This is a genomic window from Vibrio sp. 11-4(1) (genome assembly GCF_013048625.1).
Classification (GTDB): domain Bacteria; phylum Pseudomonadota; class Gammaproteobacteria; order Enterobacterales; family Vibrionaceae; genus Vibrio; species Vibrio diabolicus.
In genome coordinates this window covers 288357-346027 of sequence record NZ_VHSY01000001.1, presented here as the reverse complement: position 1 = coordinate 346027, position 57671 = coordinate 288357, and the positions used below count along the sequence as shown (strand labels likewise).

At 43.9% G+C, this 57671-nt stretch carries 51 protein-coding genes and 1 pseudogene (2 of these 52 cut by a window edge); 39 read left to right on the top strand and 13 right to left on the bottom strand.

Translation table 11 applies throughout. The annotated features are described in order from the left end of the window. From FKN16_RS01445 to tssG, 8 genes are all read left to right on the top strand, one after another. A protein-coding gene (locus tag FKN16_RS01445; protein WP_170901836.1) for a hypothetical protein crosses the window boundary here: on the top strand, window positions 1-495 show its 3' portion. It extends 450 nt beyond the left edge of the window; 495 of the gene's 945 nt are visible here — the last part of the coding sequence; its start codon lies beyond the left edge, outside the window; its stop codon occupies window positions 493-495. A 237-nt stretch (window positions 496-732) separates the two neighbouring features. After that, window positions 733-2733 (top strand): protein kinase, encoded by a 2001-nt coding sequence (locus tag FKN16_RS01440; RefSeq protein ID WP_170901835.1) that lies wholly within the window; start codon window positions 733-735, stop codon window positions 2731-2733. After that, window positions 2720-4288, top strand: a complete 1569-nt coding sequence (gene tssA, locus FKN16_RS01435; RefSeq protein ID WP_170901834.1) for a type VI secretion system protein TssA — start codon at window positions 2720-2722, stop codon at window positions 4286-4288. The genes FKN16_RS01440 and tssA overlap by 14 nt, the downstream gene beginning before the upstream one ends. A 26-nt stretch (window positions 4289-4314) precedes the next feature. After that, on the top strand, window positions 4315-4821 hold the full coding sequence (gene tssB, locus FKN16_RS01430; RefSeq protein ID WP_170901833.1) for a type VI secretion system contractile sheath small subunit: 507 nt from the start codon (window positions 4315-4317) through the stop codon (window positions 4819-4821). Window positions 4822-4829: 8 nt separating this feature from the next. Further along, window positions 4830-6305 carry a type VI secretion system contractile sheath large subunit gene (gene tssC, locus FKN16_RS01425; RefSeq protein ID WP_005392635.1) on the top strand — a complete coding sequence of 492 codons (1476 nt, stop codon included), beginning with the start codon at window positions 4830-4832 and terminating at the stop codon, window positions 6303-6305. 61 nt (window positions 6306-6366) lie between these two features. Continuing rightward, window positions 6367-6777 carry a type VI secretion system baseplate subunit TssE gene (gene tssE, locus FKN16_RS01420; protein ID WP_005392634.1) on the top strand — a complete coding sequence of 137 codons (411 nt, stop codon included), beginning with the start codon at window positions 6367-6369 and terminating at the stop codon, window positions 6775-6777. 10 nt (window positions 6778-6787) lie between these two features. Further along, complete coding sequence (gene tssF, locus FKN16_RS01415) at window positions 6788-8536, top strand: type VI secretion system baseplate subunit TssF (protein WP_006741090.1); 1749 nt, start codon at window positions 6788-6790, stop codon at window positions 8534-8536. Then, a complete protein-coding gene (gene tssG / locus FKN16_RS01410) occupies window positions 8533-9531 on the top strand; it encodes a type VI secretion system baseplate subunit TssG (RefSeq protein WP_048624897.1) in 999 nt (332 codons plus the stop codon). Before tssF ends, tssG begins: the two co-directional genes overlap by 4 nt. A 54-nt stretch (window positions 9532-9585) precedes the next feature. Here the strand turns inward: tssG and FKN16_RS01405 are convergent, their stop codons facing one another. From FKN16_RS01405 to FKN16_RS01395, 3 genes are read right to left on the bottom strand one after another with little or no spacing between them, the layout of a single operon-like run. Beyond that, window positions 9586-10038, bottom strand: coding sequence for an Lrp/AsnC family transcriptional regulator (locus FKN16_RS01405; protein WP_005373369.1), 453 nt, complete (start codon window positions 10036-10038; stop codon window positions 9586-9588). A gap of 28 nt (window positions 10039-10066) precedes the next feature. Continuing rightward, window positions 10067-13459, bottom strand: a complete 3393-nt coding sequence (gene tssM / locus FKN16_RS01400; RefSeq protein ID WP_170901832.1) for a type VI secretion system membrane subunit TssM — start codon at window positions 13457-13459, stop codon at window positions 10067-10069. 27 nt (window positions 13460-13486) lie between these two features. Beyond that, window positions 13487-14800, bottom strand: a complete 1314-nt coding sequence (locus tag FKN16_RS01395) for a type VI secretion system ImpA family N-terminal domain-containing protein (RefSeq protein WP_109169817.1) — start codon at window positions 14798-14800, stop codon at window positions 13487-13489. A 538-nt stretch (window positions 14801-15338) separates the two neighbouring features. Here FKN16_RS01395 and FKN16_RS01390 point away from each other — a divergent pair. The 10 genes from FKN16_RS01390 (at window position 15339) to FKN16_RS01345 (ending at window position 26308) form a co-directional block, all read left to right on the top strand. Continuing rightward, entirely contained in the window at window positions 15339-15938 is a 600-nt protein-coding gene (locus tag FKN16_RS01390) for a hypothetical protein (protein WP_005392629.1), read from the top strand. Between the two features lie 9 nt (window positions 15939-15947). Further along, a complete protein-coding gene (locus FKN16_RS01385; RefSeq protein WP_170901831.1) occupies window positions 15948-17447 on the top strand; it encodes an FHA domain-containing protein in 1500 nt (499 codons plus the stop codon). Continuing rightward, window positions 17440-17940 carry a type VI secretion system lipoprotein TssJ gene (tssJ, locus tag FKN16_RS01380; protein ID WP_005392625.1) on the top strand — a complete coding sequence of 167 codons (501 nt, stop codon included), beginning with the start codon at window positions 17440-17442 and terminating at the stop codon, window positions 17938-17940. Before FKN16_RS01385 ends, tssJ begins: the two co-directional genes overlap by 8 nt. Before the next feature lie 11 nt (window positions 17941-17951). Continuing rightward, window positions 17952-19277, top strand: a complete 1326-nt coding sequence (tssK, locus tag FKN16_RS01375) for a type VI secretion system baseplate subunit TssK (RefSeq protein WP_006741084.1) — start codon at window positions 17952-17954, stop codon at window positions 19275-19277. Then, a complete protein-coding gene (icmH, locus tag FKN16_RS01370) occupies window positions 19274-20065 on the top strand; it encodes a type IVB secretion system protein IcmH/DotU (protein ID WP_006741083.1) in 792 nt (263 codons plus the stop codon). Before tssK ends, icmH begins: the two co-directional genes overlap by 4 nt. A gap of 148 nt (window positions 20066-20213) precedes the next feature. Beyond that, complete coding sequence (locus FKN16_RS01365; protein WP_170901830.1) at window positions 20214-21671, top strand: DUF4150 domain-containing protein; 1458 nt, start codon at window positions 20214-20216, stop codon at window positions 21669-21671. 12 nt (window positions 21672-21683) lie between these two features. After that, window positions 21684-23669 carry a hypothetical protein gene (locus FKN16_RS01360; RefSeq protein ID WP_170901829.1) on the top strand — a complete coding sequence of 662 codons (1986 nt, stop codon included), beginning with the start codon at window positions 21684-21686 and terminating at the stop codon, window positions 23667-23669. Next, complete coding sequence (locus FKN16_RS01355; RefSeq protein ID WP_170901828.1) at window positions 23666-24067, top strand: hypothetical protein; 402 nt, start codon at window positions 23666-23668, stop codon at window positions 24065-24067. The genes FKN16_RS01360 and FKN16_RS01355 overlap by 4 nt, the downstream gene beginning before the upstream one ends. Before the next feature lie 503 nt (window positions 24068-24570). Next, on the top strand, window positions 24571-24981 hold the full coding sequence (locus FKN16_RS01350; protein WP_053807869.1) for a hypothetical protein: 411 nt from the start codon (window positions 24571-24573) through the stop codon (window positions 24979-24981). A gap of 223 nt (window positions 24982-25204) precedes the next feature. Next, on the top strand, window positions 25205-26308 hold the full coding sequence (locus tag FKN16_RS01345) for an alpha/beta hydrolase (RefSeq protein WP_048624901.1): 1104 nt from the start codon (window positions 25205-25207) through the stop codon (window positions 26306-26308). Between the two features lie 116 nt (window positions 26309-26424). Here FKN16_RS01345 and FKN16_RS01340 read toward each other — a convergent pair whose 3' ends face one another. Further along, a complete protein-coding gene (locus FKN16_RS01340) occupies window positions 26425-27561 on the bottom strand; it encodes a multidrug effflux MFS transporter (protein WP_170901827.1) in 1137 nt (378 codons plus the stop codon). Between the two features lie 99 nt (window positions 27562-27660). On the opposite strand from FKN16_RS01340, the gene FKN16_RS01335 reads away from it, so the two are divergent. Continuing rightward, on the top strand, window positions 27661-28434 hold the full coding sequence (locus tag FKN16_RS01335) for a helix-turn-helix transcriptional regulator (protein ID WP_170901826.1): 774 nt from the start codon (window positions 27661-27663) through the stop codon (window positions 28432-28434). A gap of 93 nt (window positions 28435-28527) precedes the next feature. Here FKN16_RS01335 and FKN16_RS01330 read toward each other — a convergent pair whose 3' ends face one another. Then, the gene (locus tag FKN16_RS01330) at window positions 28528-29436 is read right to left on the bottom strand and encodes a LysR family transcriptional regulator (protein ID WP_170901825.1); all 909 of its coding nucleotides are present in this window, start codon (window positions 29434-29436) and stop codon (window positions 28528-28530) included. Window positions 29437-29571: 135 nt separating this feature from the next. Between FKN16_RS01330 and FKN16_RS01325 the strand changes: the two genes are divergently transcribed. From FKN16_RS01325 to mnhG, 9 genes are all read left to right on the top strand, one after another. Beyond that, window positions 29572-30291, top strand: coding sequence for an SDR family oxidoreductase (locus tag FKN16_RS01325; RefSeq protein ID WP_170901824.1), 720 nt, complete (start codon window positions 29572-29574; stop codon window positions 30289-30291). Between the two features lie 386 nt (window positions 30292-30677). Then, on the top strand, window positions 30678-31613 hold the full coding sequence (locus FKN16_RS01320) for a universal stress protein (protein WP_046875927.1): 936 nt from the start codon (window positions 30678-30680) through the stop codon (window positions 31611-31613). A 110-nt stretch (window positions 31614-31723) separates the two neighbouring features. Continuing rightward, window positions 31724-31915, top strand: coding sequence for a hypothetical protein (locus FKN16_RS01315; protein WP_005392611.1), 192 nt, complete (start codon window positions 31724-31726; stop codon window positions 31913-31915). Between the two features lie 166 nt (window positions 31916-32081). Further along, complete coding sequence (gene mbhE, locus FKN16_RS01310; RefSeq protein ID WP_170901823.1) at window positions 32082-34751, top strand: hydrogen gas-evolving membrane-bound hydrogenase subunit E; 2670 nt, start codon at window positions 32082-32084, stop codon at window positions 34749-34751. Continuing rightward, entirely contained in the window at window positions 34751-35104 is a 354-nt protein-coding gene (locus FKN16_RS01305) for a Na+/H+ antiporter subunit C (RefSeq protein WP_170901822.1), read from the top strand. Before mbhE ends, FKN16_RS01305 begins: the two co-directional genes overlap by 1 nt. Then, a complete protein-coding gene (locus FKN16_RS01300) occupies window positions 35101-36597 on the top strand; it encodes a Na+/H+ antiporter subunit D (protein WP_170901821.1) in 1497 nt (498 codons plus the stop codon). The genes FKN16_RS01305 and FKN16_RS01300 overlap by 4 nt, the downstream gene beginning before the upstream one ends. After that, entirely contained in the window at window positions 36594-37070 is a 477-nt protein-coding gene (locus FKN16_RS01295) for a Na+/H+ antiporter subunit E (protein ID WP_170901820.1), read from the top strand. Before FKN16_RS01300 ends, FKN16_RS01295 begins: the two co-directional genes overlap by 4 nt. Then, window positions 37063-37341, top strand: a complete 279-nt coding sequence (locus tag FKN16_RS01290) for a cation:proton antiporter (protein ID WP_005392606.1) — start codon at window positions 37063-37065, stop codon at window positions 37339-37341. Before FKN16_RS01295 ends, FKN16_RS01290 begins: the two co-directional genes overlap by 8 nt. Continuing rightward, window positions 37341-37634: a monovalent cation/H(+) antiporter subunit G gene (gene mnhG / locus FKN16_RS01285; protein ID WP_005392605.1), complete on the top strand. Its 294-nt coding sequence runs from the start codon at window positions 37341-37343 to the stop codon at window positions 37632-37634. The genes FKN16_RS01290 and mnhG overlap by 1 nt, the downstream gene beginning before the upstream one ends. 26 nt (window positions 37635-37660) lie before the next feature. Here mnhG and FKN16_RS01280 read toward each other — a convergent pair whose 3' ends face one another. The 3 genes from FKN16_RS01280 to FKN16_RS01270 form a co-directional block, all read right to left on the bottom strand. Then, window positions 37661-39667, bottom strand: coding sequence for an acetoacetate--CoA ligase (locus tag FKN16_RS01280; RefSeq protein WP_170901819.1), 2007 nt, complete (start codon window positions 39665-39667; stop codon window positions 37661-37663). Between the two features lie 87 nt (window positions 39668-39754). Next, on the bottom strand, window positions 39755-40681 hold the full coding sequence (locus FKN16_RS01275) for an FAD-binding protein (protein ID WP_170901818.1): 927 nt from the start codon (window positions 40679-40681) through the stop codon (window positions 39755-39757). Continuing rightward, on the bottom strand, window positions 40678-41430 hold the full coding sequence (locus FKN16_RS01270; protein ID WP_005386149.1) for an electron transfer flavoprotein subunit beta/FixA family protein: 753 nt from the start codon (window positions 41428-41430) through the stop codon (window positions 40678-40680). Before FKN16_RS01270 ends, FKN16_RS01275 begins: the two co-directional genes overlap by 4 nt. A 156-nt stretch (window positions 41431-41586) precedes the next feature. Here FKN16_RS01270 and FKN16_RS01265 point away from each other — a divergent pair, with 156 nt between their 5' ends. The 9 genes from FKN16_RS01265 to FKN16_RS01225 all read left to right on the top strand — a co-directional run bounded on the left by FKN16_RS01265 (window position 41587) and on the right by FKN16_RS01225 (window position 52316). Further along, the gene (locus FKN16_RS01265; protein ID WP_170901817.1) at window positions 41587-43224 is read left to right on the top strand and encodes an electron transfer flavoprotein-ubiquinone oxidoreductase; all 1638 of its coding nucleotides are present in this window, start codon (window positions 41587-41589) and stop codon (window positions 43222-43224) included. A gap of 241 nt (window positions 43225-43465) precedes the next feature. Next, entirely contained in the window at window positions 43466-44266 is an 801-nt protein-coding gene (locus tag FKN16_RS01260) for an ABC transporter ATP-binding protein (RefSeq protein WP_170901816.1), read from the top strand. Then, window positions 44266-46218, top strand: a complete 1953-nt coding sequence (locus tag FKN16_RS01255; RefSeq protein ID WP_170901815.1) for a long-chain fatty acid--CoA ligase — start codon at window positions 44266-44268, stop codon at window positions 46216-46218. The genes FKN16_RS01260 and FKN16_RS01255 overlap by 1 nt, the downstream gene beginning before the upstream one ends. Beyond that, the gene (locus tag FKN16_RS01250) at window positions 46218-47111 is read left to right on the top strand and encodes a branched-chain amino acid ABC transporter permease (protein WP_005392598.1); all 894 of its coding nucleotides are present in this window, start codon (window positions 46218-46220) and stop codon (window positions 47109-47111) included. The genes FKN16_RS01255 and FKN16_RS01250 overlap by 1 nt, the downstream gene beginning before the upstream one ends. Window positions 47112-47122: 11 nt before the next feature. Further along, entirely contained in the window at window positions 47123-48190 is a 1068-nt protein-coding gene (locus FKN16_RS01245) for a branched-chain amino acid ABC transporter permease (RefSeq protein ID WP_006741060.1), read from the top strand. A 45-nt stretch (window positions 48191-48235) separates the two neighbouring features. Further along, window positions 48236-49480 (top strand): ABC transporter substrate-binding protein, encoded by a 1245-nt coding sequence (locus FKN16_RS01240; RefSeq protein ID WP_006741059.1) that lies wholly within the window; start codon window positions 48236-48238, stop codon window positions 49478-49480. 80 nt (window positions 49481-49560) lie between these two features. Next, the gene (locus tag FKN16_RS01235; protein WP_005392594.1) at window positions 49561-50382 is read left to right on the top strand and encodes an ABC transporter ATP-binding protein; all 822 of its coding nucleotides are present in this window, start codon (window positions 49561-49563) and stop codon (window positions 50380-50382) included. A 9-nt stretch (window positions 50383-50391) separates the two neighbouring features. Continuing rightward, window positions 50392-51594, top strand: coding sequence for an AMP-binding protein (locus tag FKN16_RS01230; protein ID WP_170901814.1), 1203 nt, complete (start codon window positions 50392-50394; stop codon window positions 51592-51594). Between the two features lie 125 nt (window positions 51595-51719). After that, window positions 51720-52316, top strand: a complete 597-nt coding sequence (locus FKN16_RS01225) for a methyltransferase domain-containing protein (RefSeq protein WP_170901813.1) — start codon at window positions 51720-51722, stop codon at window positions 52314-52316. Here FKN16_RS01225 and FKN16_RS01220 read toward each other — a convergent pair. The 3 genes and pseudogenes from FKN16_RS01220 to FKN16_RS01210 all read right to left on the bottom strand — a co-directional run. Beyond that, complete coding sequence (locus FKN16_RS01220) at window positions 52313-52795, bottom strand: hypothetical protein (protein WP_170901812.1); 483 nt, start codon at window positions 52793-52795, stop codon at window positions 52313-52315. The genes FKN16_RS01225 and FKN16_RS01220 overlap by 4 nt on opposite strands. 117 nt (window positions 52796-52912) lie before the next feature. Continuing rightward, window positions 52913-53587, bottom strand: coding sequence for a c-type cytochrome (locus FKN16_RS01215; protein WP_170901811.1), 675 nt, complete (start codon window positions 53585-53587; stop codon window positions 52913-52915). A gap of 43 nt (window positions 53588-53630) precedes the next feature. Then, a pseudogene (locus FKN16_RS01210) lies at window positions 53631-53873 on the bottom strand (molybdopterin containing oxidoreductase); the annotation flags it as partial. Between FKN16_RS01210 and FKN16_RS01205 the strand changes: the two are divergent. Together FKN16_RS01205 and FKN16_RS01200 are read left to right on the top strand one after the other, a co-directional pair. After that, entirely contained in the window at window positions 53840-54130 is a 291-nt protein-coding gene (locus FKN16_RS01205) for a hypothetical protein (RefSeq protein WP_170901810.1), read from the top strand. The pseudogene FKN16_RS01210 and the gene FKN16_RS01205 sit on opposite strands and share 34 nt — an antisense overlap. 145 nt (window positions 54131-54275) lie before the next feature. Further along, window positions 54276-56189, top strand: a complete 1914-nt coding sequence (locus FKN16_RS01200; RefSeq protein ID WP_048624916.1) for a BCCT family transporter — start codon at window positions 54276-54278, stop codon at window positions 56187-56189. A 91-nt stretch (window positions 56190-56280) separates the two neighbouring features. Here the strand turns inward: FKN16_RS01200 and FKN16_RS01195 are convergent, their stop codons facing one another. Continuing rightward, on the bottom strand, window positions 56281-57039 hold the full coding sequence (locus FKN16_RS01195) for an SDR family oxidoreductase (RefSeq protein WP_170901809.1): 759 nt from the start codon (window positions 57037-57039) through the stop codon (window positions 56281-56283). Next, window positions 57036-57671, bottom strand: partial view of an acetolactate synthase AlsS gene (alsS, locus tag FKN16_RS01190; RefSeq protein ID WP_134645556.1) — the 3' portion only. Its footprint extends 1068 nt past the window's final position; the window shows 636 of its 1704 coding nt (coding positions 1069-1704); the start codon falls outside the window, past its right edge; it ends in the stop codon at window positions 57036-57038. Before alsS ends, FKN16_RS01195 begins: the two co-directional genes overlap by 4 nt.

Here is a 57671-nt window from a genome sequence, read left to right as displayed (position 1 = left end):
GTGAATTCGATGCAAACACTCATCGACGATGCAATGGTAATGAGTACGAATAATCCATGGGGCGTTATTCCGAGCGAGGGTGGGGCAGGTTTAATTCTTTGTCGTAGAAATACCATAGAGACATTGAAACTTAAGCCTCAAGCGCAACTTGGCTATATTGATACGGAATTAAATACTTCAGACCGAAGAGGTATGTTTCGACTTGTTCAACGTGCGAGCAAAAAGCTCGATTCATTTGGTGAAGTATATTCCGATATGACGAACCTTCGCATGCACACGGAAGATTACGGCTTTGCTCTGGGGGCTAAAGCGGAACGGTTTACGAATCCAGAACAGCCACAGCTTATTAACGAATTGTGGGGCACGTTGGGCAGTTGCTCTTCTCTAGCCTTAATCGCCTTTGCGGTCAGAGATCACCATTTTAGGCAACCAACCACGTTGTTAATGTTTGACTTTCATGGTGACAAGGGGATTCTCCAGTTGCTGCAATGTTAGTAGGCACTCATCGATCAAATGGCAATGAAAATACACTCATATTATTAGGTTTACGTTTGTAACATGAAAAAGCGTATAACTCATGCAGTGAAAGCGTAAGTAAAAAACTCTAATAAGTTAGTAATAATAACTAAAATAATAGGCTTACTGTTTGTTTTAAATACTAGCCTTGATACAAGTATGTTCAAGAAAATATTATTCAACTCTAATAATATTTATTCTATGAAAGAGTACTAAGTGTCTAATAATCAGAGTACAGCCAAAGGATATATCGATCAGTTGGTTGTGAAAGCTATTGAGAAAAAGAAACTGAATGAGCAAAGGCTAGCAGAAAAAAATAAGCCAAAGCTTGAGTACGTGCTTTTTTCACAATTTGATGTATTAGACAAGCTTCCCTCTAAAAATGGTAAAACAACCGTTTATCATCTCGCAAAAAAAGGGCAGCCAGAAAAGCAGATCTGTTGCAAAGTTATCAATGATGACTCGCCAGAATTTGCGAGCAAAATGTTGGTTAACGAAGCGAGTCGATTAGAGCTTTCCCAACATCCGAGCGTGGCTAACTTCATAAAAATCGGCAACGAATTCGAACGCCCATATTTGATGTACGAGTGGATCCAAGGTGAATCACTGGCAGAAAAGATGGAGCGCCACTCTTCTAAAGGTTTCCGCCACGACCATATCGCTTGGTTGGTATATCAACTCGCTGGTGCCTTAGAGTTTATGCACACAAGAGGCATCTGCCATCTTGATATTAAGCCATCCAACGTACTAGTGAGTGAAGGCGATTACGTTAAACTCATCGATTTCGGTGCTGCTCGTTATATTGGAGAAACGGAACCTTACGCAGAAGCAAGCTTGAACTACGCTTCACCTCTTTATATCGAAACTGGCATCGCGGAACCGCAAGATGATGTTTACTCCCTTGCTTTGCTCGCTGGACATTTATTTTTGGGTTCAATATTCGGTGATACTTGGAATAAACAATTAAAAGACCGAAAGCGTCCTGCATTGATCCCGGCTCATATTTGGAAGTTGCTGAAACAAGTCATCAATAAACCAAGAGGGCATGGCTATACCGCTATTTCTTTCGCCCAGCAGTTAGCGCGAATCGATACTCAATCGATTAACTCAAATTCTAACGCACCAATTTTCAGTAGCTTGCGTAATGCGGATCTTCTGCTTACACACTGTAAGTCGAATGATAAAACAGCGTACGGACGCTTCAAACTATTGGAGGCGAGTTTAGTGTTGAGTGTGGTGGCAATGACAGGAAGTTATTTGTATCAGCAAAATTCGGATGCATTGGATGCTGTTTTTGCCAAAGAAACGACACCTTTAAGTCACACAATCACGCCCACAGATACTGCTTCTTTTTTGGCTGAGCCGCCATGGAATATCAAAGAAGTATTAGCAAAAACTGAGCAGAGCGTTGATACAACTAAAGCCTACCGAGAAGCGTATAGAGTTCAGCAATTAAGCCTTTCGGGTTTATATAATGAAAAACAGACTCTGTTGAAGTCTTATCAAGCTTTAGCTGATGGACTACCACAGACATTAGTGGATTTACGCAAGGAGCTTGTCACGTTGCGAGAGGAACTCGTTCGTGATGGTGCATTGTTTCCCTATGCGGACGAAACACTGACTAAAGTGATGTCGGGCTTGAATGTTGCCTCTGTTGATTCCATGAAAGTATCTGCCATTGCTGGCAGTCGTGATAAGCAGATTGCTCACTTAATTTTAGTTGGTGAAGCTAAGCTCGCAGAAGAAGAAATGAAAGAGGCGTGGTTATTAAACCAGTCACAGGCATATTTCTATAGCCAAATCTTACCAAAGAGAGTGATGGAAAATATTAATGACTCCATTGATAAACATGCAGAAGCGCACTTTTATACCAAAGCGATTGAAGAAGCTGAATTAGCCAAAGACTACTTTGGTAATACGCCAGAACTAGAAAAAAAAATAACAGACTTAATCATCGCAAGAAGCGAATTTATTTTGTTTAGTACGGTGATGGAGCAATCCATTTTCGACAAACAGAAATTGCATGAGTCCCTTGCTGATTTAGAACGAAATGCGCCAAGAAAATTTACAGAGATCACAAAAATTCTAGATAGCATGGCGTCGGATGCGATTAATCAGAGTCATCAGTTTTCTAAGCCTGCAAATGGTGCCATCGCCGTAGCTCGTGCATTGAGAGACTACTTGACTGAAGGAGATGCGAATTTTGTCCAACATTGATACTGATCACCTTCTTAAACCGATTTCTGATGAATCTCCTGCGGGTAACGATGCTCGTTACGAGTTTTGCTATGAAATGATGGAAGCCGAGGTAAAAAAGTTCGGCTCACTATTTGGCGAAACGGTCGACTGGAATGTAGTAAAAACCAATGCGATGGAAGTGCTCGAGCATCATAGTAAAGATTTAAAAGCACTTTGCTATTTAGTACGAGCGCTTGCAGAGGAATCCGGGCTCAAAGGTTTTGAGCAAGGTCTGAAACTGCTTAATGAGGCGTTAGCTTGCTTCGGTAGTGATCTTTACCCGACACGGAAACGCGGTAGAGACGGAGCGGTGGAGTGGTTGAATCATCAATTTAAATTGATGAGCACTAAGCTTGCGGACAGTGCGCAATCTTGGGAATTAGTTTCAGGCTGTATTTCGGCGATTGAAGAAGTGCAGCGTCAGTACGACGATGTTTACCAAGACTCCGAAGCTGACTTCTTTGAGATTCGCACGCAGCTCAATGTTTTATCTCAACAAGCAGCTGCCGATGACCAGAGCGATGACGCAATAGCTACCATCGAACAAGCGGCACCAGCTACGCAGCCTGCCGCGGTAGAAACGCCAGCACAGAACGACGTTCAAACCGCTTCAGCGAAGACGGTTCCGCCGGCCCCTAAACCTGCGCCAGTTAAGAAAGCCGTAGCAAAAGAAGTCGATGTCGATACAGATTTCTCATCGCCTACGGCTTCAAAACGCACGTTAAAAAAAGTCGCGGAAGTCATGCTTCATGCGAACCCAAGTGATCCGCTGGCTTACCGAATTTATCGTCATCTGACTTGGGATGACATTGATGGTCTACCTGACCACCAAAACGATCAAACGCCATTGAGCTTGGCGGTATCGTCCGATCAACAAGCGGAATACCGCGACAAAGCCAATCAGGAAAGTGACATCGACACGATTAAACGTTTGGAGCGCACGCTAACTGACGCGCCATTTTGGCTCACAGGCCACCATTTCGTGTATTTGATGCTTACTAACTTAGGTTTTGATGACGCAGCACTTGCCGTGAAACAAGAAGTAAAGCGGTTTGTTGAGTCACTGGAGGGCATCGAACGCCTCTCTTTTAAGAATTCTATACCATTTGCAGATGAAGCAACATTGAGTTGGTTGTCTACTCAAGATGCTACTTCATCGGCAGTACAAACTGTTGTACAGACGGTTGTGATCGCTGAAGAAGATTCATTGCTGGTGGAGGATATCACTCTAGAAAATCTAGGGGAATATGCCGCAGAACTCGCCCGCAAGCTTGAGCTGGATGGCTCAGGGCGTGGACAGTTCATGCTGTATTTACAATTGATAGCAGCTTACCAGTCTGTTGGATTATACCCGTTGTGTTTGCCGTATCTTGAGAAGGGGTGGGAAGTACAAAATGCGTTTAATCTCGCGAGCTGGGAACCCCACTTATCGTCGCAGTTAGAAGACCTGATTCGAAAAACACTCCATCAGTTATTCAGAAGTAAGGATCTTTTACCTGAGAAGTATGAAGAGTGGAAAGCAATTTATGACTAATTAAAGAGTTAGATAAGGAACGAATTATGTCACGTGACGGCTCGGTGGCTCCTAAAGAGCGAATTAATATCCGTTATGTTCCAGCAACTGGCGATACGCAAGAAGACGTAGAGCTGCCGCTAAGCATGATGGTGGTTGGCGACTTTACTGCACGTGCAGATGAGACGCCAATTGAAGAACGCACTCCAATCAATATCGATAAAGACAACTTTAACGAAGTGCTAGAAGGCATGTCTCCAAACGTTAAAGTGAACGTTGAAAGCCGTCTTTCTGATGAAGAAGGCGGCCAAATCGGTGTTGATCTAACGTTCCAAAACATGAAGGACTTCTCTCCAGAAGCGATCGCGAAAAGTGTACCTGAATTAAACAGCCTACTTGAGCTTCGCGAAGCCTTGGTTGCACTGAAAGGTCCTCTAGGAAACGTTCCTGCGTTCCGTAAGAAGATCGCATCGGTTCTTCAAGATGAAGAAGCGAGAAAGAAACTGTTGGATGAACTAAGCATTGGCAACGACCAAGACGCGAAAGAAGAGTAAGGGATATCATGTCTGCAGAAGCACAAGCGCCAGAACAAGAAGCAGCCTTAGTTGAATCAGGCTCACTTCTGGATAGCATTCTTAACGAAACTCGTTTAAAGCCAAGTGATGAAGGTTTTGACGTTGCAAAACGTGGCGTAGAAGCATTCATCAGTGAGTTACTAAGCAGTTCGAACACAGAGAAAGTCGACCAATCTCTGGTTGATCTGATGATCTCTGAAATCGACCAAAAATTGTCCAAGCAAGTTGATGCTATTCTTCACAACGAAGAAGTTCAAGCGATTGAATCAACGTGGCGCGGCCTAAAGTACCTAGTTGATCACACTGACTTCCGCGAGAACATTCAAATCGAACTGATCTCTGCGAAGAAAGACGAAGTTCTTGATGACTTCGAAGACGCGCCAGAAGTGGTGAAGTCTGGTTTGTACAAACAAATTTATACGCGTGAATATGGCCAGTTCGGTGGTAAACCTGTTGGCGCAGTCATTTGTGACTACGATATGTCGGCTTCGTCTCCAGATATCAAACTGATGGAGTACATGGCAAACGTGGGTGCAATGTCTCATGCTCCATTTATTACATCTGCGTCTGCGAAGTTCTTTGGTCTAGATAGCTATGAAGAGCTACCGAATCTAAAAGATCTTAAGTCAGTATTTGAAGGCCCACAATACACTAAATGGCGTAGTCTACGTGAACACGAAGATGCGCGTTACTTAGGTTTGTGTACTTCGCGTTTCATGTTACGTACACCTTACTCCGTAGAAGATAACCCAATTAAGGCGTTTGACTACGATGAGCAAGTAACAGACAGCCATGACAACTACCTATGGGGTAACTCTGCGTACGCGATGGCATCAAAAATTAGTGAGTCTTTCGCTAAGTACCGTTGGTGTCCAAACATCATTGGTCCTCAAAGCGGTGGTACTGTGCATGACTTACCGGTTTACAACTTTGAAGCCATGGGTCAAATCGAAACTAAGATCCCAACTGAGATTCTTGTTTCTGACCGTCGCGAGTACGAGCTAGCAGAAGAAGGCTTCATTGCGCTAACCATGCGTAAAGGTTCTGACAACGCGGCGTTCTTCTCTGCAAACTCCGTTCAAAAGCCGAAAGTGTTTGCGAACACGCCAGAAGGCAAACAAGCAGAGATGAACTACAAGCTAGGTACTCAGCTTCCTTACATGTTCATCATCAACCGTCTAGCACACTACATCAAAGTGCTACAGCGCGAGCAAATTGGTTCGTGGAAAGAGCGTTCAGACCTAGAAATTGAACTGAACAAGTGGATTCGTCAATACGTTTCTGACCAGGAAAACCCGCCAGCAGAAGTCCGTGGTCGTCGTCCACTACGTGCTGCTAAGGTTGAAGTATCAGACGTAGAAGGCGACCCAGGTTGGTACAAAGTATCAATGTCTGTACGTCCTCACTTCAAGTACATGGGTGCAAGCTTCGACTTGTCTCTAGTTGGTAAGTTAGACCAATAACCCATTGCTGAAACCATAAAGCAGCCAGTAAAGACTGGCTGCTTTTTTCGTAGGAGTGAAGATGGAAAAAGGTTATCGCCTTTTAGAGCGGATTGAGCTTGGTGAACCCAAAAACTGTTACGAGAAAGTCGTTTCTCACAAGCATTTGATTGAATCTATTCATTCTCATCTCGCAGACTTGCTGAATACCCATTCTGGGAATGCAATGATCGACAATGAGTATGGTTTACCAGATTTTAATGACGTACTTTCTAACAACACGAACCTAGTTCGCCACATTCAAAAAAATATCACGTCAACCATAGAACGCTTTGAACCGCGACTGTTGAATGTCGAGGTTAATTACCGTGAAGATCACCATAACCCGCTACAACTCGGCTTTGGTATTCGCGGCGAAGTTTCCCATAACGGCGGTAAAGTCCCAATGTCGATAGACGTCTACATGGGAACCGACGGCCAATTTAACGTTTAGTAGGTGCCACTTGAGTAACAGTAAATACTTTCAAGATGAACTCACGTATTTGCGTGAGTCGGGTAGTGAGTTTGCCAAATATCATCCGAAGTTAACTCACTTTCTCTCTGAGGGAACCTTTGACCCAGATGTCGAACGACTGCTCGAAGGTTTTGCCTTTCTGACAGGTCGAATCCGCGAGAAGATTGATGATGAACTGCCTGAGCTGACGCAATCTTTGATGACTTTGCTGTGGCCACATTACATGCGTTCGATTCCGTCTTTGTGCATTAGCGAACTAAAACCGCATACCGGAAGTGTTACTGAGAAAACCGTGGTGAAACGTGGCGCAGAAATGGCGAGTGAACAGGTAGAGGGCACGCAATGTTTGTTCCGTACTTGTTACGACGTCAATCTATACCCAATTACGATCACTAACATCGAACAGACCAACAGCCGCACTAGTTCGATGATTGATGTGACTTTATCGACGGAGCATGGTCTTGAACTGTCTCGGATCGGTTTAGACACGCTGCGATTACACCTGCATGGCGAGATTCATATTACTCGAACTGTCTTCTTATGGCTGTTCCGTTACCTAGATTATGTCGAATTAGATGTTGGTGGTGGTTACAAACATCGCTTAGGGCCAGAATACGTTAAGCCAGTTGGGCATGAAGAGGACGAAGCGCTCCTGCCTTACAGCAAAAATTCATTTGCAGGCTACCGTTTGCTGCAAGAATTCTTCTCTTTGCCAGATAAGTTCATGTTCTTCGACATTAAAGGCTTAGAGTGGTTAAAAGGCATTCCACAACGTAGCACGGTCAAAATCAAATTCCACTTTAAGCGTGCATTACCGTCAGAAGTGGTGCTTAAAGATAAACACTTGAAATTGCACTGTACGCCTGCAGTTAATTTATTTGAAAAAGATGGCGATCCAATTCGTTTAGAGCACCGACGTAACGAGTACAAGGTACGTCCGCAAAGCAACACTCAGGAGCATTACGAAGTCTATTCCATTGAGCAAGTGGAAAGCTGGAGTAAAGACGAGCGTCGTCGAAAGTCTCTGATTGAATTTGAATCATTTGAGCATCAAATTAACCAACGAGATAAGCGCGAGTTCTACAAATCTAAAGTCGCTGAGCGTGTAAGCGGTAGAGGTCTTGAACGCTACATATCATTTCATACTCATAATGGGGACATTGCGGAACTGGGAACAGAAACGGTACTCATGAAACTGCAATGTAGTAACGCAGATTTGGCGGAACGTTTGTCAGTGGGGGACATCACTTACGCGACTCATAAATCACCGACCTATGCGACGTTTAGGAATATTACCAAGCCCACTCAATCGGTCAGTCCGCAAGTGAATGGTGAGCTTCAGTGGCAGTTAATTGCGAATATGTCACTCAACTACTTATCGCTGGCAAATATTGATGTACTTAAAGTACTTCTCTCTACCTATGATTTCCACTCTCGTGTTGACAGACAAGCGCACCGCGCATCCATTCATCGACTTGATGGGGTTATCTCTTCGGAAATGAAACCAATCGACCGTGTATTTCGTGGCGTTTCGGTACGAGGCAATCAGTTTAAGTTGGTCACCAATTCCAAATTTTTTGTCAATGAAGGCGACATGTTCTTGATGGCGACGGTGCTTAACGAATTCATCCGTTTGTATTCGAGTGTGAACTCCTTTACCGAACTGGAAGTGTTTGATGAAGCGACTGGCGAGGTTTATAACTGGGCAAGTCTTATCGGACAGCAGACGATACTATGATTAATACACTTTCTGATAAGTCGAATGAGTTTAGTTTCTATCAAGCAGTCTTGCTGCTAGAGAAGCATTATCAACTAGAGCCGAACTCTAACTTTGTCGCCGTCGGTGAGAACAAGTACTTCCACCAAGAACGTATTGAGTTCAGCGTTTCGCCAAACTTATCTTTTCCAAAGAGCGATATGGACTTTATTGCTCATATGGAGAGAAATGGCCAGCAGTATTCTAGAGTCGAAACTAACTTTCTTGGCTTGCATGGTTCAAGCTCACCACTTCCTGCTTCTTATACTGAGAAACTGGCAGGGCGAGATCCTGAAGACAATCCGGTAAAAGATTTCTTTGATTTTTTCCATAATCGGTACACCAGTTTGTTGTACCGGGTTTGGAAGAAATACCGATATCACGTGCAGTACCAAAGCGGGGCAAGTGATGCCTTCTCTGGACGTATGCTGCACTTGGCGGGCCTATCTAGCGTAATGCAAGATAGTAAGGTCGCAGAGTTAGATCGAGCGAAAATACTGTCTTATGTAAACCAACTTTCTACGCGTACACGCTCTCCAAAGCTGATATCCGGTATTGTTTCGCACTACTTTTCACTGCCGAATGTGCGTATTGAAGAGTGGGTTTATAGACGCGTGGAAATCGCAGAAAGCCAACGGAATAAACTCAACCGTGCTAATTGCATATTAGGGCAAAATTTGCACTTAGGACAAAGCATTGCGGACTTAAACGGCAAATTTAATCTCTGCATCGACAGCATCGATTTTGAAACATTTAAGCAGTTTTCCTACGATGGTGAGTTACACAAAACACTGGTTGGCCTGATGCGTTTCATTTTGCGTGACCCGATGTCGTGGGACTTAAAGTTGACAGTTAACTTAGATAGTATTCCAGAGAATAAGCTAGGTAATGGGGAAGGGAACCACTTAGGACAAACATTCTGGTTAGGTAACCCAAGTGATAAAGATGCCAAAATCCGAGTTATCGGAAGCATATAAGAAAGCCGCTCTACGAGCGGCTTTTTATGTTGTCATCAAAAAGGTCAGAAAAGCTTAGCGGCTGATCGGTTGGTGAAGTACGACGGTAGTATCAAGCCTTTGAATCCCGTTAAATGACTCAATTTCGTTACAAAGATGATGAATAGACTGCAGATCGGGCGCTTCAATTAGGGCAATAATATCAAAGTTGCCACCAACAACGCTTGTTAAGCGAACCTCAGGGATTTCTTTAAGCGCATTTGTTACATCATTTTTCTTACCCTTTTCACAAGATATCAATAGATAGCTTGCGGCTTTGCGCCCTTCGTTTTCTACACGAATTTGTGCGGTATAGCCTTTGATAATACCGGTCTTTTCTAAACGATTAATCCTTTCTGCTACTGCTGTACGAGACAAACCAATGTTTCGAGATAGATTCGCAATAGACTCACGCCCGTTTGACAATAGACTTGAAAGTATTTTTCGATCTAATTTATCTAAACCTTGTAAAGTCATGTTTGAAATCATGTGTTCTGCCTATTTTGTTTTTATATTGTTATTTAATCGACTCTGGGAGCGTAAAGTTATATAGCTCAGCAAGAGTGAATGGGTTTTTCTGCGTCAATGGAGTGATGCGTAAGCTTAAGTCCCTCCCTGACACTTTTATGTCACTGACAAAGCTGCCGTTATGAGTGTTTGTCAAGGTCGAGTCACCTAGCAATCTGTATATCGCCCATTGACCACTCTTATTTAAAACGTGCTGTCTACCTTCGTCTGTTACATCCTGGAGCGTGATACTAATATTGAAGTCACCATTTTGCGGTGGCCAGGCCATTTCACGAATTCGGCTTGGACCGTGGTAGTAACTCATATTGGTATCTGCAATTTTTAAACTGGCTCTAATTGCACTAGAGTCAAGGTCGAGTACTCTTGCACTAAACGGAATATGAACTCGGTTGGTGCTTTTATTAATTAATGTATCTCGAATGACATTATAGTTGCGTAGTTGCACTAGCAGAGCTGGAGAGATTGGCATCGTCTCACCATCTACCTGCTTTGGCGTCCACAAGTTCGTATCGTAGAACGGTGCAAAGTTTTTCTGAATAAATGTGTCTAACAAGCCACCTGAAGCAAATAGCAATTCGAAATCTTCAATTGAGATTTCCTCGGTCGCTGTTAGGTCAAATGGATATTTCCCCAATCCAATCTCTTTAAATTTGGTATAAATTTCACTGTACCACTGAGTTTGAATGCCTTTTGCAGACTCTGTAATCATTACTGACCAGCTTTGTTGAACTACATCTAGTAACCAGCTGCGAACGGGTTCTGGTGATTTTTGTGCAATCTGTTTAAGTTTGATTAATGGGTCCGCCTCAGTACTGTTCATTCGATGCTGTGCTGCTGCTAGCGCCGCCATTTGTGGATCTGGCGCGTCGGCGATGTCTTTCATGTAGGTGCGAACACGGCTCAAAGCTGCAACGGTCTCATCCCAAGGAGTAGGGGAGTTTGGTGTCTCACTCACTTGAAGCTGGTTTAATAGGTGAAAGGCTTGCTCAACACGTTGCATTAGCAAGTAATCAGGCTTTACCACTTCTTCTACGGCATCTGATGCAGAATCTGCTGCTGCCGCGAGTTTCGGGTCCAGTTTTGAAATTAGAGCGCTTTTTTCGCCAACGGGTGAAAATTGTGTGTTGGCATAGACCTGCTTCAATACCGTTGTCATTGGTGAAGAAGGCCCAGAGATTAAGTCTATCGCGTTGGTCAGGTCACCAACGTTGTCATAGTTTTGGACTTTGAGCTCACTCAGCGCATTACGCCAGTTATTGATGTAGTCATCAGTATATTTTTTTCGCACTTCTTCTTTAAAGGCTTCTTGCTCTTCGTTGGTAGGGATGACATGTTGCGATAGACCTAGAACCCAGTTGTCGCTGATTACTCGTTGTGACATTAAGTCCACGCGTGGTCGATAAAAGGTGCTGAAACCAGTGGAGGTATAGATCTTATCGACGATTAAGCGTTCGCTATCGATTGGCGTATTAAATACATTGCTAAACTCAAAACCGACGGCTCGTTGCAGATCTAATGTTCCTAAATCAATAGAGCTTGCTTCGTTTAAAATGCCTGCATACACGAGGTCGACATTCGAATTTGCAAGTAATGAGCGACGTGTTGCACGAACAAGATCCATGTTGATATCGATTGGAGCAAATTGTGTGCGAAAGTAGGCGTCTAAGTAGCGCATGGCCTGATCAACGACGTCACTTTGGTTACTCAAATCACTCATCATTTGGAGTGTTTGATGACGTAAAAAACGGATATCACGCTTAGATGGATCGTTAAGCATTAAATACCCCTTCAATAGAGGTAAAGCGCGCGTGAAAGCGTTTTGATTTTGTGCCAATTGTAGGCGGTAACCTTTCTCAATCAGAGGTATTAGCTGCTGAGCGACTTCCTTAAGTAACGCTTCGTAGGCAATGCGAGTGCTTTGATCCAAACGGCTAATATTGAGTGGTAATATTTCCTCATCTAAAGCCTTAGAACCTTTAAGCCATGCCCCATAAGACGGTTCTATCGCTTTGGTTGCATTTTCTAAAAGCTCACTAAATCTTGCATCGTGCTCTGCTTGTGATTTGTCATCAATACTTAGTAGTTGATTCATCACATGTAAATTACTGTCTAACGTAGTTGCAAAAAAGTAACCACCGCCAGCAAGCAGAATAATGGAGCCGAGTATGGCTAAACGGCTTTGTCTCTGAATTAGACGAAGATACGTCTTGTTTTCTCCCGCAAAATCGCTTTCAGGCAATATTTGCGAATCAATCAGAAAGCGAGAAAAATACGGTGTTTCCGTCAACTGGGTATGCTCAGAGGCGATAATTGGTAAGTTGAAGTAGTTACTACAACTTTTTGCTAGTAAATTGTATTTACGACCGCCTTGTAAACTTGAGCTAAAGAAAATTTCACGGATATCTAGCGAATAAACACCGTTGTTAACATCACACAGACGCTCTAGAACATAGCTGACTTCAGACTGACATAGCTCAAACTGCTTAGGGAAAGCGAGAATTGCCTGTTTCTCGTCGATATCTGTTGAGTTAGCTGATGCATCTAGCGCGTTACTTTCAAGTACTTTAACTAGATTTCGGTAGCTATCACGGTAGTATTCTGAAAAAACACCTTTGGCCTCTTTCAGCGGGATAGAAAGGAACTCTACACGTGTCTTAAGAGAGCTAAAGTGCATGTATTCTTTAAATCCATCTAACTTGTCTAGCTTCGACATAATTAGATAAATTGGTAATGCTGACGACGTTTTAGAGTTGATAGTGCTCAAGCGCTCCAATAACGACGAAATAGTGTACTCTTTTTGTTCTGGCTCAGAGACGATCATGAACTCGAAGTCGATGAAGAATAAACAGCCAGAAAATGGTTTTCTAGGTCGGTGGCGAATTACTTCTTCGATGAATGTATTCCATAAAGAAGCATCACTGCTTGATATTTCTTGAAACACTAAGCGTTGGTCAGGTTTGATGTATACAGCGCTGTCAGATTCGTACCATTCAAAAAAATCATTCTTAGTGGTTCTCGTGCGATCCATTGGTTTAATTGCACTAGAATTAAATAAAAATTGACGTCGCCCTGACCCTTTATTACCAAGCATCAGATAAATTGGTTTCTTACCTGAGTTAGCAAGAAGAGGTTGGATAACCATAGAAAGAGCTTCTTCCTCAGTTTCCAAATTTTGAGCTTTAGCGCTGTTCTTTTTTTTCAACCATAGTGTTAATTGAAAAGTGACGTAGAAAATGGCGATAACACCAAGGCTCAGCCAAAGATACAGTCTATCTGCATCTTTTAGAAAAAGAAGATAAATAGCGGTAATGGTTATCGCCACTAAAAGCGTTAATATAGTAGAAATCACAACTGGATTTCTAAACAGTTTTTGTTTGAACATAAGCCTAAAACTTCTTTAATTGTATTGTTATTTATTGTCAGTTTTTTCAGCTTGTAGCTGACTCAATTTATATAGGTAGATGTTCAGTAAAAGGGTTGCGCGGTCAATTTCCTTTTGCTGTGAATACTTTTCAGCGTATTCAATACGACCTAGAAGCGGGAATAGTGAGTTACTATATTCGTACGCCGTTTTAGAGTTCTTATCTACATTCTGTCTAGCTACGTTGGCAAACACCGTTCTTGCGTCTGAAAATCGCTTATACACATCCATAAACTGGTCTTCTAAATGGGCGCTCTGTGTCAAAAAGTTTTGACGTAACTGCTGGGCAGAAGATGAATCTGGATAGATTGCGATTAATTCATTGGTCAAGCTATCGAGCTCGCTGACGTTACTTACTTTGGCCGAGTCTAAAAACCAGTTATTCATCATAATATCTACGCGATTAATAGTTGGTGTTTTCAGTGACTGGGCATATTTTTTATTTTCGTAATCTAACGAGGCGACCAACTTTACAAGTTCATTAAGTGAAGCTTGACTAATTTTTTGCTCCAGCGTTCGATAGCGTTGTTGTTCGTACACAAAATGTGAACATATCGCCGTAACAATCAAGCCAATGATGAAGTAGATCATAAATCGGCCGGACTTTGTTGGGGTCGTTTTTTCACTGTTATTGAGGTGGGATGGCGAGTCCGGGGCAGGAGAGGGAGATACATTCACTTTAATTTCAGGTGTTGCCTGTGCGGAAGCAGCAGCGTTAGTATTTGCTTGTTTTTTCTCGCGTAACTCTATGGCATGTTGTTGTTCTTTTATCTGTTCAGCCCATTGATTTAAGATACGACGAATGCGACCAAATGAAGGCGCTTGAATACCGTAATGAAGGCGAAGCTCTTCCTCTATTCTTAAACACAACTGGTGCGCAGCTTCAATAAGTGGAAGTTCTTCCGGCAACGCACGGTGCTTATTAATACGTTTTTCAGTATGCTCCACCATCCATTCAATTGCGCTCATTCGTGCTTTTGACTTTGAATGTTCAGGGTATGCGGTGTTCCAATAGACGACACACACATCAAGCAATGAATTTAACCCTTCAACAAGGCCTCTTAGACCATCGTTATATGTTGATGCGACAGTGAAGTAGCAGCAACAACGTAAGTCTTTTGCGTGAGTGCTCAAGATTTTTTTTGAGAGTGTTTGAACCGTTTTCCAAGAGACTCTTCCGGTGACTTTATTAAGATTATTTATTTGACGTTTTATTTCGTCAAAGTCTTCAGAGCCATTAGGGTTAGAGCCGCTTGGGTTATTTTCATCGATTGGTCTTCGAGCGAAGTCGCTAAAAAACATAAGGCAAATTCCAACTGATCATATAGAAGTATTAAAGTATATAGGACTCCACTGCTGTTATATTAAATTGTAAGCAGTGCATTACCGAAGTGATTCTATAGATAAAAGAAGTTGTTTAGATAATAAAAACACTTAAAAAATAAATTAAATTATCCTTAGTGTGATCTTTGTTCATAATATTAATGTCAATAGTTCGATTTGTTTTTAAGGAGAACCTTATATATGACGAAGTCGATCTTTTGAGTTAATAAATGTGACTAAATTGTTAACTTTGTCTGTTTTTTGTTCGCCTGTGTTCTTTAAATTAGCCCTCTTAAATTGGTGGTAGAGCCTTCTTAATTTTTATTTAATTAAATAGGTTTACAGGCTCATTGCTTTAACTCAGTTCGGTCCATTAGTTTTTGTTTGTAGGTAAAATAACCAACCCTATAGTTGAAATGTATTAAGTTATAGGTGTTTTTTTAGGCTTATTGAAAAAGAGAATATAATTGATATCTTTCGCCTCTAAGTAGAATATCGGTTTTCCTAGAGGGACGAAATGCTAAAACCAAGTCAAATCGGGCTGATTTCAGCCATGTGTCTATTTTCTTCTTTTGCAGTCGCAAAGGGAGAGCGTTATGGACTCTCTGCCAGTATGTTGACTATCGATAGCATTAATTACGAAGAAGGTAACAGTGGTGAACAAGACACTCTAAGGTTTGGCTTGGTTCATTCTCGCCCTATTGATGAAAATAATAACCGTTGGCGCTGGTGGTTAGGGCTTAACTACCTAGCAGAAGATATCGAAGCGCCAGCTAGCGGTCTATATCAAGAAGTAACTAACTATGAACTTCGTGTTGTACCGCAATATGCGCTGGCTTCTTGGAGCGTTTTCACACCGTACGTAGGTGCTGGTTTATCTGCAGGTTACTCACAATATTCAAACCGTTGGCAAGTTGACCCAGAAGGTTACCGCTATAAGAGTGTCGAGGACATCGATCAGTTCGAGCTGGGTGCAGTTATCGCCGTTGGTACGGTCATTAAGCTAGGTAGTAACCCAGATGCTCATATACAAATCATTCCTCAAGCCTCTTATATTCTCCCAGTTATCAATGATGGGATAGGTGGGCTTGAACTGTCTGTTTCTATGCTATTTTGAGGTATATAGATGCACTCAAATCAGCTAGTTCTATTTATTTCTAAATGCCCAGAGGAATACACAGGTGTCAAGCACATTGAAATGCCCGAGAGTGGTGGTTCAATGGGGCGTTCACCAAGTTGTAGTGTGTCTTTAACCGATCACAACCGCTTTATATCAGGCACTCATTGCCTGATCAGTGTGTATGGAGATACCTACTATATTAGTGACGTATCCACTAACGGCACTATGGTTAACGGAAACAAAATACTAAAAAATCAACCTGTTGCGATAGTCGATGGCGATATTATTTCTTTAGGACAATATGAAATTGGCGTTTCTCTGGAGCATGTTACCTCGACACAAGACATTGCCGCTGATATAGCCCCTGATCGAGTATCCAATGATCCTTTGGTTAGCCTCGGTGACGCAGTTGTCGAAGAAGAAGAAAAAGTAGGCGCTTTAGAAGATTTGTTTATGGAGACTAAACAGGATGACATTGATTGTCATGATCCTGTTGCGCACCTTAACTTTTCAATGCAGCGAGATGATGATTATTTAATTCGTGACGATGAGCATCCAGAGCCTGAACAGCCTAAAACGGTGGAAAGCACACGTCAGGTAGTCGATGACAGTTTCAGCATATACTCCGAGTTTGATCAGCCAAGCCTCATCCCTGAAGATTGGATGGCTACGGAGACCAAGAGTAACGCATCAATAAATGGTTCGTTAGGGATAGAGGTAGAGAACGGTACGCCACATAGAGAAGATATTGTCTCAGAAGAGACGGTTCAACCCCAAACGACGATTCTAGATAAGGCAGTTCAAAGACAACATCGTGCACCTAACTCCACAGAGGCGATCGTCGAACATACTGCTAAAGGTTCAAAATGGGAAGAGATGACACAGTCATTTACTCCTTCTTCTCAAACTAATCAGCCACTTCAAATGCCTGCGGTAGAACCTACGATAAACAGTACGACTAAAGAGCAAGCGGGTATCGAAGCAACCGCCTGTTCTCAAGATATAGCACAAGCGTTTTTCGATGGTTTGGGTATTCGAAATCCCGAGCTAATGACGAATGAAGCTCAGTTGTTCAAACAAATGGGCACTTGTTTGCGCTTATGTATTGATAACCTGCAGAAAGAACTACACGAAGTAGAGTCCTTGAAAGAGGAGCAGAGTACGAGTGAGTCTAACTCTAACATTGCGGAGCTGATGCTGACTCTCAATAGCCAACATCTACTGGCTCCAAATGAACTGGTAGAACAAATGCTTGATGAGTTGAATGACCACCAAGTCACGTTTAATAAAGCGCTGAATGAGCTCATTTTAGAACAATCAGAGACGAACGATCCCGTTGCATTTGCTAACAAAGTGGCGAGTCAATCTTTGTTCTCAACGAAGTCAAAACTGTGGGGCGAATATTTAGATTTCTACTCTAACAATCGTCGCCTGCTCAACGAAACATCCTTAAAAGGGCTGATTAAGAAAAACTATAACAAAGTGATTAAGGGAAACCATGCGTAGTATCGCCGTATTACTCGGATTTGCCATGTTGTCCGGTTGTTCCATGTGGGATCAATTTAAAGAGTCCACGGGTATAACACCAGAAACTTCGTCCATTGAATTGGTTATTGAGGCGTCACCTGTACTCAATGTGAGAGATGGGGGGCAGTCATCTCCGGTCATTCTCCGCCTTCACGAATTAAATTCGCCAGTTTTATTCCGAAGCTTAGATTTTTTTGCGCTGTTTGAAAACGATAAAGCGTCGTTGGGTGATGAGTACATCAAACGTTATGAATATCAAATACAGCCAGGTGGAAAAGTTCATGAAATGCTAACGCTAGACCCTGACACTCGTGCCGTCGGTTTTTCTGTGGCCTTTCGTGATATTGATGGTTCGTCATGGCGTAAAGTTGAAGTCATTGAAGAGAAGAGCGAGTACTACATCAAGCTCAAGTTAGAAGGCAGTGAGTTAATTTCTGATAATACTCGCGGCATTGAACAGGTTTACTTTTAAGGGATAGAAACATGTCTTTATACAATCCAGTTGTTTGGCAAGATGGAATGTTCATGAAGCCGCAGCATTTTCAACAACTCGATCGTTCGCAAAGTAAACTGTCGAGTATGTTGAGCAACAACGCATCTCCTTTACATTGGGGGATTAAGCGTTTGGAAATAAATTCACAACTGCTAGCCCTCGGTAAAATTGGTATTACGCGTGCAGAAGGCATCCTACAGGACCGCACGCCATTTGAGCTTCCACTGCTCGCTGAACTACCAGAAGTGAAAGATGTGGATCCTTCGATTGCCGATAAAGTGGTTTATTTGTGCTGTCCGTTACCATCGGAACGTTCTGAGTTATTTGGCACTAAAAAAGACGGTGCACGTTATACGATGGAATCTCAAGAAGCGGTTGATGCTTGTTATGATTCGGAAGACATGGCAAATATCGTTGTCGGTAAGCTTAACTTTTGCTTAATGTACGATCATGAAGATAAAAGTGCTTACACGTCTATTCCGATCCTCAAGATCTCGGAAGTGAAGCCAGATGGTAGCGTGATCTTAGATGATAGTTTCATTCCTACCTGTATTGATATTCACGCATCTACGGTACTTAATAAGTTCGCGACGGAGTTTGCTTCTATGCTGAAGCACCGCGCAGAATCCATAGTTCAGCGACTGGGAGTGGTGGATCAACAAGGCGTATCATCAGTTTCTGACTTTATGCTATTGCAAGCGCTCAATAGATACGAACCCTTGTTTTGGCATTTTGCAAACACAGAAGCTGTACACCCTGAGTCTTTGTATCGAATTCTTCTTCAGGCAGAGGGCGAGCTTTCGACGCTGTGCTCGACGACACGCCGACCTATTGAGTTTACTAAGTACAATCATGGTGATTTAACTAGTTGTCTTTCTCGCGTTCTAGACAGTGCGAAAATGACATTGAGCGTGATGTCTGAACAAAGAGCAATTCCACTGACCTTAAAAGATCAGAACTATGGCATCAGAACGGCAGCGATACCTGACAATAAGATCATTGATACGACGACCTTTATCCTCGCAGTGAAAGCCGACGTAACCTTGGATGTCCTGCATACCCAGTTTGTCAGCCAAACGAAGATCGGCTCAATCGATAACATTCGCGACTTGATTAACCTTCAACTTCCTGGGATTGAGATTAAACCAATGCCAGTTGTGCCACGCGCGCTGCCGTATCACGCTGGCTATACCTATTTCGAGCTCGATAAAACGGGCGAAGAGTGGATGGCATTGAAGAACACTGCTGCGATTGCGATTCACGTTGCGGGCGATTTCGCTAACTTATCATTGCAACTTTGGGCCGTTCGTCTATGAGTTACGCAGAAACAGACGTCACCGTAGTCTTATTCCAACCAGAGCCTGGCAAACCAATGGAGGTAATGCCAGCGCCTGACTTATCGAGAAACATCGCAGTACAAGATCTATCTATCGACAACATGGGTATTAACCCGCTGGTGGATCAATTCTCATGGTTGATCGCCAGTCTGTCTTGTATGTCTTCGATCCCTTGGCTTGATGACCCGATGCCATTTCGTGAACAAGTGGCACGTGAGATTCGAAAAGGTGAACGAAAACTTAATGAAATGGAGCTCGATCGTGCTTCGGTTCTTGTTATTCGTTACTGCTTGTGTGCGGCGATTGATGAATCTGTTTGTCGGCAAGAATGGGGGGCAAATAGTCACTGGAGCCAGAACAGCTTACTGTCTGAATTCCATAACGAAACATCTGGTGGTGACAAGTTTTTCGTTATTCTCGACCGCTTAAAAGCCGACCCTCGCAAATACCGTCACGTTATAGAGTTTCTCTATTTATTGCTTCAACTTGGTTTCCAAGGCAAGTACGGCCGTGAAGAGCGTGGTAACGAAAAGTTAGCGGAAATTGGCAGCACCATTTATCGATTAGTGCGAGATGACCGCCTAGCAGAACAAGAAAAAGTTTCTTTAATCAACCTTAAAGCTAAATACCTAAAGAAGCCGTTAAAAAGGGTAATTTCACCCAAGCTGATCTTGAGTCTTAGTGCGATTACGTTTGCGCTTATGTATGCGGCAACCTACATCGTCATAGACTTAAAATTCCAGCAACTGCTTGAAGTGTATAGATAACCAGAAATCTAAAAATGAGATCTTCTGCCAGTTTTAAGGTTTGCTGTGAATATCACTGGTCTTTTAGTGAAATTCACTAGTCATTTAGAGAGATTGCAATGTGCGATCTCTTTTATCATTCAATCAATAAAATTCAAATGGATTGGTTATGGGCGTAACAGTTGGTGCGAATGGACTTTCGATAGTTCATAAAGGCTCAGGTGGTGAAGCGAATGCAACGCTCCCAGATGTTTGTTTAACTAAGGTCGGCAAGCCAGTCGTTCCTATCCCTTATGGCAACAATGCTAAATCAGCAGACCTTGCTGGTGGGACTACGACGGTCTCTATGGATGGCGGTAACAGTGTTGCTATCAAGGGCAGTACGTTCTCAAAAAGTACCGGCGATGCGGGCGGTGACAGAAAAGGCGTTGCCTCAGGCACGATAGAAGCCGAAGCAAAATTTATTTCAGCTTCACCAACGGTTAAATTTGAGGGCAAAGGCGTATGTCGCCTGTCCGATCAAATGACCATGAACAAAGCCAACACCATGTGCTTGGGCGGTGCACAAAACCCATCGGTTTCTGTTACAGAAGAGCAGGAAGGGACGTATACGCTGGATATAGAATGCAAATATCCAAATGGGCTCCCTTACTCTAATGCACAATTTTCTTTAGTCGAACCTTCAGGTGCTGTCATTGGGAGTGGAGTGCTGGATTCTAGCGGAAAAGCATCTGTTAATGGTCTCGCTCTAAAAGAATGCAAGTTAGTGCTCAGCGAAACTCAAGACTCTTACACTCCGAACCAATCTTTAGCTGAAAATATTGTGACGGAAACTTACCCTGATCCGAATGATTTTTGTACGTTTGTCGCAGGTCGCCGCTCGCCATTTTGGGAAGATCGTGTTGGGGTTGCTAATGACTGGGGCATATTAATGTCCCCATCCTTCAGTGATGATGACTTTAAAGATATTGTGTTAGAGCAAAGCCGTATATTGTCTCCTCATGCGATTAGTCAAAATCACTCTAAAGACTTTTCTGATGCTTATGTTTCGGCACTTTATCACATCCAAACTGATACAACTACGCTAGAGAAATATGAACCTTTAGTTGAACTGCTCTTGGAGCAAGTGCACGAAAATGGCGATATATTGAGAGTCTTATATCAAGCTGATGTGTTTGAGCCTCCCTATGAATTATTAGCGAAGCTTCGCTCTTTAGGGACTGGGAATACTGTGAAGTATTTGCAGTTTGTTTTATGGACGTTGATAAACAATCAAATCTGTTCATACATCGATGAGCTAAACAGTGAAATCATCGGTCGTTTAGATTTCATACAAAGCCAAGCTTCTGCAAGATCGTTGAGTTCTGTTGAAGAGGGTATAAACGGTTATAAAAAAGCACTTAACCACTTTAAACAAGCACTTCCTGACGTCATTAGCCAAATTTTCGAGACCAAAAATGACACCCTAATCTCTATATCGGCAATGGCCCTTGGGAGTACCGTTAACATAGCGAGCCAATCTAGCTTTGCTACTAATTTAGGTAGGGTTAATGCGGTGGTGTACACGAAGTCAAACAATTTGAACCGCCCATCATTTGTCACTTTTGACGATAACTTTTCTGACTAGGACATTTAAATCATGGATGCAGTTTTTCCGATAGCGCAACGAGAAGGTGACGCTTACTACACGCTCAGTGATTTTACGAAATTGTTTGCTCAAGCTAAGAGTGGTCGTTATTTAATAGGACAAGGATATGGTTGGCATAGTGGCGTTCACTTAACATCAAAAATGTTACCGTGGGGGAAAGGGCTCAGACCTATTCAAGCGATGCTTGATGGAAAAATAGTGGCATTTCGCATAAATCCTGATTACCTAACATCAACGTACCAAGAGCAAGAGTTTAAATACAGTAATAACTTTGTGCTTATCGAGCATGAGGCTGTAAATCCCGAAGATAGTGAAGATGTATTTAAATTCTATACACTTTATATGCACCTTGCGCCACCTTCAGATATTGGCGCTAATTCATCAATAAACACGCGTTATCGCTTACAAGAAAGGCGTAATGTACGCATTTTCGAACATAGTGATGTGCCTACTAACTCTAGCGTAAAAGTAAAAAAACGGTCGATGTCTAAAGGGACATTACTTGAATACTTGTATGCTGAAGAGAAGGAAACCCACCCATACCAGATCGGCAAAAATACCTACAAAATGATAAAGTGCCGTGTGGTAGAGAATGGTGAATCGGCAAGTGGTAGCGAAAAAGCACTGTTAAACAAGATTGTTTGGTTTGCTTCGGGTCTCAATAGTGACTTTGACATTTTAGAAGATTCCTCTGCTGTCCTATCAGAACCAGTTTCAGAACCTAAATGGATGTCGGACAACGCGGCAATGATTAGGGACGGTAGTGTGGTTTGTTTACTCCCGATCTTATTTAGAGAGGGAATAAAAGTTTCAGCTGGGGAAGATATCGGCTACATGGGACTGCACGAGTACAGCAACGATGCAATAGGAACTAAGAAAGACGATAATCGCGTGCATATCGAGATGTTTTCTTTTGAGGAGCCGCCCGAATTTTTCAAAAAACAGATTTCTCCCAAAAATGCGGAAGAAAATCCACTGGTCGTTCTCGATGGATCCGATAGTAGTGGTGCCGTTGATATGAGTAATTCGTTTATTCAGCAGTTACTTGAATCTGTGACAGAAGATCAAGTAACGGATTTTTCCTCGTTCACTGCTCGTGATGCCAAAGTATACTTAGATGGTAAGCGTAAACACTTTGAGCGATTTATAGTGAAACATCCTACAGATTGGCATACAGAATCGTCACAAAGTCTTTATGAATCAATCCATCAGACCGCTAAGGAAGCTCTAGATATTAAGTGCTCCGCTGGTTTTGTGACTGAAGAAGACTACCGTAACTCCCCATGGCGCGATCAAGTGATGGATAGCTTTGATCTGTTCTCGCAATTCGAACTGAAAAGAGCAGATAAGTTCTCATGGATGCAAGATTTACAAGGTGGTCTACAACTAGGTGGTGATAAGAGCCTTTGGCATTATTGGCCTTTTATTATTAATACAAGTATTAAGAGTTGGGCCAATACTACTTTTGGAAATTTGGTCGGGAAAGTTGAAACGAGGAATGATTACTCCGCTTATAATCAAACCTATCCTAAGTTAAGAGCATTTTATAATACTAATCTCAATCAAATGACGATCAAAGAGGTTATGGAAAAACAGAAATCTAGAGAAATATTTGCAGCAGGGAGATTTCAGTTAATTCCAACCACTCTTAAAGATGCAGTAAATTACTTAGGTATTGATATATCAGATACTTTCTCTCCAGAAGTACAAGATAGAATTTTTGATGAGTATTTGATTACGAAGAAGAGACCAAATATAATGCGATTCCTTAGAGGAGAGGGAAAGATTGAAGATGCTATTTATGATTGGGCAAAGGAGTTTGCTTCCGCTGGTGTCGAGAGAGGAAGAAAAATATCAAAAGGAAGAACAGCTGTAGGTGGTGAATCATACTATTCAGGCGATGGACTTAATAAAGCTCATATTTCACCAGAAGAAATGAAACGCTCATTAGTCCAAGCCATAGAGGAGATGAAATGAATAAAGTTATTTGGTTAGTATTAATTTTTATTATATCGTTTTTTGTTCAAAGTAGCGAAACGATGAATGTTGATACGAACAATGAAAAAATTGATTCTACTGTCGAAAATATAATTCAAGAAGGTCTAGCAACGGGTTTTAACTTCGACTTGAATAAGTTGGTTTTTACGTATAATTGTGGTGGTGGTGCGATCTGTGGAGGAGTCTATCTACCTGAAGTAGGAATAGTTGTAAACTTTCCTGATAATTATATAGTTGATGGACAAAAGGAATTTGAAGTTAAAAACTCGATTAAGTCAGAACAACTGTGTATTTCTGGGGTAAGTGCATACGATAAGACTATATATGAAAACCAGTGCTACATATTAGATGGAAATGAACTTATTAAAAGCAAATAATTATGATTGTCGTAATTAAAAATCAAGTTTTTAATTTGTACAGAGAATAATTTTAGAAAGCTATCCTTGGATAGAAAAATTTACTCCTTTGAAATTTGAAGTAAATGAAAACAAGAATGCGTACTTCTCATTGACAAGATGTGGCGGACGGTTGAGTGTCGTTGCTAACTCCGTTGACATGATTGAAGATGAAAATGCTGTTGAATACTACTGTGAATTGGGAACTGAACAGCTCTGGACCCTAACGTTAGATTATAAATAAAACACGTAAAGCCTAATGAGTTTGAAGCTTGGGATTAAATAGCAATATATTCCAGTGAGAGCCTAAATAAAATTCATTGTAATAAAGAGTTAGCTTTTCTAGAAAATTTACTCGAGACGTTTGGATAAGAAATGTTCAGATAAAAAGCGCCGAAAGGCGCTTTTTATTTTCTTTAAAATAAAGTATGGTCTCCCTCCTTTTAAAATGATAAGTGTTGAATAATTCTACAGTGGTTAGGTAAATGAATAAAATAACTAAACTCGCTTTGGCTTTGTCCGTATTGACATCTGTTGTTGGGTGTCAACTGGTGTCAAATACGCCGATGCAATCGACAGCAACGAAGGAAATAATTGAAAAAGCAAAGGCAGAGTTTGATGGACAACGTTTTTATAAGTTGAATGAATATGATCAAGAAATCAACGTTTCAGATGACGGGGTCATTACCTTCAAGTCTTACTTACCACGCAGCGGCGGCTATGAATGGGTACCAATTGTGATACGCGATACTAGTTTTCGTGTTTCTTGCGATTATTTCAGTGAATATGTTGAAGCTGGAATGGTTGTTCAGGTTCAGTTTGTAGGTAAACGCGGGCGCATTGAAAATTACGACAAGCAACGTTGTGAAGAGTTTGGTGAGCCAACATGGCAATAAGAGCTATAGATAATTAAAGCGCCGACAGGCGCTTTTTATTTACGCCTTAATTAACGTTAGAAGAGGTTTAGACCAATCTTCGGAAGATTAGGCAAGCAATGCGTAGTATCTGGTTAACGAAAAAATACGAAAGTTGCAACAATGTACGTGTCAGTAAAGTAGGAGCGATAAAGCCTCCGCGTACTGTACTCATCGTGTGTTACGTTAATTAGGAGTGTCTACCATGAAAAGCCAGAACGACAATCAAGCAAGTTACCAAGATGAACCTGATGAAGGTCGTCGCAATATGATGAAAATGACGGGTGCCAGCGTGGTTGCTATGGGAGTCGGATCGCTCTCAACGAGTTCTGTTCAAGCTGAGACGCAAATAAATCTTGGTGACACCTGGGATAAAACATTTACGAAAAGTAACCAAGTTCAACATCGCAAAGTGAGTTTTAAAAACCGTTATGGCATCACGTTGGCAGCGGATCTTTATCAACCTAAAAATAAAAGTGGCAAGCTTGCGGCTATCGTCATTAGTGGTCCATTTGGCGCTGTGAAAGAGCAGTCTTCAGGGTTATATGCTCAAACATTAGCCGAGCGAGGCTTCATTACTTTAGCGTTTGATCCGTCGTATACCGGAGAGAGTGGTGGTGAACCAAGAAACGTTGCATCACCTGATATCAATACAGAGGACTTTAGCGCAGCTGTGGACTTTATTGGCCTACAGAAAGACGTTGATCGTCAGAAAATTGGTGTGATAGGCATATGTGGTTGGGGCGGCATGGCGTTAAACGCAGTTGCTGCAGATAAACGCGTCAAAGCAGTCGCAACCAGTACGATGTATGATATGACCCGTGTAATGTCTAAAGGCTATAACGACAGTACGACGTTTGAGCAGCGCACGCAAACGTTAGAGCAGCTAAGCCTGCAACGATGGGAAGACGCCGAAAATGGAACACCTACTTACGGGCCAGTATCGCTTGAGTTAGTTGGAGGTGAGCCCCAATTTGTTGTTGAGTATGCAGCCTATTACAAGTCTCCTGAACGTGGCTTTCATCCACGAGCGATTAACTCAAATGCAGCATGGACACTCACAACGCCGCTGTCGTTTATGAATATGCCAATTCTGACCTACATTGAAGAGATATCTCCACGCCCAGTGTTGTTCATTCATGGCGAAAAGGCGCACTCTCGCTATTTCACTGAAACGGCGTATGAAGCGGCGGCAGAGCCTAAAGAATTGATGATCATTCCAAATGCGAATCATACGGATCTCTACGATCAATTGGATGTGATCCCATTTGATAAATTAGAGAGCTTCTTTAAGGTTAATTTAGTTTAGATCGCACTCTAGAAGACAACTGAGGAGCGGTTACTATTGTGCTCCTCAGTTCCTATTGATTGAAAAATTCTCTAGATTCTCGGTGAACCATTACGGAGAGTATTTCATTATTATACTCACAAGTCGGTATGAACTTGTTTTGTAGAAAACGCTAATAAAATCGCTAAACAGCTACATGCTAATAGAACGACACCTAAGTTTTGTACTGTTCCAGCCATCGCTAATCCTGTCCCGATCATGATGTAGTACATGAGCCCAAATAAAGCGCCTGCGCTACCTACCTGTTGTTTATAATCAACGAGTGCGTCACTGAGTATATTGGGTATCGCAATCCCATACGACATGACAACTAACATCATTGGAGCAACAAACCAGATTGATTGGCTCAGAATCAACACACCGACTGATCCCAAACTAAGCAATACTGCTGAGAGCCAAAGTAGTTGGCTTTTTCGAACATTTTTAGACACTAGGGATTTGTTTAAATAACTCCCAAGCAGAGTGCCTAACCCCAGTACCATGCCACTGTATCCAAATTGTTCGGAGCTATACCCAAGTGCTGAGAAAGTAAATGCGCCAAGCTGGTAATAAGAAAATAGAGCAATGTTATACAAAGCAACCAGTAATCCTGAGCGCCAAATTCGCGCGTCTCTTACCATTTTCCAGCTAAGTTGACGCAACCGTACTGGTGTCTGTTCTTTCTGTGTTTCAGGAAGCTTAATAACGTTATAAGCGAGCAATAATAACGCGATTAAAAACAAGGCAAAAAACACATAACGGTATCCACCAAGCGCTGTAAGCTGCCCGCCTAATAGCATGCCAACTACCGGGCTGATTGATATACCCATCCCCATTAAGCTGAAGACTTTACTCAGTTCTTGACCATCAAATGCGTCACGAAGCATCGTCTGTGTGACAACGGAACCTACCGCGATACCAAATGCGCTCAGGGCTCGCGCAGCCATGACAACAGCAAAACTCTCGGTTTGAGTTGCGAGTAAAGACGCACAACTATAGATAAAGAGCCCAATAAGCATGGTAGGCCTTCTTCCCAGTTTATCTGCGAGCACTCCCCAAACTACAACGCCAATGGCAAAAGCTAGGAAGTAAATCGACAATGTTTGGGCTGCTTGTGCGTGGTTTACATCAAATGATAGAGCGATTGAGCTCAACGCTGGACTATAGATGGTTTCTACAATTTGTGGAAACATCAACATAACCAGCATGAGCCATAAAGAGGGCTTAGTATTCATATTGTTACCCATCGTTAATGAAGTTGGCGGGCAGTATAAATGAGGCTATGATTGATCTAATAACAACATAAAAACCAAATACATCAACATTCGGACAAAATGGCACTTATTGACGAAGAAACACAATTTGACGCAGACAAAATTTCTAATTGTGTAGTGGGAATTGCTGCGGATATTGGCAAGCACGACTCAGGTATGCATCAGCACAAGAAAGGGCAATTGTTGTACGCATCTCAAGGTTGTATGAGTTTTGCTCTGAAAGATTCGATTTGTATTCTGCCCCCGACAAAGGCGGTTTGGATCCCACCTAATACGCCGCATCGCGCACTGATGACGAATGTGGTTGCGTATCGATCTTTGTATTTTGATTGTGAGGTGTTTGCGTGTCCGAGTAAGATCACGATGATAGAAGTGAATAATTTACTCCAAGCCCTCATTGACAAAATGTCATTTTGGGAGTGGGATAAGCCTAACAGCGAGATGCTAAATACGACAGCACTCTTCTGGGAGGAGTTTTATGCTGCGAAACGTTATTCGTTTCAGTTGCCTTTGCCATCACATCGGCGCTTAACAACATTTCGCCGGGAGTTGGTTGAACCTTCATTTCTCGCTCCTTCGCTTACTACTCTTGCAAGCAAAGTGGGGGCAAGTACCAAGACGGTAACACGATTATTTAAGTCGGAAACGGGTATGAATTATCAAGATTGGCGTCAACAGTGGAGGCTCTTAAAAGCAGTTGAATTGTTATCAACGGGAATGCAAGTCAGCGCAGTTGCTGATTGGCTGGAGTTTTCGTCAGACAGTGCTTTTATTGCATTTTTCAAAAAGCAAACTGGGCAAACACCGCTAATGTTTATGAAAACTAGACCTTAAAACATCACGATGCTTACGTATTTCTTTAGTACAAATTTGGGCTCTATAGATTCCGTATATATTGGTTCACATAGGGAAATTCTATCGAGCACTTTACTTGTGCTTACTCGGCAGCTGACGAAAATATTGAGTAGCAAAATCAACAAAGGCTCGGATGCGTTTTGGTTGATGTCGGTCGTGATGGTAAAGGAGTGAAAACTCCACACTCGGAATGCTCCAGTCGGTAAACACTTCTTTTAGCTTGCCTGTCTGGAGTTCTTGTTGGCAATAAAGTGCTGGCACACGGATGATGCCATTTCCCGCCAAGGCTGCTTTTATCATTACTCTGCCACTCTTACATCGTAACTGTCCACGTATCTGGTGTTCCGTTGACTGCTTTGTATTTGTGTTCTCGAATGCCCACCGTGTCACACTACCTGTCAAACAAGTGTGTTTTTCTAAGTCTTTTGGATGCGAAGGATAGCCATATGTTTCTAAATAACTTGGGCTTGCGTACGTCCCCATTTCCACATCAATCAGTTTGCGAGCGATAAAGTTGGAGTCGTCTAACTTTCCCATTCGAAAAGCGATGTCGAATTCATCCGCGATTAAATCGACACGATGGCTGCTGAAATCTAAGTTAATGCTCACCTGTGGGTGTTGGATTAGAAACTGAGAAACGATATCTGCGACAACGTCTTCTCCTAAATAGCCCCCCACGCAGTTGATACGAATTTCACCTCTTAAGTCTTCTACATCATCAACCACTGCCATAACAGCTTGATCAATATTGTGAAGGGCAGTTTCACACTGTTTATACAGAACCTTGCCTGCTTCGGTGAGGTTCAGTGTTCGAGTGGTCCTTTGTAGCAAAGTAACACCAATCTGTTGTTCCAGATTTGTTATTTGACGTGAAACGTGTGAGCGAGAAACGCCAAGTTGCTCTGCTGCTTTCGTGAAGTTTCCTAGTTGAGCGATTAGGACGAAAGAGCGAATATCCGCAAGGTTGATGTGTGTTTGCATGATGACTTCTGCGTAATTCAAAAAAGTATTGTTGCAGTATAACAACAGTGTTTCAACTAGGTCGGTATATATCAACAAACAAAGTTTTCTTAAACTTATCGCCATTGAGGTAAACCGTTCTATTAAGGATTCAAAATGAAAAAGTTAATTGTTATTACAGGCGCTAGTTCAGGCATTGGTGAAGCGATTGCACGTCATTTCAGCGAACAGGGCTATGCTCTTCTTTTGTTAGCAAGACGTGTAGAACGTTTAGAAGCATTAAACTTACCAAATACGCTTTGTGAAAAGGTAGATGTGACCGATAAAGCTTCTTTTGAAGCGGCAATTGAGAAAGCAGAAGCGTTGTATGGTCCGGTAGATGCACTTGTAAATAACGCAGGCGTTATGCTTCTAGGCCAGATAGATACTCAGGACGCATCGGAGTGGAAGCGCATGTTTGATGTGAACGTACTTGGCTTGCTAAATGGCATGCAGTCCGTCTTAGCACCGATGAAAGCACGCAACAGTGGTACGATCATTAATATCAGCTCTATTGCGGGCAAAAAAACATTCCCTGATCATGCCGCTTACTGTGGTACCAAATTTGCGGTTCATGCGATTTCTGAAAACGTACGTGAAGAAGTCGCATCATCGAATGTTCGCGTTACGACTATTGCACCTGGCGCTGTGGAAACTGAATTACTTTCACATACTACGTCCCAAGATATTAAAGATGGCTATGATGCTTGGAAAGAGGATATGGGGGGCGTGTTGGCAGCCGACGATATTGCACGAGCAGTGCTGTTTGCTTATCAGCAACCGCAAGGTGTATGTGTTCGCGAAATTGCTTTGGCACCGACAAAACAGCAACCTTAACATTAATTTACAGCGACTTCTGGATCTGAATATTTGCACACCGATTCGTGATTGATATGGCATCTTTCAACTAAGTCGTATGAAAATTTAGGTTGCCCATTTAAGTCCGTAGCCTAAGTGTGTTATTGCTTATACCCAAGTTACTCAAGGTGAGAAAAAACTTTGAGTAATTTGGGTTTTTATTTGGTCTCAATTTTTAGTATGTCGCTCTATTGGGGTCAGCGGGCCACAGTCGTAAAGAAAAGGAGAAGGTGACGTAAAGCAAAATGAAGCAATATCCATAGCTTAATGAGAATTGATTTCATCAACGTCACAAGCCGTTACAATTATCCGTTAGGTATTATACTTTGTGGGTGGTTAATATTTAACCAAACAAGGAGGTGTGTATGAAACGATTCGCGAACATACTTTTTGCAACACAAGGATTGCCTGGTCATAGTGAGGCGCTCGAACAAGCGATGAGGATCGCATCCAGCAACAAAGTACCTGTTTCAGGGCTAATTGCGTGCCCCGATTTCCCCGCGGATATGCTCCAGTATCAGCAAAGTTATGAGCAATCGCTACAAGACTCCCTCAAACAAAGCATTCAGGAATACAGACAGAAGCTCGATCTTTCTGAAGATGATCTGGCATTTCCTCTTACTGTGAAAAGCAGTGAAAAACCCGCTGTCTGTATCATTAAAGAAGCATTAGCTGACAACAAAGATCTTATCATCAAAGAAGCTGAACCACTCGGTGAAGGTGCTGAAGGCTTCAAAGCCATTGATATGACACTGTTACGCAAATGTCCTTGTCCATTATGGTTACACCGACCGATTGATAAGCCGAGAGACAAACGCCGTGTGGCTGTTGCTATAGATCCGTTAACGGCGAGCGATGAACAGCACTCATTAGCGGTGCGTTTACTTGAATTATCTCGTTCAATAGCCGACACCTGTGACAGTCGTTTACATGTGATTTCTTGCTGGGAATATTACTTAGAGAACTACCTACATGACAATGCTTGGATTCAAGTCGACGATGCTGAGTTGAAACATGAACTCGACAAAGCAAAAGCCGATCATAAACAAGCTCTACAACAACTGCTGGAAGAGTCGGGGATTACGGGTGAAATTGTGATTCATCATTTACACGGAAAGCCTGATGAAAAAATCCCGGATTACGTAGAAAGCATAGAAGTGGACGTTCTAGTCATGGGTACCTTAGCGAGAACTGGGATATCTGGCTACGTCATTGGTAATACGGCTGAAAACATTTTGCAATCTATAAACTGTAGTTTGGTCGCTCTTAAGCCCGATGGTTTTGTATCGCCGATTCAGTAATTGGTGTGTAACAAACCTAGGTTTAAGTGGTTGTTTTAGGTAAAGGAGGGAGACGGAGTTCTAGAACATGGAATTATCAGTGTATCAATAAGTTATCAGAGGAGAGTGACATGAAAAACCTATGCCCGAAATGCCACACAGAAATGATAGAACGTTCGAACGTTTATGTTTGTCCGAGAAATGATATCGGTGACTGCACCTACGATGCGTTCGAGTTAACTGATGACGATAATCCATACACATTCAGTCGAGAACACGTAAGTAGTGATCTACGTTCTTACACCGTAGCGGACAGCAAGTAGCTGTTTGTATTAACGTTCCTTTAAGTAGCATTCAGTGATTGCTGTTTGCTACTTATCCCTTGGTTTTGTGATCTTTTTTGAAATACTTGGGCTAAAACAATCAAGTGGAGCTTTTTATCTTTGCGCTAAATAGGGCGAACTTTCTTATAAAAATGAATGGGCTGCGATGTTGAATAGCATAACGGGTAAAGAAAACCTGCCAAAAAATCCCGATAATCAGTTGGTCTTACTGATTTTCCCTGTGCTGCCAATTTTAATCTTCTCTTTTCTTTTTTACATCTACACACCCGCAGGCGTAAGCTGGAATGCGGAATGGATACCTGGCCTCGATATTAACTTCAGCTTTAGGTTAGATGGTCTGTCATTCCTTTTTGCCGGGCTGATCAGCGGGATTGGCGCACTGATCCAAATATACGCTTTGGCTTACTTACGAGAGAGTGATAGCCGATTTTCCTTTCATTTATACCTAACCCTATTCATGCTTGCCATGCTAGGGATTGTGATGAGCGATAACATCCTATTGTTGTTCGTTTTCTGGGAACTCACCACCATCACTTCTTACTTACTGATTGGTTTTAATCACGAAAACAAAACGTCACGAAAAAATGCACTGCAGTCGTTGATCGTTACAGGTGCTGGTGGATTAGCGTTGTTAGCTGGCCTTATCTTGTTGGGAGCGATGGCAGGGAGTTATGAGTTACATACGATCATCGCTCAGGCGGACACGATTGCGCAGCACGAATGGTTTATGCCATCTCTAGTGCTCATACTACTTGGTGCATTTACTAAATCTGCGCAGTTCCCGTTTCATTTTTGGCTACCTAACGCGATGGCAGCGCCCACTCCAGTCAGTGCGTATTTACACTCGGCAACAATGGTAAAGGCGGGCATTTACTTGTTAGCGCGTTTATCGCCAGTTTATGCTCATAGCGAGGTTTGGTTTTATGCCCTAGTGATCACAGGGAGTATCACCGCCGTTTGGTGCACGTTTGTCGCATTAAAACAAACTGACTTGAAGCTGATGCTAGCCTACAGCACGAATGTTGCTTTGGGTAAATTAACATTATTACTAGGTATGGGCACAGATTTGGCCGTGAGTGCAGTATTGATGTTTATTCTCGCTCACTCTTTCTATAAAGCAGCGCTGTTTATGGTGGTGGGCAATATCGACAAAGCGACAGGAACACGAGATATCGATCAACTGTACGGCTTGAAGTCAGTGCTCGTCATCAGCATGGTTGCGGGGAGTTTGGCTGCATTGTCTAAAGCGGGATTCCCGCCGTGGTTAGGCTTTTTGAGCAAAGAATACATGTACAAATCCGCAGTAGAGCTCAATAACTGGATCGCCTTTGTGCTTTTAATGGTCAATATATTGATGGTTGCGCTAACTATTATGCTTATTGCGAGACCATTCTTTGCTCGCCGTGATCTCGTGCCAATTGAAACGAAGCCGATTGAGGCCAAAAAAGCTATGTGGGTTTCACCTTTACTCTTGGCACTTGGCAGTCTCATCGTTCCTTTAGTTGGTTTAAATTGGTTAGATCACCACATCATCTTTCCTGGCTCTGCTGACATTCTGCCTGCAGCCGATATTAAAGCGACATCATTATGGCATGGTGTGAATGTACCGCTGGTCCTAAGCGTTATCACGCTAGTATTGGGGTATGTGGTGTACCGTATTTATCCCACTGTGTCTGCATTTTTTCAGCGGTTACATCTATTCGTCCCCAAAGCGGAGAATGTTTTTGAACGACTATTAGATGGCATGATGACACTGGCGAAGTGGCAAACGGCGCTATTGCAGCAAAAGCAGTTGAGCCGTTATGTTCTGCTATTTTTCACGGTACTCGCCGTCTCTTTGCTTGGTCAGGTAGCATTTATTCCTCTGCCTTTGTTTGAACAGCTTTCAAACGTGGCTTTCTATGAAATTGGCATTGCCTTATTGCTGATTGGTGCAGTGATCGTATGCACGTTGTCTCACTCAAGGCTTCTTGCGATTTCTGCGCTAGGTATGATTGGCTTTATGACCACGCTTGTTTTTATGATCTACAGCGCTCCGGACGTCGCGAAGACTTTACTGTTAGTTGAAACATTAATGGTCGTCTTTTTAGCATTGTTAATGCGTCATATTCCGCGTTTAACCACCGTGCCCAAGCATTCAATAAAACGCAAAGTGGCGAATGCTTGTATAGCGGGCGTGATAGGTGTTTCGATTACTTTCCTCTTGTTAGGAATCACGTCCCAGCCGATGGATTCGTCGGTGTCGGATTTCTTTGCGGAAAATAGTGTCCCAGGCGGGCATGGGCGCAATATTGTTAACGTTATTCTGGTCGACTTTCGTGCGTTCGATACATTGGGAGAGGTTGTCGTCGTTGTCATTGCTGGGATTGCAGCAGTGAGCTTGCTTAAGACAAGAGCGAAAAAGCAAAACCGTATTCAATCATTAATTTTTGCAACCACGGCACATATCGTTGCGGCGCTCATGCTCGTGTTCTCAGTGTATCTGTTATTACGTGGTCATAACGAACCGGGTGGTGGCTTCATTGGTGCATTGATTGCCGTTATTGGCTTATCGCTTCTCATGTTCGCGGAATCACCGAAATACGTTCGTTCTAGATTGTATTTCAAGCCGTTTTTCATTGCGTTATTTGGCATCGCATTGAGCTTGATATCAGGAGCTTTGAGCTTTGCGTTTGATAAACCGTTTTTAACCGGGTTGTGGTGGAAAGATATTATACCACTAGGTACGCCGTTGGTTTTTGATGTTGGTGTTTATCTTGCCGTTATAGGTGGCGTGATGGGGATGCTGCTTCGTATTAATGAGGAGCTAGAGTGATGGAAATAGTCTGGAGTGTTGTCGTTGGAGTATTTGTCGCCGCAGGCGTTTACTTAATGCTGGAAAAGCATATCTTGCGTCTTTTGTTCGGTATCATGTTACTCAGTAGTGCGGTTAACCTTGCTATTTTTACAGCGGGAAGGCTGACTCCTGGAGAGCCGCCACTGATTGGCGATAATGCTCTTTTGCCACCAGATGGCGCAGCAAACCCATTACCTCAAGCGCTAATTTTAACTGCGATAGTTATCGGGTTTGGGCTACTTATTTTTGCTTTAATGTTGTTCTATCGAGCTTATAAAGATTCTGGAACCGCAGACGTCGACGAAATGCAACGTTCTAAGGAGGGTCAATGAGTTCGATTTTGCTGACGTTACCTGTTGTTCTTTCATTGAGTACGGCGCTGACCATTTTCTTTGTACGTCGCTCAACAAAAAGTGTTGAGTGGTTAAGTGGCGCGAGTGCGATTTTGAACCTTGTCGTCGCAGGCCTTCTTACAGAAAATATCATAAGTAATGGTATTCAAGCCGTTGCTTTTGGCCAGTGGCAAGCACCGTTTGGTATCGTCTTTGTCGCAGATTACTTCAGCGTTGCCATGGTGATGATTACCGCAGTGATTGGTGCGATATGTGTTTTCTATGCCATGGCGGACCTTCACCGAAAACCTTCCTATAGCAATTACCATGCGTTGACGCACGTGTTGCTTGCTGGTGTTTATGGCGCGTTCCTCACCGGAGATATTTTTAATCTGTATGTTTGGTTCGAGGTCATGCTCATCGCGTCATTTGGTTTAATGGTATTAGATGCAACGAAAACTCAAATTGATGGGGCAGTGAAGTATGTGATGTTGAACCTGATTTCGACGCTAGTGTTCTTACTTGCCATCGGTTTGTTGTATGGCGCAACTGGCACCTTGAACTTGGCCGATCTCTATACCAAAGCGGGAGAGAGCGAATTGAGCATCAACATGATGTTGTCCGCCTTGTTTTTGTTTGCCTTTTCTATCAAAGCGGCACTATTTCCTTTATTTGCTTGGTTGCCAGCTTCTTATCACACCTTACCAAGTGGTGTGGTTGCGCTGTTTGCTGCGTTGCTTACTAAAGTCGGCGTATACGCGTTAATACGAGTCTTCACATTAGTATTTCCGCTCGCCGAGAGTGGTTGGCAGCCGACGTTGATTTGGATTGCTGGCCTCACTATGTTAACGGGCGTTTTGGGGGCGGCAAGTCAATTCGACATTAAGAAAATTCTTTCTTTTCACATTATTAGCCAAATAGGTTACATGATAATGGGATTAGCGATTTACACTCCTTTAGCTTTGGCTGGCGCTATTTTCTACATTGTTCATCACATCATTGTAAAAGCGAATTTGTTCTTAATCGGTGGCTTTATTGAGCGCAAATATGGCTCTAGTCAACTTGAACATTTGGGCGGGGTATATAAAGCAATGCCTTGGTTAGCGTTCTTGTTTCTTGTCCCTGCGTTTTCTCTGGCAGGATTTCCGCCGCTCTCTGGTTTCTGGGGCAAATTTTTGGTGATCAAATCGAGTTTACAGGCTGAATATTACTGGTTAGCCGGTACCGCGCTATTGGTGGGGCTGCTTACCGTCTACTCGATGACGAAAATTTGGAGTGAGGCATTCTGGAAAAAGCCGGTTAGGGAGAAAACAGAACAGACTCTGCAAGTCAAAGTACATTGGTTGTATTGCGTTCCAATTGCCGTATTGACCATGTTCACGTTGATCATAGGCTTAGTGGCGGAGCCTTTTTATCAGTTTTCTGTTCAAGCCGCTGAACAACTGTTAAATCCAAATGAATACATTCGAGCGGTATTGGGAGGAAATCCATGATCTATCTATTCCTCAATCTTTTCTTAGCATTAGCATGGATGATGTTAAACGGAAGTTATTCGAGTTTGAATTTTATTGTCGGATTTACGGTCGGTTTTTTTGCCCTACGGTTGAGCCAACCATTTGGATTAAAAACCAGCTACTTTCGACGTTTTGCGTCGGCATTAAAGTTACTGGTGTACTTCGCTTATGAAATGATCATATCGGTTGCAAGAGTCGTGTGGGATGTCGTGACGCCAACGCATTTGAGCCAGCCAGATATCGTCTATGTCCCTTTGGACGTCGATTCCGACCTTGAAATCACGTTACTTGCGAATATGGTTTCGTTAACCCCGGGCACACTCAGTTTAGACGTTACGCCTGATAAAAAGCATCTTATCGTTCATGCCATGTTTGCGCCTGAGCATGAAGAAGTTATTCGTGGAATTAAAAACGGATTAGAGCAGCGAATTTTGGAGGTGACGCGTGGATAGTTGGCTGCAAATAAGTGTCACTTTTGCCTATGCAGGGCTATTACTCAGTTTTGTTATGGCTTTCTTCCGTTTAATTTTAGGACCAACGCTGGCTGACCGAGTTGTGGCGTTAGATTTGATTTCATTTATCACCATCGGCTTTATTACGGTTTACACCTTAGACAGTGGTGAGGATGCCTTGTTAGATATCGCCATTACATTAGGTTTGGTCGCATTTCTTGGCACAATCGCATTTGCGCGTTTGATCGTTAAAAGGAAGGAGAAAGAATAATGGATGTGTTGATTGGGCTGTTTTTATGTTTAGGGACGTTATTGATTCTAAGCGCTAGTTTAGGTGTGTTGCGGTTGCCAGATTTATATACCCGAATGCATGCCGCAACCAAAGCCGGTACCGTCGGAGTTAGTTGCTTACTACTAGCGGTTGCCTTCTCACTCCCTGAAGTCACCGTGATCTCTCGGGTTATCGGTACGATGTTGTTTATCGTTCTCACTGCGCCAGTTGCCTCCCACCTACTCGGAAGAGCAATGCGAGAGGTCGGATATAAGATTTGGCGCAATGATTAAGTTTTTTCTTGTTTAACCAATTGTCACTATTGATTAAGCTGGCTAATTTCTTCCAGCACTTCTGGGTTAGCAATGGCACCAATATTTTTTACAGCTTGCCCGTTCACCAGTTGTTTCACGGCTAGTTCAACCAGTTTTCCTGATCGCGTTTTAGGAATATCACTGATAGCAAAAATTTGGCGTGGCACATGGCGTGGTGAACATTTTGATTTTAGTGTTTGGCGAATTGAATCGGTGAGTTGTTGGGTTAACTCGACCTCGTGAGCTAGTTTTACTAGTAACCAGATTTCTTCAGACTGCTGGTTTAACTTGCCGACGGCGATGGAGTCCTCGACCTCGGGTAACGCGTTCACTTGCTGATAAATCTCAGCGGTGCCGATTCGTACGCCGCCTGGATTCAATGTCGCATCACTACGGCCGTAAAAAATAAAGCCGCCATGTTCGGTTTGCATCACATCGTCGCCGTGGTGCCAGATATCAGTAAACTTGCCCCAATAAGCGTTGTGATAGCGTTCGCCGTCGTCGTGCCAAAAGCCGATAGGGAAGTTAGGTAGCGAGTTATTGCAAGTCAGTTCGCCGCGTTGCTGTGTAATGGTTTTTCCCTCGTCGTCCAAAATACGCACGTCGATTCCAAGCCCTGCACCTTGGCATTCGCCTTTGTAAACTGGTGAGATAGGGTTTCCAAGTACAAAGCACCCGCAAATATCCGTGCCGCCAGCGATAGAAGCGAGATGCAAGTCCTGCTTGATGTGCTGATAGACATAATTAAATTGTTCTGGGTAAAGCACCGAACCAGTTGAGCACAGAGTTTTGAGTGACTTCAGGTCATGTTCTAGTTTTGGAGAGCAGTTCGCATGCTCCAGTGCCTCTAAGTATTTCGCTGAAGTACCAAACAACGACACGCTATGTTCGTCCACTAATCGCCATAAGACCGAGTGATCAGGGTAAACCGGACTACCGTCGTAAATCACTAAGGTTGCTCCACTCGCAAGTGCTGAAACATGCCAGTTCCACATCATCCAGCCACATGTTGTGTAGTAGAAAACCTTGTCTTGCGATTTGATGTCGCAATGCAGTTGATGTTCTTTGAGGTGATTGAGCAAGGTACCGCCCACGGAATGGACAATACACTTAGGTTGACCTGTTGTACCAGAAGAATACAAAACGAATAACGGGTCATTAAACAGTGTTGGTTGATATTGAATTGATTGTGGAGAAAAGTGGTGAGTAATATCGGACCAATACACAAAGTCAGAAGTGCAAGCACTCTTAGCGTTTTGTAAATATTCGATTTGGCATACGCTAATGGTTGCGTCTTCGGAGACTCTGCTTAGCTTGCTACTAAGAGTGGTGTTCTTGTCCGTCATATCGAAAGCTTTGCCTCCGAACTGGTAGCCATCACAGCAAAAAAGAACTTTCGGTTTGACCTGACCAAAACGCTCTACGACGCTATCGATACCAAAATCAGGCGAGGTTGAAGTCCAAATAGCGCCAAGGCTGGTGGTGGCCAGCATGGCAATAACGGTTTCTGGAAGGTAGGGCAAATAGCCCGCAACGACGTCGCCTTTACCAACATCACAAGTGAGTAGCCATTGCTGAATGACGGAAACTTGTTCAAGCAACTGTGTACCAGTGAGCTGCCTGTGTTCACCGCTTTCATTAGTAAAAACGATAAACTCACGCTCAGGTGTTTGTTCGGCCTGAGAGAGGAGATTCTCTGCATAGTTCAGCGTGGCGTCAGCAAACCATACTGTGTCTCTATTTACATGGCTCTGAGTAGAATCTGTCTGTGTCCACTTGGGAGCACCAAGGCTTTTGACTTGCGAGCCAATATTTCCAATGACGTTACAGAAATGCCAGGTATGTCGCCAAAATTCGTCATTATGGTCAATGGACCACTGGTGTAAAGACGTGTAATTATTGATTGAGATATCTTCGGTTTGGTGCGCATTAACCGTCTCGATAAATCGTAGCAAGTTACTATTGCTGATGCGCTCAGCAGATGGTGACCAAATAGGTGCAGAATTTTGCATAGGTCCCTCTAATTTCAATTCTTTTTGAATATGACCAAAACAAAATAAAGGGGCGAACATAGCAGTGTTCGCCCCTTATCTGATTGTTTAAAGTTGTTCGGCAAGCTGAGGTAGTACCTCAAATAAATCACCAACCAATCCATAGTCGGCAACTTCAAAGATAGGAGATTCTGGATCTTTGTTGATCGCGACAATCACTTTGGATTCCTTCATTCCTGCAAGGTGTTGGATGGCACCGGAGATCCCAACTGCAATATAAAGCTTAGGCGCAACGATTTTACCGGTTTGACCCACTTGTAAATCGTTGGCAACAAACCCAGCATCAACCGCCGCGCGAGAAGCGCCAATGGCGGCCCCCAGTTTATCGGCGACTTGTTCGATCAATGCGAAGTTCTCTTTGCTACCGACTCCGCGTCCACCTGACACAACCACCTCTGCCGCGCTTAATTCAGGACGCTCTGACACGGTTTTATCGACAGAAACCAATTCAACCATTGGAGCTGAGATGGTGACTTGCTGATGCTCAATGTCAGCTTGATTGTGACAAGTAACCGGCTCAAACGCAGACGCGCGCACTGTGACGACGCGAACCTTGTCGCTGGTGGTCACTTTGGCAAATGCATTCCCTGCGTAAATAGGACGAATAAAGGTGTTTTCATCGATAACTTGGACAATATCGGAGATTTGCCCAACGCCGAACTTCGCTGCAATTCGCGGTGCAAGATCTTTTCCTTTTGATGATGAGCTAGCCCAGATGGCGTCAAAACCTTCAGAAAAACCGACCACGATAGGTGCGATACTCTCGGCAAATTGATGCTTAAGTTGCTCATCATCGACACAAATTACGTTTGATATACCATCAACGCGACAAGCTTGCTGAGCGACTTCTTCACACTGGTGGCCTATTACGATCAAAACATTGTCTTGGCTGACTTGTTTTGCTGCATTAACCACTTTGAGTGTGTCCGCATGCAATTGGTTATTGTCATGCTCTGCTATGATTAAGTTCTTCATGAAATCACCTTCGCTTCGTTACGCAGCTTATCGAGAAGCTCTGAGACAGATTCAACCTTGATGCCACCTTTTCTTTGCGCTGGCGGTGTGACTTCTTGAATGGTTTGGCTAAATACCACTTCAACACCCAGACTGTCAGGTGTGATTGTATCTAACGGCTTGCGCTTAGCTTTCATGATATTAGGCAAAGAGGCAAAACGCGGTTCATTCAGGCGTAAGTCAGTACTGATCACCGCAGGTAAGTTCATCGCGACCGTCATCAAGCCGCCGTCCACTTCTCTCACGACCTGAACTTTTTGATCTTCTATCTTCACGTCTGAAGCGAAAGTTGCTTGAGGCCAGTCAAGTAGGGCTGCCAACATCTGAGCCACTTGGTTGTTGTCGGTATCAATCGACTGTTTACCCGTAATCACAAGCTGTGCTTGTTCTTGCTCGACCAGAGCTTTGAGCAGCTTAGCGACGACTAATGGCTCTATTTTGTCTTCAGTATCGACATGAATAGCGCGATCGGCACCTAACGCAAGCGCAGTACGTAGTTGCTCCTGACATTGGCTACCGCCAGCACTGACAACGATGACTTCATCTGCAATACCTTGCTCTTTTAGTCGTACGGCTTCTTCAACGGCTATTTCGCAAAATGGATTAATCGTCATCTTGACGTTATTGGTTTCAACATCGCTATGGTCCGCTTTCACACGAACTTTAACGTAGGGATCAATGACCCTTTTGATTGGCACTAGTATTTTCACGTTAGATTCCTTTTTACAGTGAAGACTATGTGTTTACAGTGAAGACGATGTGATGACGTCTTTAAAATGATGTTAATTTACCTTTACGTTTGCGTCAACTTTAAATATATTGTTGCTTAACAAGTTGGCAACATGCAAAGAAAAAGGAATGCAATCATGGAAAGAGACTGCATGGAATTTGATGTTCTGATTGTAGGCGCTGGTCCCGCAGGTTTGTCTGCGGCATGCCGAATCAAACAGTTAGCCGCAGAGAAAGAACAAGACCTCTCTGTTTGCGTGGTAGAAAAAGGCTCTGAAGTTGGAGCGCATATTTTATCGGGTGCGGTGTTTGAAACGCGCAGTTTGGATGAACTGTTTCCAGATTGGCAGGAAAAAGGCGCACCGCTCAATACCAAAGTAAACCAAGATAAAACCTACTATCTAGGCAATGAAATCAATGGTCATGAACTGCCTTCTTGGGCAGTGCCTAATACGTTACATAACGACGGTAATTACATTATAAGTTTGGGCAGTCTATGCCGATGGATGGCGTTGCAGGCTGAGAACTTAGGGGTGGAGATCTACCCAGGTTTTACCGCCAGTCAAGCCATCATCGATGAAGACAACCGCGTTTGTGGCGTGATCACGGGCGATATGGGATTGGACAAAAATGGTGAACAAAAAGGAAATTTCGAACCTGGTATTGAACTGCGAGCGAAGTTTACTTTATTTGCTGAAGGCGCGCGGGGTCATATTGGTAAGCAGTTGATTAATCGATTTAATCTCGCTGAAGATAAAACGCCTCAACATTACGCTATCGGCTTTAAAGAGTTGTGGGAAATACCACCAGAGCAGCATCAACAAGGGTTAGTGGTTCACGGCTTAGGCTGGCCGTTAGCGAACGAAGCCACAGGTGGCAGCTACCTCTACCATTTAGAGGGAAACCAAGTTGCCGTCGGGTTGATTGTTGACTTGAACTATAAGAATCCGCACTTGAGTCCATTCGATGAATTTCAGCGTTTTAAACATCACCCGTTGATTGAGCAATACCTCAAAAATGGTAAACGCATTAGTTATGGCGCAAGAGCGATCACCAAGGGCGGTTTCCATTCGCTTCCCACGCAACAGTTTGCTGGTGGCTTGTTGATTGGCTGTGATGCAGGAACGCTTAACGGCGCTAAAATCAAAGGCACGCACACCGCAATGAAATCTGGCATGCTTGCCGCTGAAGCAGTATGTGAAGCCCTTGAGAGTCAGTCTGTTACTGTTGATTATCAAAAGCATTTCAAACAGTCTTGGCTGTATGAAGAGCTTTATCAAGCACGTAACTTCTCAAGTGGCATTCACCGCTTTGGATCGTGGCTGGGCGGTGGCTTAGCGCTGCTGGAACATAACGTGTTAAAAGGCAAAGCTAAGTGGCATATCCGTTGTGGTAAGCCCGACCATCAGTCTCTGCTATTGGCGGAAAACAGCAATGAAATTGTCTATCCAAAGCCTGACGGTGTGTTAAGTTTCGATCGCCTTTCTTCTGTCTATCTATCCAATATCTTCCATGAAGAGGATCAGCCGTGCCACTTACGTTTGGCGAACCAGCGCATTCCCATCGAGCAGAATCTTGAGTTATATGCAGAGCCAGCACAGCGCTATTGCCCGGCTGGCGTTTATGAAATCGTACAGGGGGATCAGCAGCCAGAGCTGCAAATAAATGCGGCGAACTGTATCCACTGTAAGACCTGCGACATCAAAGATCCAAGTCAAAATATTACCTGGACACCGCCGGAAGGTGGTGGTGGCCCTAACTATCCGAATATGTAGTCGTCTGAGAATAATTTTTATTAACAATTTATTTACTTAAAGTTTGCGTTAGTTCAAATCTTTCTCGATGAACTCGATTGCAACTTAATCTTTCAAGCACTATTCTGATTTTAAATTGACGTTTACGTAAACTGAATACAAAGTTGATGCATAGGTGTAAAAGCGGTTACCAGTATCAAAGTTAGGTTTGATCAAATAGTGCTCAATGGAACGCACTTAAATAACGAAAGGGAGATCAACTATGGTATCGGAATCGCCTCTATTGCAGGTAAACGATATTTCATTGGCTTTTGGTGGGGTGAAAGCTCTAACTGACGTGAGCTTCCATGTGAATGCAAAGGAAATTTTTTCAATCATTGGTCCAAACGGTGCAGGTAAAACCTCAATGCTCAATTGCATCTCTGGTCGATACACACCAAACAAAGGCTCTGTAATCTTCGCTGGAGATGATGTAACCAAACGAACACCTAGCCAACGAGCTGAGTTAGGGTTGGGAAGGACCTTCCAGAACTTAGCACTCTTTTCTCATATGTCGGTACTCGACAACATTATGGTTGGTCGACATCACCTACTGAAAAACAACTTCGTCACAGGGCCACTTTACTGGTTCTCTAACGCGCAGAAAGAAGAAATGGCGCACCGTAAATACGTAGAAGACGTAATCGATTTTCTTGAAATCCAGCACATCCGTAAAGCAACCGCAGGCACGCTATCTTACGGTTTACGTAAACGTGTAGAGCTTGCTCGTGCCATTGCCTTAAAACCTAAGTTACTGCTGCTTGATGAACCAATGGCAGGCATGAACTTGGAAGAAAAGGAAGACATGGCGCGTTACATCATGGATCTGAATGAAGAGTTAGACATCACCATCATCATGATCGAGCACGATATGGGCGTGGTGATGGATATCTCTAATCGCGTATTGGTGTTGGATTTTGGTAAACACATTGCGATGGGCGAGCCAGAAGAAGTGATGGCCAACCCACATGTGAAACAAGCGTACTTAGGCGAAGAGCTACCGACATTAGAGGAGAGTGCATAATGGCACAGCAACATAATGATTGGGCAGATATAACCCGCTTAGATACCTTTCCAAAAGTATTGCAGCACAACGCCAAGCACTGGCCCGAGCAAGTCGCAATGCGTGAAAAGGAGTTTGGTATTTGGCGAGAGTTCACTTGGCAAGATTATGAAAACCGAGTGAAGTGGATGTCTCTGGCACTGCAAGATTTAGGTGTTGGTGAGCAAGACGTTGTTGGTTTGCTGGGTGATAACCGCCCGGAATGGGTGTGGGGCGAGTTGGCCGCACATGCGATCAAAGGTTTCTCGCTGGGTATCTATCAAGATTCCATGCACGAAGAAGTGGCGTACCTCATCAACTATGCCAAAGCAAAAGTCGTGGTTGCGGAAGATGAAGAGCAATGCGATAAGCTACTTGAGCTCGGTGATGAGATCCCAAGCGTAGAATTCATTATCTATTGTGACCCGCGTGGAATGCGCAAGTACGACGACCCACGACTGATTGACGTTGAAAAGGTCTATAAAAAAGGTCAACTGATCGACAAAGCGGATCCGGATAAATATCTCAATATGGTTGCGGCAACCAAAGGCAGTGATCTTTCGATTCTTTGTACCACGTCGGGTACGACTTCCAAACCAAAGTTGGCTCAGCTACACAGCGGCACTTTCTTAGATCACTGTGCGGCTTATCTGCGTGCCGACCCGCGCTCTCCAGGCGACAACTACGTTTCTGTTCTGCCTTTGCCTTGGATTATGGAGCAGGTATATGTGGTTGGTCAGGCGTTGATTTCTCGTCAAATCGTTAACTTCGTGGAAGAACAAGAAACCATGATGTCCGACTTGCGCGAAATTGGCCCGAACTTCGTGCTGCTTGCGCCGCGAGTGTGGGAAAACATTGTGGCAGACGTGTCTGCACGAATGATGGATTCCACACCGTTTAAGCAGAAGATGTACAAACTGGGCATGAGCTTAGCGAATAAAGCGTTGGAGCAGGGTAAACGTTCAAAACTCGCTGAATGGATTTTGCTACGTGCTCTGCGTGACCGCTTAGGTTTCTCGAATCTAGCATCTGCTGCAACGGGCGGCGCGGCGATGGGGCCTGACACTTTCCGTTACCTACAAGCTATTGGTGTGCCACTTAAGCAGCTTTATGGTCAGACCGAAATGTGTGGCGCATACACTGTGCACCAAGCGGATGATGTGGATTACGATTCCGTTGGTGTTGCGTTTGATAATGCAGATGTGAAAGTCATCAACCCGGACAGCAATGGCGTTGGTGAAATCATCGCGAAAAGTACAGGCATGTTTACTGGCTACTTAAACAACCAAGCAGCATATGATGAAGATGTTCAAGATGGTTGGATGCACACAGGCGATGCGGGCTATTTTAAAGATTCCGGTCACTTGGTGGTGATTGATCGTCTGAAAGATATGTCTGAAACCAGCCACGGCGACCGCTACTCTCCGCAGTTCATTGAAAACAAACTCAAGTTCTCGCCGTTTATTGCAGAAGCCGTGGTGGTAGGTAAAGGTCGACCTTGGCTGTCTGCCATCATCTGTATTCGCTATGCGATCGTCGCGAAGTGGGCAGAGCAGCGAGGCTTAGCATTCACTAACTACACCAACTTATCTGCTCAACCAGAAGTGTATCAAGCCATTCGTGAAGAAGTGCTGAAAGTGAACGAATCACTGCCAGATGCACAGAAGATCAGCAAATTCATTCTACTTTACAAAGAGCTGGATGCCGACGATGGAGAGCTAACTCGTACGCGTAAAGTGCGTCGTGGTGTGGTTGCGGAGAAATACGGAGACATCATCGAAACCATCTACAGCGACGATCCAAAAGTCGATGTGGATACGGTGATCACTTATCAGGATGGCACCAAAACACGCATTCAAACGTCGCTAGTGATTGAAACGCTTATTGAACATGAGCCAACACTGGTGGATAGCGAACAACGGAGGATCGCATAGTGAATACGGATTTATTACTGCAACTCGTCATTAATGGCGTGATCGTTGGCATGTTGTATGGCGTGGTCGCCATGTGCTTTGTACTGATATACAAATCGACCCAGGTGGTCAACTTCGCTCAGGGTGAGTTCTTGCTGATTGGCGCGTGGGTATGTTGGGCGGCGCTTGTTCATCTGCAACTGCCATTTTTTATCGGCTTTTTACTCACGCTCGCGTTCATGATGGTGTTCGGTATCGCCGTGCAAACCATTGTGCTCAGACCGTTAATTGGTGAACCGATTATCTCTGTGATCATGGTGACCATCGGTCTGTCTATGTTCTTCCAAGCATTGATGAAATGGATATTTGGTGTCTCGGCTGTGTCGTATCCGCAAGTGTTCGAAACAAATGTGGTGAATATCGGTGGTTTGAACGTTGAGTTCGCTTACATTCTGAGTTTGATCTTCTCGATGCTCATCATGGGGGCGTTCTACTGGTTCTTCAAATTCAGCAAAATGGGTCTGGCAATGCGCGCAACGGCATTTAACCAGCAAGTCGCCCAGAGTCTTGGCATTTCCATCAAGAAAGTGTTCGCCATCAGTTGGGCTATTTCGGCCATGGTATCTGCAACAGCAGGGATTGTTATCGGGATCGTTAACGGCGTATCTGACGCGCTATCCATTATTGGTATCAAAGTTTTCCCAGCCGTTATTTTAGGTGGCTTAGATTCTGTAGTCGGCGCAATTGTCGGTGGTATCACCATCGGGGTGCTAGAGAACTTAGCTGAGTTTTTTGATAGCCAATACCTGCAAGTGGGTAACCTGTACAACATCGCACCATTCTATGTGCTGTTAATCATTCTTGCCTTCAAGCCATATGGCCTGTTTGGTACCAAAGATATTGAGCGTATTTAAGGAGAAATAACATGGCTCAACTTAGCATGCGCCCATGTGGGGATTTTCGAACCACATACAAAAGTGATACGCCAATTTTTGAAACCAAAACCATCAGAAGCCTTGCGATTGCTGGTGTTATCGCCATGCTGGCAGCACCGCTGGTCTTGGATATTTACTTCCTCAACCTGTTTATTCAGATTGCATACCTCGGTATCGCGGCATTGGGCTTAAACATTCTGGTTGGTTTTACAGGACAAATCTCGCTAGGTCACGGTGCGTTCTTTGGCTTTGGCGCCTTTGCATCGGCTTGGCTAAATAACCAGTTCAACATTCCAGTCGTGTTTGCGATTCCGCTTGCGGGTTACTTAACCATGATTGTCGGGATGCTGTTTGGTCTGCCAGCTGCGCGAATTAAAGGCTTATACCTCGCGATTGCGACTTTGGCTGCGCAGTTTATTTTAGAGGACTTCTTTGCTCGCGCAGACTGGTTCAGTGGCGGCTCATATGGTGCTGGTGCAAACCCTATCAATCTGTTTGGCTTTGAGTTTACGACCGATGAAAGCTTCTTCTACATTGCTCTGTTTGCGTTGATCTTTATGTACATGTGGGCATCGAACTTGATCCGTTCTCGTGATGGTCGCGCGTTTGTCTCGGTACGAGATCACTACCTGTCGGCAGAAATCATGGGCATCAACCTAACCAAATATCGTCTGCTCTCATTTGGTGTGTGCGCATTCTATGCGGGCATCGGGGGCGCACTCTACGGACATTATCTAGGTTTTGTATCAGCAGAAGGTTTCACCATCATGATGTCTATCCAGTTCTTGGCAATGATCATCATTGGTGGCTTGGGTTCCGTCAAAGGCACATTGATGGGCACGATATTTATCGTATTACTGCCAGAAGTGTTGGAGTTTGGCGTGACGGGGTTGGCTGCGTTTAGCAATAACACTTCGTTCGTTGATGGGCTTGCTTACTTCAAAGAAATGGCGATCGGCTTGGTCATCATGCTGTTCCTTATTTTCGAACCTCAAGGGTTATCGCATCGCTGGCAACAGATTAGAGCATATTGGAAACACTATCCGTTCTCATATTAACGTGGAATTAAGTGGAATATACCTCAATAACAAGGACAACGAGTTATGAACAAAGGACATTTAGCGACAACGTTGGTGCTATCTTCGGCACTGTTTACTACCGCCACTTGGGCAAAAGACTCTGTATTTGTCGGGCAATTGGTCGACTTTTCTGGACCAACAGCCTACGTGAGTAAGCCTTATGGTTCTGGTGTGCGAGACGCATTACGCTGGATCAACCAAAACGGTGGCATTAATGGTACTGAGCTCGAATTTGAAACGGTAGACATGGCGTATAAAGTGCCAGTAGCCATTTCCAACTACAAACGTTGGGTGGCGCGTAAAGACATGGTTGCGCTACAAGGTTGGGGCACGGCAGATACCGAAGCACTCATCTCGTTTGTGACCAAAGACAAAGTGCCAGTGTTCTCTGCCTCTTATTCAGGTCACTTAACGGACCCAACCGGCAAGAACCCAAAAACCGCGAAACCAGCGCCTTATAACTTCTTCTATGGTGCGTCGTACTCAGATGCGTGTCGTGCACTAGTGAAGTGGGCGAAAGAAGATTGGGAATCAAAGGGCAACCAAGGTGCGCCGAAATTTACCCATATTGGCGATAACCACCCATTCCCGAATGCGCCAAAAGAAGCGTGTGCAGAATATGCTGAAGAGCTTGGTTTTGAGGTGCAAAACCCAGTCGTTGTGTCACTAAAACCAGGGGACTTCAAAGCACAATGTCTGTCACTCAAAGAGTCTGGCACCAACTACGGTTACATTGCCAATATCGGTAGCTCGGTAATCTCACTCGTGAAGTCTTGTAATACGGTTGGTACAGAGTTCCAGTACATGGCGAACATTTGGGGCGGTGACAAACCAGTACTTGAAGCGGCGGGCGATGGCCTTAAAGATTACGTTTTTCCTGGCATGACGGCGTTTTGGGGAGACGATAACGAAGGCATGAAACTGGTTCGTGAGATTTCTAAGCAGTCTGAATCAGAGCCTGGCGAGTTTAGAACTCACCACTACATTCGCGGCATTTGTTCTGCGTTCTACATGAAAGAAGCGATGGAGTGGGCGAAAGACAACGGTGGCATCACGGGTGAAAACATCAAGAAGGGCATGTATGTCCATGACAACTGGGTCCCACAAGGCTTAGAAGGTGTTTGTGTACCTGCGAACTGGAAGCCGGAAGATCACCGTGGCACAACAACCGTGAACGTGTTTATGGGTAACAACAACGGCGGCGCAGTCGATATTAAGAAAGTGTCCCAAGTGACATTGTCACGTCGTGACGATTGGCTAGGTTACTAATCTACGACTTATTAATAACAAAGCTTACTGAAAATAAGGATGGGTGAGAGAACACTCTCACCCTAGTAAGGAGTAGTTTGATGGCTGAATTAGCAACGAATATCGAACCGGCAGAAATACTGCTTTCAGTGAACAACATTGAAGTCGTCTACGACGAAGTAATACTAGTACTTCGCGGTGTGAGCTTAGAAGTTCCAAAAGGGCAGATTGTGACCTTACTGGGCGCCAACGGTGCGGGTAAATCCACGACGTTAAAAGCTATTTCTGGTTTGTTGAAAACCGAAGATGGTGAAGTGACGCGCGGTGAAATCAACTTCATGGGCGAGCGCATAGACAACAAAAGCCCGGAAGAGATCGTCCGTTCGGGCATCTTCCAAGTTATGGAAGGGCGCCGAATTGTTGAAGACATGACGGTAATAGAAAATCTTCGCTTAGGCGCTTACACGCGTACGGACAACGAAGTCGAGCAAGACATCGAAATGGTGTTTGATTATTTCCCTCGCCTTAAAGAGCGCACCGGTCTAGCGGGTTATTTGTCAGGTGGTGAGCAGCAAATGCTAGCGATTGGTCGTGCACTGATGGCTCGTCCAAAAATGATCTTGTTGGATGAACCTTCGATGGGGCTTTCGCCGCTGTTGGTGAAGGAGGTGTTCAGCATTATTAACAAGATTAATAAAGATCAAGGCATTACCATGCTTTTGGTTGAGCAGAATGCCAACTTTGCCCTTCAAGCGGCCGATTACGGTTACATCATGGAATCAGGCAAAATCGTACTGGATGGCAGCAAGCACGAACTGCTAAACAATGAAGATGTGAAAGAGTTCTACCTTGGCGGCGGCGATGAAGATCGCAAGAGCTTCAAGAATCTGAAATCTTACAAACGTCGTAAGCGTTGGTTATAAGGAGCAAGGATGAACGAACTATTTGATGCGAAAGAATCGTTATCTCCGCAGGCACGAGAAGAATCGCTGTTTCAACGTCTGCCAACGTTGATTGAAAATGCAAAAGCCAACAGCGAACATTATGCGGCGCATTTTGCTGAGTTAGATCCTACATTGGCGAATAATCGTGAAGGGCTTACCCAGTTTCCAATTACGCGCAAATTCAATATGCCAAACCAGCAGCAACTTAAACCGCCGTTTGGTGGTTTAAATAGTGTTGCGATTGGTCAGATGGCGCGTGTATTCCAATCACCGGGGCCGTTGTATGAGGCACAAACGGATGAGGTGGATTTCTGGCGTATGGGGCGCGCGTTTCACGCGGCTGGATTTAGTGCGGGCGATTTAGTGCATAACACGCTCTCTTATCATTTCTCGCCTGGTGGATTTATTATGGATGGTGGCGCAAGAGCTTGTGGCTGCGCGGTATTTCCAGCGGGTGTCGGGAATACCGAAGCACAAATTGAAGCGATTAAACAGTTGCAGCCAACGGGTTATACGGGCACGCCTTCTTACTTGCTGACGTTGCTACAAAAGTACCAAGAGAAATATGGTGAGTCGCCGAGTTTTACCAAAGCGCTAGTCTCTGGTGAAGCAGTCACTGCAGACATGCAACAGATGTTTGAGGTTAAAAGAATTGCAGTCTCTCAAGCCTACGCAAGTGCTGAGCTTGGTTTGATTGCTTATCAAGTGTCTGGCGAGCAAGGCTTGGTGGTTGCCGAAGATATTATCGTTGAAATCGTTAATCCTGATGGCATTCCTGTACAACTGGGAGAAGTCGGCGAAGTGGTCGTGACATCGCTCGATGAGAAGTTTCCGCTGATTCGCTACGCAACGGGAGATTTATCGGCATACCTAGGAACGGGCTCGGATTCGCCACGCACGAATGCGCGAATTAAAGGCTGGATGGGGCGTGCGGACTCAGCGGTGAAAGTAAAAGGCCTGTTTGTTTATCCGCATCAGATCCAAGAAGTCTGTCGTCGCCACGATATTAAAGGCTCCTTGAAAATTGAGCGTGATGGCTTCAACGATACCATTACTTTCTGCTGTCATGATGTTCATGTCTCGGCAGAGGACATTCAAGCGACACTCCAGTCTGTCACCAAACTGAAAGGCAATGTCCAGTTCGTGTCCAATCAGACCGAACAGCCGTTAATCAATGACTTGCGCAGTTAATCCGTCATTGTAAACCGCAGTTATAAAAAAGCTAACAACGTAAAAATCAAAGGCTAGGAGAGGGGATACCACATTGTGCTGCGTATCCCTTTCTTTTTGTGCCAGTACAATCAGGAGGGCGATAAATGAAGCAGGCACCGACCATCAATCAACAGTTTTGGGATAATTTGTTTACCCAAGGCACTATGCCATGGGATGCCAAAACCACACCTCAAGAGCTAAAAGCTTACCTAGAAAAAGCGCTTAATAGCGGTCAGTCTGTATTTATCCCTGGCTGTGGCGCTGCTTATGAACTCAGCTCTTTTATTCAATATGGGCATGATGTGATCGCGATGGATTACAGCCAACAAGCAGTAAAAATGGCGCAATCGACGTTAGGCAAGCACAAAGGTAAAGTCGTGCTAGGGGATGTATTTAACGCTGACTCTACGCACTCATTTGATGTGATTTACGAGCGTGCCTTTCTCGCTGCACTACCGAGAGACCAGTGGCCAGATTACTTTGCTATGGTGGATAAATTGCTGCCAAGAGACGGTTTGTTAATTGGTTATTTCGTTATAGATGATGATTATCACTCTCGCTTCCCTCCATTTTGTTTGCGAAGTGGGGAGTTGGCGCAACATTTTGAACCAACGTTTACACTTATTGAATCTTCACCCGTTACAAATAGTGTGGATGTATTTAAAGGTAAGGAGTATTGGATGGTGTGGCAGAAGTGTTAGTCGCTTTTAATCTTTTTGAAGAAGTATTCGCGGAAACTTTCTGGCTCTTTTTTAATCGCTGAAAAGTAAGTCACAAATGTATGATATTTGGTCGATGCCATGAGCCAGAGAGCGATAATAGGAAAAAGTACAAAACTAACAAAAAAAAATTTATGTTCATCTTCAAGAAGGAATAGGCCAAGAGCGTAAACAAGGAGCTGAAAGTAAATATTGATTAAGTTGATTTCTGCCGCTTTAGGTTTGCCTCTAACAATCATCATGTTTGGGATAACAAGCAGTAGAGTCATGATCCCAGCAAAAGAAAAGTTTAGAGCCAAGAAAGCATCAGTTGTTAAGTGCTCAGACGACTGGTCAATCAATATTGCCAGCAACGTTACTGCCATGCCGCCTCCCATCATAATCAAGGTAATGACTGCCACGCCAACAAGAAAAACCCAAATAGAAAGGTAATGGTTGTCAAAAAACTCTTCTGCCTTCAATCTCTTAAACCTCATCGATACGTGCTGTGAAATAACAGAGGCTACTTCACTCTATTCTTGTAGAGGGGATGCTCACATAGAAAGAATACGTATGTAAAATATCAATAAGCGTTAGTTTTAAAGGCGGGAGTTACCCCCATAATAGGTCGAAAGGTATTTCAGAATGGCTTCGCGATCATCACCCGGCAGTTCATCCATCCCTTGCTCTTCAATCATCCAGTCTAAGGTTTCATCCCATCGTTGGCGGCTTAGTCCTTGTTGTGTGACCATGTGTAACGAATGACAGGCTGAGCAGATTGCCGCGACGAGCTCCATATTCTCTCCCGGCCTTAATATCCCATCACCTGGCGATTTAACCTCCAATCCTGATGACGTCATATTCCAATTGGGTGGTGTCGGGTTTTTCGTTGCAAGCCATGCAATGATAGCCGCGCGCGCACCGGGATCTGTTACGCTAGGGAAGATCATGTTGGTCCCTGGCGCGAAGTCATTCGGAGCGGATAAAAATGCGTCCAACTTTTCTGCGTCCGATTTTCCTTGATGTTGTCTAATTCCGTTGCTGTAATTGAAGCCCTCAAAACTGGCGATATTGCGCTCTGCTAGCCCCCATAAGGGCGGGCCAACCACCGTTACGCCATTCGGCTCAAACAGATAGCAAGCTTTACAAACCATGGCTTGCTGCTCGCCTGCTGCAATCAACTCGTCGTTACTCGCAAGGACAGGGTCGCTCAACAAAGCCAAAAGGGTGAAAGCGAGCGGGAGTACCCGCTCTGATGGTTGTTTTGTTCTCACCTTGTTATGTCCACTAAGTTCTCACTATTCTGCTACTGACTCTTTAGCTTCGTACAATCAATGCGATGCGGTGGAAAGTGTTGTTGAGGTAACCTTTCGGATTCCATGCGATGGTAAAAGGCTGGCTGACACCTTGATCGTCAGTTGCTTTCGCCCACACTTCGTAGTAACCCGCTTGAGGGCACTTCACCTTAGCATTGAACGTTTGCCAAGCACCGTCATTGGTAGGAGCTGCGAGGTCGGCATCCATCCATGTTGCGCCAAAATCAATCCTTTCTCGCTGCACTACCGAGAGACCAGTGGCCAGATTACTTTGCTATGGTGGATAAATTGCTGCCAAGAGGCGGTTTGTTAATTGGTTATTTCGTTATAGATGATGATTACCACTCTCGCTTTCCTCCATTTTGTTTGCGAAGTGGTGAGTTGGAGGGTTATCTAGAACCGACGTTTAAGCTTGTGGAATCCTCAGTGGTGGCAAACAGTGTTGAGGTTTTTAAAGGTAGAGAGCGCTGGATGGTGTGGCAGAAAAGTTGCCGTATTTAAACGCTATGGCATCAAATAATGAATACAAAATCAGCGTCACATAATGCATCTTTTAAATTATTCTTGTGGTAACGATAAGTGTTGTGAATTGGCGAAGTTGTGAGAAATGTAGATCATGTCCTTTGAAAACATAAGGATATATAATATGGACAAATCATTTTCTCTCATCGATAAGCCTACCTTCTTAGGCTCACTCTTTCTTTTACTCAGCGTCGTTATACCCTTAATTTTATTTCCCACACAAGGTGCGGATTGGATAGCTTCAGCCAAATTTTTCATGACCGATAAGCTTGGTGTTTTATACCTCGCACTGGGTATCGCAGCAATGTGTTTTATGATTTACACGGTGTTCAGCGATCTTGGCCAAATCAAACTTGGTGAAGCCGACGAGCAACCAGAATTTGGTAACGCCTCATGGGCTGCAATGCTATTTTGTGGAGGTATTGGCGCAAGTATTCTGTATTGGGGGTGTATCGAGTGGGCATACTACTATCAATCACCACCATTTCAGTTGGAAGCAGGCAGTGAAGAAGCCATTCGCTGGGCCGCGACTTATGGTCTGTTTCACTGGGGACCGATCGCTTGGTCAATTTACCTTATTCCTGCTCTGCCTATCGCTTACTTCTTTTATGTACGCAAACAACCTGTTTTGAAAATCTCTAGTGCGTTAATGCCTGTATTAGGAGAAAAGCGTGCAAACGGTGGTATTGGCAAGTTTATTGATGTGTTGTTTATTTTTGGTATGTTGGGTGGCGCGGCGACTACGCTTGGCTTAGCAGCGCCTCTTATCAACGGTGGTCTACATCATATCTTCGGTCTTCCAAACAATACCTTCAGCCAAGTGGCTGTATTACTTCTCTGTACTGCTATTTTTGGTTACTCCGCGTATGCAGGGCTTGAGAAGGGGATCAAATTCCTTAGTAACATTAACTTCTGGGGTGCGATGGGCTTGTTACTCTTTGTACTCGCCGTTGGGCCAACCGTGTTCATGTTAGAAACGGGCTTAGATTCTATTGGTCGTATGTTGTCTAACTTCTTTGTTATGGCTACCTGGGCGGAGCCGTTTGGTGGTTATGGTGAGTTTACAGATACCCACTTCCCGCAAGACTGGACTATTTTCTACTGGGCATGGTGGTTGGTCTTTGCTCCTTGTATGGGATTGTTTGTTGCGCGTATCTCGCGTGGAAGAACGATCAAACAGATGGTCGTAGGTTCTATATTTTACGGTTCTTTAGGTTGTTTCTTATTCTTCATTGTTTTAGGTAACTATGGTTTATCGTTGCAATTGACGGGTGAGCTTGATGTCATCGCAATCCTCAACGAATCGGGCGCACCGGCGGCTATTTTTGCAACGTTAGATACACTACCGTTAGGGCCAATCGTTATTGGTGTTTTTACACTGTTGTGTATCATTTTTACGGCGACTTCGTTTGACTCTATCTCGTACATTCTTGCGTCTGTGGTTCAAAATGATGTGACGGAAGAACCGATGCGCTGGAACCGTTTGTTCTGGGCGTTTACTTTGTCTTTTCTGCCAACCGTCCTAATGTTCATGGGAGGTTTATCGACATTACAAACCGCTGCGATCGTGGGCGGTTTACCGTTGTTAGTTATCTCGGTGATGTTGATGGTGTCCTTTGTTCGCGCGGCGAGCCTAGATATTAAACATCAAGCAGAATACGAAGAGCCAACCATTAACATTGAAGAACTGCCGGAAATTGACCCTTGGTCAACAGAGGGAATGGCCTTGGCGAAATTTGAGCGCTTTAAAGACTTAGCTCAACAGGCGGCTGAAGAAGAGCGCGAAGCAATGGCGGCCCTGATGAGCATGCGTAAGAGAATTCGCGCATTTGCCTTAGAGCACAGCTGTGAATCTGGGTTTTCGGACCATCATTTACCAGAAGAGATGCAAACAGAGCTACAGCAACTAACCGAAGCGCTTGAGTTGGCTCAACAGAAGAAGCAAGAACTGTCTGAACAAGCCCAAGAATCTCGAATGGAGTTTAATCATGTGTTATTAGGCGGCGCGTCGGCAGGTTTAGCAACGTCGCAGGCTTAAGAACAGACACACAAGAGCCGAGTATAAACTCGGCTCTTTTTTTGGCGTGGATACCTTACAGTTAAAAATTCTGCTCAGTCAGTGTTAATGCTTATACTATTTTAGGTTGACCATCTGATGCGGTGGCACCGCCGTCTACAGGTAGGTTTACGCCATTAATGAAAGATGCGTCATCACTTGCCAAGAAAGCCACGACAGACGCAATTTCTTCAGGTTCGGCGGCTCGGCCGAGCGCAATGCGCTCATTGAATTTATCGCGGATTTCCTGCGGCCAGCCGTTCGTCATGTTGGTTTTTACTAAGCTTGGGCATACGGCGTTAATTCTTACACCCTCCGCACCATGGTCCAATGCCATCGCTCTAGTCAGGTTGACCACAGCGCCTTTACTCGCGCAATAGAATGCGGCACCCCAGTCACCACCCAAACCAGAAACGGACGCGGTATTCACCATACAACCTTTCGTTTTTAAGAGTTCAGGTAACGCAAACTTCGCGCAATAAACGACGCCGTCAATGTTTACACCAGAGATCTTCTTCCAGTCTTCCACACTACCTTCAATCACTGAACCAGGGACATGTACGCCGGCATTGTTTACTAAAATATCCAGTTTACCGAAACGGGTAACAACATCAGAAATCAGTGCTGCGACTTTGTCTGGATCAGAAACATCAATGGAATGCGCAGACACGCGCTGTTTATCAAAGCCCTCAACGGCGTTTGCCAACTGCTCTTCATTCCAATCGGCAAGAGCGACGTTTGCGCCTTCTTCATACAGACGTTTTGCGATGGCCAAACCAATACCATTGGCAGAACCAGTGACGAGTGCGACTTTATTTTTTAATCCTCTCATGCGATTTCTCCTTCGAAACTTACAAAAACGGGATCTTGATTTTTCTCTGTGCGCGGCAACATCAGTTTGTCGTTGTCGCTGTAATCTACGGGGATAGCCACCACTGCTGGTCCTTCAACGTCCATGGCTCTATTCAATGTCGGTAGCAATTCGTGTTGACTAGTCACTGCGAAGCCTTTCGCGCCAAATGATTCGGCGTAGGCCTTGAAATCAATTGGTCCAAATTTCACACCAGAGCAGCGCTGATATTTGTTGATCTCTTGCATTTCTACCATGTTGTAGGCGTTATCAACCCACACAATATGGACGATATTGCAGTTCAGTCTAACCGCGGTTTCTAACTCCATGCTCGATTGCATAAAACCGCCGTCTCCCGATATCGATACCACTTTGCTGCCAGGTTTCAGTAGGCTGGCACCAATGGCCCATGGCAGTGCAACGCCCATCGTTTGTTGGCCGTTAGACACCAGCATTTGGCGAGCTCGAAAACAACTTAAGTAACGAGCGATCCAGATGTGGAAGCTCCCCATATCAAGACATAACGTGGTATCTGGTGTGATGATAGATTGCATGGCTTTAATCAGTGCCAGTGGATGAAATCCTTGCTTGTTATAGACATTGGGATAGGTTTT

Excerpts from the sequence above, each read along its gene's own strand:
- tssB (WP_170901833.1), top strand. The coding sequence starts at position 4,315 with ATGTCACGTGACGGCTCGGTGGCTCCTAAAGAGCGAATTAATATCCGT.
- tssC (WP_005392635.1), top strand. The coding sequence starts at position 4,830 with ATGTCTGCAGAAGCACAAGCGCCAGAACAAGAAGCAGCCTTAGTTGAA.
- tssE (WP_005392634.1), top strand. The coding sequence starts at position 6,367 with ATGGAAAAAGGTTATCGCCTTTTAGAGCGGATTGAGCTTGGTGAACCC.
- tssG (WP_048624897.1), top strand. The coding sequence starts at position 8,533 with ATGATTAATACACTTTCTGATAAGTCGAATGAGTTTAGTTTCTATCAA.
- FKN16_RS01405 (WP_005373369.1), bottom strand. The coding sequence starts at position 10,038 with ATGATTTCAAACATGACTTTACAAGGTTTAGATAAATTAGATCGAAAA.
- tssM (WP_170901832.1), bottom strand. The coding sequence starts at position 13,459 with ATGTTCAAACAAAAACTGTTTAGAAATCCAGTTGTGATTTCTACTATA.
- FKN16_RS01395 (WP_109169817.1), bottom strand. The coding sequence starts at position 14,800 with ATGTTTTTTAGCGACTTCGCTCGAAGACCAATCGATGAAAATAACCCA.
- FKN16_RS01390 (WP_005392629.1), top strand. The coding sequence starts at position 15,339 with ATGCTAAAACCAAGTCAAATCGGGCTGATTTCAGCCATGTGTCTATTT.
- FKN16_RS01385 (WP_170901831.1), top strand. The coding sequence starts at position 15,948 with ATGCACTCAAATCAGCTAGTTCTATTTATTTCTAAATGCCCAGAGGAA.
- tssJ (WP_005392625.1), top strand. The coding sequence starts at position 17,440 with ATGCGTAGTATCGCCGTATTACTCGGATTTGCCATGTTGTCCGGTTGT.
- tssK (WP_006741084.1), top strand. The coding sequence starts at position 17,952 with ATGTCTTTATACAATCCAGTTGTTTGGCAAGATGGAATGTTCATGAAG.
- icmH (WP_006741083.1), top strand. The coding sequence starts at position 19,274 with ATGAGTTACGCAGAAACAGACGTCACCGTAGTCTTATTCCAACCAGAG.
- FKN16_RS01365 (WP_170901830.1), top strand. The coding sequence starts at position 20,214 with ATGGGCGTAACAGTTGGTGCGAATGGACTTTCGATAGTTCATAAAGGC.
- FKN16_RS01360 (WP_170901829.1), top strand. The coding sequence starts at position 21,684 with ATGGATGCAGTTTTTCCGATAGCGCAACGAGAAGGTGACGCTTACTAC.
- FKN16_RS01355 (WP_170901828.1), top strand. The coding sequence starts at position 23,666 with ATGAATAAAGTTATTTGGTTAGTATTAATTTTTATTATATCGTTTTTT.
- FKN16_RS01350 (WP_053807869.1), top strand. The coding sequence starts at position 24,571 with ATGAATAAAATAACTAAACTCGCTTTGGCTTTGTCCGTATTGACATCT.
- FKN16_RS01345 (WP_048624901.1), top strand. The coding sequence starts at position 25,205 with ATGAAAAGCCAGAACGACAATCAAGCAAGTTACCAAGATGAACCTGAT.
- FKN16_RS01340 (WP_170901827.1), bottom strand. The coding sequence starts at position 27,561 with ATGAATACTAAGCCCTCTTTATGGCTCATGCTGGTTATGTTGATGTTT.
- FKN16_RS01335 (WP_170901826.1), top strand. The coding sequence starts at position 27,661 with ATGGCACTTATTGACGAAGAAACACAATTTGACGCAGACAAAATTTCT.
- FKN16_RS01330 (WP_170901825.1), bottom strand. The coding sequence starts at position 29,436 with ATGCAAACACACATCAACCTTGCGGATATTCGCTCTTTCGTCCTAATC.
- FKN16_RS01325 (WP_170901824.1), top strand. The coding sequence starts at position 29,572 with ATGAAAAAGTTAATTGTTATTACAGGCGCTAGTTCAGGCATTGGTGAA.
- FKN16_RS01320 (WP_046875927.1), top strand. The coding sequence starts at position 30,678 with ATGAAACGATTCGCGAACATACTTTTTGCAACACAAGGATTGCCTGGT.
- FKN16_RS01315 (WP_005392611.1), top strand. The coding sequence starts at position 31,724 with ATGAAAAACCTATGCCCGAAATGCCACACAGAAATGATAGAACGTTCG.
- mbhE (WP_170901823.1), top strand. The coding sequence starts at position 32,082 with ATGTTGAATAGCATAACGGGTAAAGAAAACCTGCCAAAAAATCCCGAT.
- FKN16_RS01305 (WP_170901822.1), top strand. The coding sequence starts at position 34,751 with ATGGAAATAGTCTGGAGTGTTGTCGTTGGAGTATTTGTCGCCGCAGGC.
- FKN16_RS01300 (WP_170901821.1), top strand. The coding sequence starts at position 35,101 with ATGAGTTCGATTTTGCTGACGTTACCTGTTGTTCTTTCATTGAGTACG.
- FKN16_RS01295 (WP_170901820.1), top strand. The coding sequence starts at position 36,594 with ATGATCTATCTATTCCTCAATCTTTTCTTAGCATTAGCATGGATGATG.
- mnhG (WP_005392605.1), top strand. The coding sequence starts at position 37,341 with ATGGATGTGTTGATTGGGCTGTTTTTATGTTTAGGGACGTTATTGATT.
- FKN16_RS01280 (WP_170901819.1), bottom strand. The coding sequence starts at position 39,667 with ATGCAAAATTCTGCACCTATTTGGTCACCATCTGCTGAGCGCATCAGC.
- FKN16_RS01275 (WP_170901818.1), bottom strand. The coding sequence starts at position 40,681 with ATGAAGAACTTAATCATAGCAGAGCATGACAATAACCAATTGCATGCG.
- FKN16_RS01265 (WP_170901817.1), top strand. The coding sequence starts at position 41,587 with ATGGAAAGAGACTGCATGGAATTTGATGTTCTGATTGTAGGCGCTGGT.
- FKN16_RS01260 (WP_170901816.1), top strand. The coding sequence starts at position 43,466 with ATGGTATCGGAATCGCCTCTATTGCAGGTAAACGATATTTCATTGGCT.
- FKN16_RS01255 (WP_170901815.1), top strand. The coding sequence starts at position 44,266 with ATGGCACAGCAACATAATGATTGGGCAGATATAACCCGCTTAGATACC.
- FKN16_RS01245 (WP_006741060.1), top strand. The coding sequence starts at position 47,123 with ATGGCTCAACTTAGCATGCGCCCATGTGGGGATTTTCGAACCACATAC.
- FKN16_RS01240 (WP_006741059.1), top strand. The coding sequence starts at position 48,236 with ATGAACAAAGGACATTTAGCGACAACGTTGGTGCTATCTTCGGCACTG.
- FKN16_RS01235 (WP_005392594.1), top strand. The coding sequence starts at position 49,561 with ATGGCTGAATTAGCAACGAATATCGAACCGGCAGAAATACTGCTTTCA.
- FKN16_RS01230 (WP_170901814.1), top strand. The coding sequence starts at position 50,392 with ATGAACGAACTATTTGATGCGAAAGAATCGTTATCTCCGCAGGCACGA.
- FKN16_RS01225 (WP_170901813.1), top strand. The coding sequence starts at position 51,720 with ATGAAGCAGGCACCGACCATCAATCAACAGTTTTGGGATAATTTGTTT.
- FKN16_RS01205 (WP_170901810.1), top strand. The coding sequence starts at position 53,840 with ATGTTGCGCCAAAATCAATCCTTTCTCGCTGCACTACCGAGAGACCAG.
- FKN16_RS01200 (WP_048624916.1), top strand. The coding sequence starts at position 54,276 with ATGGACAAATCATTTTCTCTCATCGATAAGCCTACCTTCTTAGGCTCA.
- FKN16_RS01195 (WP_170901809.1), bottom strand. The coding sequence starts at position 57,039 with ATGAGAGGATTAAAAAATAAAGTCGCACTCGTCACTGGTTCTGCCAAT.